The following is a 43367-nucleotide window of genomic DNA, read 5'->3' as shown; positions in this document are numbered from 1 at the left end:
ATCTGCAATCTCTTCTCTCCAACAGAATGCAGAAATTACTTCGCAGCCGCAGGGTATGGACTCACATGAAAGTCCGCCGCTCTAGTCCAAGGTCAACGCTCCAGAGTACTCGGGTCGGAGCGTCGAAATGTGCAATGGCGCTCGTGCGCCTCGATCTTCCGAGCAAGGCTGATCTAGCTGGCGTTTCATATTGGTCCGCATCGTGCAGCCCGCCTTCAGCATCGCTGTCGGTATCGCAGCCGGCGTCAGCCGTCGGAAAATGAAATTTCTCAGGAGTATGAAGGTCAAATTAAACATTGAAAGCTAATGTTCCTCATCGGGTCGACCCCGAGAACCTGAAAATGGCACTTGAGGAATCGCCTATTGGCTTTTTTCCGCGCTAGGTTCAACGGCATCAAGGAGGCCGTCTTTTCGTCGGCAAATATTCCGGCGGCGATCGCGTTTGTCGTCATCCTTGTCAGCGCAGCGTTCGCGGAGCACCAGAACAAAATCGTCTCGGACCAGGCCGTCCGTGCGGACGTGCTGACCAAGGTCAATCTCATCCGCGCCAAGCTCGAAGGCAATATCAATGGAAACCTCCAGCTCGTGCGTGGACTGGTCGCCGCGGTCGTGACCGAGCCCTATATGGGACAGCAACGCTTCGCCTCGCTCGCGAGCAATCTATTTGGCGCCGACTCGCAATTGAACGATATTGCCGGCGCGCCCGATCTGGTCGTTTCCCTGATGTATCCGATGGAGGGTAACGAGCAGGCGATGGGTCTGGACTACCGCAAGAACGAGCGGCAGCGTGCGGCTGCGCTAAGGGCGCGAGACGAACGCAAGCTGGTGCTTGCCGGTCCCGTCGACCTGAAACAGGGAGGACAAGGCTTCATCGGCCGCTTTCCGGTCTTCGTGCCGAGCGCTGGCAATACGGAAAGGTTCTGGGGTATCATTTCCGCCGTTGTCGACGTGCAGCGCCTTTACAAAGCGAGCGGCCTGCTTGACGACGATCTCGGGATCGACGTAGCGCTGATCGGCAGGGACGCCCTCGGTCACCGAGGTGGTCAATTCTACGGCAATGAGGAGATCAGCAAAAGCGATCCGGTGACGGCTGACGTTTTGCTTCCTTCCGGCTCGTGGCAGCTCGCGGCCATTCCCAAAAACGGCTGGCCTTCGACGCCAAGCAACGCATGGTTGTTGCGCGCGATCATGGCGACGGCCGGAGCCTTGGTTGTGTTCCCTTTCCTGGTCACAGGCCGCCTGATTGGCGAAAGACAGCGCAATTATGCGGAATTGCGTCGATTGTCACGACGCTTGGAACTCGCTCTGGAAGCTTCGGCTATTGGGGTTTGGGAACACGATCTCGCGACCAACGAGCTTACGTGGGATGATCGCGTCAACGAAATATATGGCAAACCAACCGGCGAGCACCGGGGCTACCCAGACTGGGCGGGAGCAATCCACCCAGATGATTTGGCTGGCGCCAACGCGGACTTCGACAGGGCGGTGGCCAGCGGACGACCATATTTGTCGGAGTACCGAATTGTGCGTCAGGATGGCGAGATCCGTCATGTCCGGTCCAAGGCGATCCTTTACCGGGTCGCAAACGACACCCCAAAAATGATCGGCGCGGAATGGGACGTGACTGCGGACGTCCTGCTGAACAAGGATCTGGTTCGTGCAAAACAGCTGTCCGAGTCGAAAAATGCAGAACTCGAGTCGGCCAAAGCGCGCATAGAGCACATCGCGCTTCATGATTCGCTGACCGGCTTGCCCAACCGGCGTTACCTCGACCAGGTACTGGAACATTACGCGGCAAACGCCAGGCGCTCAGGCGGGCACGCGGCACTGCTTCACATAGATCTGGATCGGTTCAAGCACATCAACGATACGCTGGGCCACGCCGCCGGTGACGCGATGTTGGTTCACGCGTCAACCGTGCTCAGGTCGAAGGTCGGCGACGAGGGATTCGTCGCCCGTATCGGGGGAGACGAATTCATCGTTCTGTGCGTGGTGCGCGACGATACCAAGCAACTGGCGCTGCTCGCCGACCGCATCATCAGCCAGATGCGCGAACCCGTCTACTATCAGGGTCATCGATGCCGTTTTGGTGTCAGCGTGGGAATCGCTGTCGATAACGCAAAAGATGTCGAAGCCAAACACCTGCTGGTGAACGCCGATATCGCGCTTTACCGAGCAAAGGGGCGGGGCCGCAATCGATACGAATTCTTCACCGACGCGATGCAAAGCGAAATCGTCGATACTAAGCGGATTGCCGACGAAATTCTCGGCGGCCTCGAGCGCAACGAGTTCATCCCCTTCTACCAGCCCCAATTTGACGCAAAGACGCTCGAAATCGTTGGGGTTGAGGCGCTGGCGAGGTGGAAACATCCAATAAAGGGTATTTTGGCGCCCGACATCTTCCTGAGGATTGCAGAAGAACTGAACGTCGTCTCGATCATCGACCAAGCCATATTGAAACAATCGCTTTCGGATTTCGAAGAGTGGTCCGCTGCAAAACTTCACATTCCGCGGGTGTCGGTCAATGTCTCGGCCAGGCGCCTTCAAGACGAGGAGCTCATCAAGAGCCTGCGAGAACAAAATATCAAGAAAGGAACAGTTTCGTTCGAGCTTGTTGAGTCGATTTTCCTGGACGAGAACGACGACCTTGTCACCTGGAATATCGAGCAGATAAAAGAGCTGGGGATTGACGTCGAAATAGACGATTTTGGTACCGGCTACGCTTCGATGGTCAGTTTGCTGAAGTTGCAGCCGCGCCGGCTGAAGATTGATCGGCAGCTGGTCACCCCAATCGTCAAATCTCCGCAGAGAAGGCAGGTTGTCTCGTCGATCATTGAAATCGGCAAGTCGCTGGGTATCGAGGTCGTGGCGGAAGGCGTTGAGACGATGCAGCATGCACGGCTACTCAAGGGCCTAGGCTGCGACATATTGCAGGGTTATGCCTTCGGCCACGCGTTCGACTCCGAGGGACTTAAGACCTTTGTCCGATCGCGGCGCCTGCGCACGGCCAGCTGAGCCTCGGCGCCAGAGTTTTATCGAGCCGACCGCCTTGACGTTGCGGTCCATAGGCGCACAGCGGACAAAGCAGAAAACAACGCCAAACCTCAGATCAGCAGCAGGCCCTTCATGCTGGAGTGGCCTTTCCTGCCGATGATGATGTGGTCGTGAACGGCAATGCCAAGCGGTTTGGCCGTCTCTATGATCAGCTTGGTCATCTCGATGTCGGCGCGCGACGGCGTCGGGTCTCCCGACGGATGGTTATGCGCCAGAATGATCGCCGTGGCGGAGAGCTCCAAGGCGCGCCTGACCACCTCGCGCGGATAGACCGGTGTGTGGTCGACGGTGCCGACCTGCTGGACTTCGTCGGCGATCAGCGCGTTTTTCTTGTCGAGGAACAGGATGCGGAATTGCTCGCGCTCCTCGAAAGCCATCACCGACCGGCAGTATTCGAGAACCTGCGTCCAGGTCGACAACAGCTCGCGGCCGGCGATCTCGCCGCGCGCCATGCGCTGCGCCGTTGCCGCAACCACCTTGAGGTCGAGCGCCACCGCCGGGCCGATGCCCTTCACCTCCTGCAGGCGCTCGACGGGCGCACCGAGGACCTCGGCCAATGTACCGAAGCGTGCCAGCAATGCCTTGGCGACAGGCTTGGTGTCGGCGCGCGGGATCAGCCGAAACAACAAAAGCTCGAGCAGTTCGTAGTCGGGGAGGGTGTTGGTACCGGCGGCGAAGCGCTCGCGCAGGCGGTCGCGATGGCCGAGATAATGCGGCTTGTCGGCGGCCACCGCCTTCGCGGGCGATCGCACTGGCCTTTCGGGAAAGAAGGCCCGCTCGTCGTCGTTGCCGTTCATGGCTGCCCCACCCAGCATTTGCCGGGCAAGGTAACGCCCGATCTGCCAGACACTAGGCCCGCAGGCCGGGGCGGTCGAGGTTTTTTGGCGACAGCGTGAAGATCTCGCAGCCGGTCTCGGTGACGCCGATCGTGTGCTCGTACTGCGCCGACAGCGAACGGTCGCGCGTCACCGCGGTCCAGCCGTCCGACAGCACTTTCACATGCGGCCGGCCGAGATTGATCATCGGCTCGACGGTGAAGATCATGCCCGGCCGCATCTCGACGCCTTCGCTGGCGCTGCCGTAATGCAGGATATTCGGCGCGTCGTGAAACAGCCGGCCAACCCCGTGGCCGCAGAAATCGCGCACCACCGAGCAACGCTCGGCTTCGGCATAGGTCTGGATGGCGGCGCCGATGGCGCCGGTTCGGGCGCCCGGCTTGATTGCCGCGATGCCGCGCATCAGGCACTCATACGTGACTTCGAGCAGCCGCTCCGCGGCACGCTTGATCGTGCCCACCGGATACATGCGCGAGGAGTCGCCATGCCAGCCGTCGAGGATATAGGTGACGTCGATATTGACGATGTCGCCATCCTTCAACGGCTTGTTGTCGGGTATGCCGTGACAGACGACGTGGTTGATCGAGGTGCAGGATGATTTCGTATAGCCACGGTAGTTGAGCGTCGCCGGAAGCGCGCCATGGTCCATCCCGAACTCGAAGACGAAGCGATCAATCGCTTCGGTGGTGACGCCGGGCGCCACAATCGGTACCAGTTCGTCGAGGCAGCGCGCGGTGAGATCGCAAGCCTTGCGCATGCCGACAAAACCTTCCTCGTCGTAAAGACGGATCTGGCCGGTGTTTCTGAGCGGTGCCGTGGCGGCGTCGAGATAGGTGACCATTTTTGTCCGTCTTGCAGGGATGCGAGGCCTGGATGAGCCCGCGAGAGAAATCCCCCCAGATTTGGCACCGGAAAGCGCAAGGTTCAAGGACGAACTGCCGGCGACGGCCGAAGACCGGCGATATTCATGCCTGGGAGCATTCTCCTTGCCTGCAGCGGCTCATGCTTCCGCCGGGTTCATCTGGCTACCGCAGTGACGACACATTTCTAGGCGAGAAGTCGGCCCAAGCGTTAGCCGCCACGGCAACTTTTTGCGACGAACGCCGCTGCTGCGGGGTCGGTTCGGGAGAGATCGAATGGACAGACTGCAATTCGAGGTGCCGGTGCGGATCGCGCCTGTGCCCGGCCAGCCGGTCGAGGAAATCTACAGTGTCGAGCAGGCGCTCGATTTCCTGCAAACGTGGCCGGTTCGCCGGAAGGGACCAACCTACCAGGCCGCGTTCAATGCCTGTTTTGGCGCCACGGTGGACATCGTCGAGACCGAAGACGCATGGCGGGCCTTCATGGCCTTTTGCCGGGTGAGCGGCCTCCTGGCCAGGGACATGATGGTGCCGCGCAAGCGCGGCGGCGAGGCGAGGGGACTACGGGCGTAGACAGCCTTCGACGTAGTCCTCAGTCGTCTTCGCCTCTTCTTGCCGACATCCCTATCAGAGTGGCGGGTCCAGCAAAGCTTGCGCAGCATCACGCTGGCGATAGACATAATGCCAAGTTGAAATGCTGGTACGCCCAAGGGGAATCGAACCCCTGTTACCGCCGTGAAAGGGCGGTGTCCTGACCGCTAGACGATGGGCGCGCTCAGATGTGAGCGCTTATAGTTGCGTCGCGACAAACCGGCAACCCGTCTGCCGCCGGCTGCGACAACTTTTTTCCTTTGGCTCCAAACCGCGTCTTTCCGACAGCCAAGCTGGTTTTTGCGGCATGATGCAACGCCGCCGAAGGGCCTTTGCGGTGACGGAAGATCCTCGCCCTAGCCGCGCCTGCGGCAGCGCCAGTTCCAGTCGCGCTCGGGGCCGACATCGACGTGAACGGATTCGGTGTGGCAGTAGGTGCCGACGCCACCGCGGCCCGGCATGGTGCGGATGTAGCTCGCCAGTTCCCATTTCGAGACGCCAGGAACCTGGATATCGGCGGCGGCGCAGTACATGTGCAGCGAATTCTTTGCGCCGTTGGCGCGGCGGTTGCGGGCCGGATCGCGATAGCCGGAGGTGACCGTCATCTTGCGGCCGTAGTGGCCTTCGATCGTCTTCAGCACGCGAACCAGCGACGGCTTCAAGCAGGCGACATCGACGCTTTCGTTCTGTTTCAGGAGGCCGTTGGGCGCCAGCCGGGCAAGGCCGGCGGCGGAGGCGACCTGGTAGGCGCCACCCGAACCTTCGTCTTCGTTGAGATCGACGTCACTCTCATCGTCGAGGCCGGATTTGCGCTTGATCTCGAACAGCGCCGTCTGGCGCACGCCGGGCAGCGCATCGGCCGTGAAGTGGCTGGTATCGCCCGTCGACACCAGCTGCACCGGCTTTTCAGCCGGATCGGCCGAAGCCAGGGTGATGGTGGGTTTTGCCGCAGGCGTCGCCTTGGCCTGCATGACCGTTGGCTGCCCGCCCGATCTGCTGTTGGCCGGCGAAGAAGGTGCCGCTGAAGCAGGCGTGGCGCTGAACAGCGAGGCCAGGAAGTTTTTCTTCGGTGCGTAGGCCTGTGGCTGCGGCATCTCGCCGGCGGTCACATAAACCGGGTTGTTCATCGCCGGCGCTGCGGCCTTGGCGTCGGGCTTCGATGCATCAGCACTGTTCTGCGCCACGGCCTGATCGGCCGTCTGGGCGTTTGGTTGCAGCGGCTGCGGCGTGTGTCCCGCGATCGTCCCGGCTGCCGTGGGAACGGCGATCGGGAAGCCGGCATCGGGCCTGGCCCCTGGCTTGGCCACTGGCACATAGGCCACCTGCTCGGGAAGGTTGGCGTCACCGTCGGCATTCATCGTCATTTGTGCGGTCGTCATCTGCGACGATGATGCGGCCGTGCTGGCCTGGGGCGCACCGGCGGCCGTGCTGATTTCGGTAGCCGAGGTATTATAGCCTGGCATGCCGACCGACATGGTCGGGTCGCCGGCCGAGGTGCAGGACGCCAGGAGCACCGAGAAAAGCGCCGCCACAATGGCGCGGCTTTCTCCCTTCGCGAGGCGCGATCCTGCTGATCTCAAAACAAAATTCCCCCTCGATATCCGACCGGTTCGTCATTGGCGCGGCGTCGAAACGTCTCGTCGAAATGACCCTTGTTCCCCGAACCGGAAACGAGACCTGTGTCAAATCTGCAAGCCTCAAAGTAATTTGGCGGCTAGAGGATGAATCAAGGCTGCTCAGGGTTGACGGCACCATTTCGCCCGCTTTTGGCGGCGCGTCAACTCACCACACATTACAGATGGTTACACGCGCACCTTGACATAGGTGCCGGGGGCTTCGCCTAGAACTTGCATATGCTCGCCCGGTTTGCGGGCCGGTACGCGGGTATTGTCCCTGGCTTCGATCCAGCGTTGCCAGTGCGGCCACCAGGAACCGGGATGGTCGGTGGCCCCGGCGAGCCACTGGTCGAAGTCGCCGGCCGGCTTGCCGCCGGTCCAGTAGTGATATTTCTGCGCTGCCGGCGGATTGACGACCCCGGCGATGTGGCCGGAGCCGGCCATGACGTAATCGACCTCGCCGCCGAAATATTTCGAGCCGAGGAATACCGACAGCGCCGGCGCGATATGGTCCTCCTTAGAGGCGAGGTTGTAGACCGGCATGGTAACGTCCTTCAGCGAAACCGTGCGGCCCGCCAGTTCCATCATGCCTTGCGAAAGCCTGTTCTCGAGATAGCAATTGCGCAAATAGAAGGAATGGTTGGCAGCGCCCATGCGTGTCGAATCGGCATTCCAGTAGAGCAGGTCGAAAGGCAGGGGATCCTTGCCGCGCATGTAGTTGTTGACGACATAGGGCCAGATCAGGTCGCCCGAGCGCAGCATGTTGAAGGCGGTCGCCATCTTGGTGCCGTCGAGATAGCCTTTCTCGTTCATCGCCTTTTCGACGGCCGCGACCTGCTCCTCGTCGACGAACACTTTTAGATCGCCGGCATAGGTGAAATCGACCTGGGTGGTGAAGAAGGTGGCGGATTTGATGCGGTTGTCGCCTTCCTGCGCCATCAGCGCCAGGGCCGCCGCCAGAAGCGTGCCGCCGACGCAATAGCCGATGGCGTTGACTTGCCTTTCGCCGGTGGCCTTTTCAATCGTGTCGAGGCCGTATTGCAGGCCCTCCCTGATATAGGCCTCCCAGCTCTTGGCGCCGTGCCGCTCGTCCGGGTTGATCCAGGAGATGACGAAGACGGTGTGGCCTTGCTCGACTGCCCAGCGAATGAAGGACTTTTGCGGGTTGAGGTCGAGGATGTAGTATTTGTTGATCCATGGCGGGCAGATCAGCAGCGGCCGCTTGAGCACGGTGTCGGTCGCCGGATCGTATTGCAGGATTTCGGCGACGTCGCTGCGGCCGACCACCTTGCCGGGCGTGGCGGCGAGATTCTTGCCGATCTCGAAAGGCGAATAATCGGCCTGCCGCAGCTTCAGGTCGCCCTTGCCGGCGGCAATGTCCTCGGCCAGCATCTTCATGCCGCGCACCAGGTTTTCGCCGTTCGAGGCGACAGTCTCGCGAAACAATTCCGGATTGGTCAGGATGAAATTCGACGGCGAGATGGCATTGGACACCTGCTTGACATAAAAGCCGGCCTTGTGGCGGGTGTGCTCGTCCAGGCCGTCGGCGTGCTCGACCAGTTCGGCCGCCCAGCGCGAGGTGACCAGATACGCCTGTTTGAGGAAATCGAAGAAGGCGTTGCGGCCCCATTCCGGGTCCTGGAAACGCTTGTCGCCGCGCTCGGGCTTGACCGCGTCCTCGGCGTCCTCGGCGCCGGCGCCGATGCGCTGGACGGCGTTGGCCCAGACGGTCATGTAGCCGGAAAACAGCCGCGTTTGCGCCTCCAGCGCGCGCTGCGGGTCGGAGAGCCAGTACTCGGTGAGCTTGGAGAACGTCTTCACCATGTCGACGACCGGCTCGGCGACGTGATCGCGCACCTCGCCCTTTTCCCGCGGCTCGGCCCATGCCGAGGCGGCCTTGCCGGCCTGCTCGATCATGCGGGCCATGTTCAGAGCGAAGCGCTCCGGGTCCTTCACCAGATATTGCTCGACGGTCGAAGGTTGGTCATCTTCCGCTTTGCCCGAATCGGGTGTTTTGGACATGGTTCGTGGGGTTCCTCCCGAAGCGTTTTGTTGACATATTACCATGGGATATCGAACAGGGTCCAATGTGCTCTAACCCGGCCGCCAGGAAAACAATATGACGATTAATATTGGCAAGAACGTTTTTTCCGGCACTGGTCGTTTTTGCCGCATGGCGCTCGTCCTGTTGGCGATGGCCGGTTGCACGAGCAGCAACATAGAAGGTGCAGCGCCCGCCACCGGCCTTGTCGGCGCGAAGGACACCGGTTCCTATCCGAACCTGAACATCCGGCCGCAGGTGGCGGCCGAGCAATTCACCGACGAGGAAAAGAACGCCAAGCTCGCCCAACTGAAGGCCGAGGAGCAGAGCCAGGCCGCCAAGGGCGGCGGCGTCAAGGTTGCGGACCAGGCAGCGCTGGACCAGCTGGCAAAAAAACACGGCGCCGAGGCGCTGAAGCAGATCGAAGGCAAATGCGACCCCGCTCTCGACCCTAGTTGCAAATAAGCTTATACGCGCGACCGCAACCTCACTGTCTGGAACTGCCATGGAAGAATTTCACAAGGTCCGCCGGCTTCCGCCCTATGTCTTCGAACAGGTCAACCGGCTGAAGGCCAGCGCCCGTTCGCGCGGCGCCGACATCATCGACCTTGGCATGGGCAATCCGGACCTGCCGACGCCCAAGGCCATCGTCGACAAACTCTGCGAGGTGGTACGCGATCCGCGCACGCACCGCTATTCGTCGTCGCGCGGCATTCCGGGCCTGCGTCGTGCCCAGGCCAACTACTATGCCCGCCGCTTCGGTGTGAAGCTCGACCCGGACAGCCAGGTGGTGGCGACGCTCGGCTCGAAGGAGGGCTTTGCCAATATGGCGCAGGCGATCACCGCCCCCGGCGATGTGATCCTGTGCCCCAACCCGACCTATCCGATCCATGCGTTCGGTTTCATCATGTCGGGCGGCGTCATCCGCTCGCTGCAGGTCGAGCCGGACGACGGCTTCATCCCGGCGTTGGAGCGCGGCATCCGCCATTCGATTCCAAAGCCGCTGGCACTGATCCTCAATTATCCATCCAACCCGACGGCACTGGTCGCTTCGCTCGATTTCTACAAGGAGGTGGTGGCCTTCGCCAGGAAGAACGACATCATCATCCTGTCGGATCTTGCCTATTCGGAGATCTATTTCGACGGCAATCCGCCGCCTTCGGTGCTGCAGGTGCCGGGCGCCATAGACGTCGCCGTCGAGTTCACCTCGATGTCGAAGACCTTTTCGATGCCGGGCTGGCGCATGGGTTTTGCGGTCGGCAATGAACGGCTGATCTCGGCGCTGACGCGAGTGAAGTCCTATCTCGACTACGGCGCCTTCACGCCAATCCAGGTGGCGGCGGCGCATGCACTCAACGGCGACGGCGCCGACATCGCCGAAGTGCGCGACGTCTACCGCAAACGCCGCGATGTCATGGTCGACGCTTTCAGCCGCGCCGGCTGGACCATTCCCGCACCGGCGGCTTCGATGTTCGCCTGGGCGCCGATCCCGGAGCCGTTCAAGCACCTGGGCTCGCTTGAATTCTCCAAGCTCCTGATCGAGCACGCCGACGTCGCGGTGGCGCCGGGCGTCGGCTTCGGCGAGCATGGCGACGATCACGTGCGCATCGCGCTGGTCGAAAACGAGCACCGGATCCGGCAAGCGGCGCGCAATATCAAGCGCTTCCTCGCATCCAGCGCCAAGCAGCCGAATAACGTCGTGCCGCTCGCCGCGCATCGCTGATTTTCTACACATCAACCGACTGAATGGGGCGTCGCCGGACATGGCTGAAGCGTTGCGTGTTGGAATTGCCGGGCTCGGCACCGTCGGTGCGTCGGTGGCCCGCGTGCTACGCGACAAGGCGGCCGAACTGACGCGGCAGTGCGGGCGCGACATCGTCGTGTCAGCGGTTTCGGCCCGCGATCCCAAACGCGACCGCGGCGTTGATCTTGGCACAGCACAGTGGTTCGACGACGCCGTCAAGATGGCGCAGACCGCCGAGATCGACGTGTTCGTCGAGCTGATCGGCGGCGACGAAGGCCCATCACGCTCGTCTGTCAAAGCGGCGCTCGAGGCCGGCCGACATGTCGTCACCGCAAACAAGGCGTTGCTTGCCAAGCACGGGGTGGCATTGGCCGAGATCGCCGAGAGGAAAGGCGTGCTGCTCAATTACGAGGCGGCGGTGGCCGGCGGCATTCCGGTCATCAAGACGATGCGCGAGGCGATGGCCGGCAATTCGGTGACCCGCGTCTTCGGCATCCTCAACGGCACCTGCAACTACATTCTGACGCGCATGGAAGCCGAGGGCCTGTCTTTCGATGCCTGCCTGAAGGATGCGCAACGGCTGGGCTATGCCGAAGCCGACCCGACCTTCGACATCGAGGGCCACGACACCGCGCACAAGCTGTCGATCCTGACCAGCCTTGCCTTCGGCACGAAGATCGCCGCCAACGATATCTACATGGAAGGCATCTCCAACATCAGCCAGGCCGACATCCGCGCGGCCGGCGATCTCGGCTACCGGATCAAGCTGCTTGGCGTCGCCCAACGCACCGAAAGCGGCATCGAGCAGCGCGTGCACCCGACCATGGTGCCGACGGCCTCGGTCATCGCGCAGGTGCACGGCGTCACCAATGCAGTGGCGATCGAAACCGACATCCTCGGCGAATTGCTGCTTTCCGGCCCTGGCGCCGGCGGCAACGCCACCGCGTCGGCGGTGATCGGCGACATTGCCGACATCGCCAAGAGCCGGCCTGGCTTCCAGCATGGTCCGGTCTTCGGCCGGCCGGCGAAGGAATTGAAGCCTTACAAGAAAGCGCAGATGCGCAGCCATGCCGGCGGCTATTTCATCCGGCTGACCGTGCACGACCGCCTCGGCGTCTTCGCGGCAATAGCCAAGCGCATGGCCGACAACGACATTTCGCTGGAATCGATCGTCCAGCATGCCGCCGGGCCGGAAACCGAGGCACAGAAGACGGTCATCCTGGTGACCCACGAGACGACCGAGGCGGCGGTGCGCAAGGCCGTCGACGGCATCACCAGGGACAGCCTTCTGACCGACAAGCCGCAAGTCATCCGCATCGAGCGGGCCGGATAGCAGTCTCACATTTTGCGTTTAATCGATTGATATTGCTGCGCTTTCAAAAAGGTCCAGCGCAGGTCTTGCTGTTGTCACGGGGCTTTGACACAAGAAGCGCGTCTCTGGCGGGAGGCTAATGCATGTCGCCCAAAAGTGTGCAGCGGTTTTGGGACAACGACATGCATAATAAAAACAAAGTGCCAACGAGGATTGTCCATCGATGAATGTGGCCCAGAACATTGTCGCCGGCCTCGACCGGATACTGACCATGGAATTGGTGCGCGTCACCGAACGCGCCGCGGTCGCGGCCGCCAGATTGCGCGGGCGCGGCGACGAGAAGGCGGCCGACCAGGTCGCGGTCGACGCCATGCGGCAGGAGCTTAACCGTCTCGCCATCAACGGCACGGTGGTGATCGGCGAAGGCGAGCGCGACGAGGCGCCGATGCTCTATATCGGCGAGGAGGTCGGTACCGGCAAAGGCCCGGCTGTCGACATCGCGCTCGATCCGCTCGAAGGCACGACGATCTGCGCCAAGAACCTGCCCAATGCATTGGCTGTTATCGCCATTGCCGAAAAAGGCAGCCTTCTGTTCGCGCCCGACGTCTATATGGACAAGATCGCGATCGGCCCAGGCTATGCCGACGGCATCATCGACATCGATGCCTCGCCGGCCGAAAACATCGCCAGCCTGGCCAGGGCCAAGGGCGTGCCGGTGGCGGAGATCACCGCCTGCATCCTCGACCGGCCGCGCCATGGCGCCTTGATCGAAGCCGTGCGGGCGACAGGCGCCGCGATCCGGCTGATCGGCGACGGTGATGTCGCCGGGGTCATCCATACCACCGACCCGGACGAGACCGGCATCGACATTTATCTCGGCACCGGCGGCGCGCCGGAGGGCGTGCTCGCAGCTGCCGCCTTGCGCTGCACCGGTGGCCAGATGCAGGGCAAGTTGATCCTCGATACGCCGGAAAAGCTGGCGCGCGCCGCCAAGATGGGCATCTCCGACCCTAAACGGATCTACCACACGCAAGACATGGCACGCGGCGACGTGCTGTTTGCCGCGACCGGCGTCACCGACGGCAATATGCTGGCCGGCGTCAAGTTCGGCCGCAATTTCATCACCACGCACACGATCGTCCTGCGATCGTCATCGCGGACCGTGCGCGAAATCAAGGCCAGGCACCAGGATCTGGAAAAGTTTTGATTTCGACTCAGTTAGCCGTTGCATACTGTGCGCAATGACAAATTGCAGACGGCGCGTCACGTGACGGGGGAAAGACGCTTTTTCCTCGATGTCAGGCAGTCGGCCACCGGCGTTTCCTGGGAACACCGGCTGACCGAGCGTCAGGACATGGCCGCGCTCGCCATCGCGCAAGGGTATGGCGTGCCTGACATCGTGGCACGCGTGCTGGCCGGGCGTGGCGTCACCGCCGAGCAGACCGAGCGGTTTCTGGATCCGACCATCCGCAACCTGCTGCCCGACCCGGCATCGCTGACCGACATGGACAAGGCCGCCTCTCGCATCGCCCAGGCGGTGATGGCCAGGGAAAAGGTGGCGATCTTTGGCGACTACGATGTCGACGGCGCCGCCTCATCGGCGCTGCTCAAGCGCTTTCTCGCACATTTCTCGGTGCCGTCGGAGATCTACATACCGGACCGCATCTTCGAGGGTTACGGCCCCAATCCGGAAGCGATGCGCGAACTCGTTTCGCGCGGCGCGACGCTGATCGTCACCGTCGATTGCGGCACCAATAGTGCTGCTTCCATCGACGCGGCGAAGGCCGTCGGCGCCGACGTCGTGGTGCTCGATCACCATCAGGTCGGCGCGCCGTTGCCGGCGGCGGCTGCGGTCGTCAACCCCAATCGCGAGGACGACCTTTCCGGACAAGGCCATCTTTGTGCGGCCGGTGTCGTCTTCCTTTGCCTGGTGCAGACCGCGAAGATCCTGCGCAGCCGCCTGCCGGATGCCGCACCGCCGGACCTGCTTGGCCTGCTCGACCTGGTGGCGCTTGGCACCGTCTGCGACGTGGTGCCGCTCACCGGCATCAACCGCGCCTTCGTGGTCAAGGGGCTGCAGGTGGCGCGGCAGCAGAGAAACGAAGGGCTGGCGGCACTGGCGCGGGTCTCGCGCATAGGCGAGCCGATCAGCACGTTCCATCTGGCCTTTCTGATCGGTCCGCGCATCAACGCCGGCGGGCGCATCGGCGACGCAGCGCTTGGCAGCCGCCTGCTTGCAACCGACGACCCGGTCGAAGCCCGCACCATCGCCGAGACGCTGGATCGGCTCAACCAGGAGCGGCAGTCGATGGAGCAGGAGATGCTGGCCGCGGCGCGCTCAGAGGCCGACGCCGAGCTTGCCGGCGGCAATGGTCCGGCCATCGTGGTCACAGCCAGCAGCGACTGGCACCCGGGCATTGTCGGCCTGCTTGCCTCGCGGCTCAAGGACCATGCGCGCCGGCCCGCGTTTGCCATCGCCTTCAACGCCAATGGTGTCGGTACCGGTTCAGGCCGTTCAGTGTCTGGCTTCGACCTCGGCCGGCTGGTGCGCGAGGCTGCCGATGCCGGACTTATCGTCAAGGGCGGCGGCCACGGAATGGCGGCCGGCATCACTGTCGAGCGGGCGAAGCTCGGCGAACTCAGGGCTTTCTTCGAAGAGCGCGCGGCGGTGGACGTGTTCCGCCTGCAAGGCGAGGAGAGCCTGGCGATCGACGGCGCGCTTGCCGCCGAGGGCGCCACGCTTGCGCTGCTCGATGCGCTTGAGAGGGCAGGGCCGTTCGGCGCCGGGCATGTTGCGCCGGTGTTCGCGCTGCCGCGCCACCGGCTTGTCGATGCGCGGGCGGTCGGCAGCAACCACATCCGCGCCGACCTGCAGTCGGAAAGCGGCGGCCGCATCCAGGCGATCGCCTTTCGCGCCGTCGACACGGCTCTTGGCGAATTCCTGTTCAAGAACAGGGGTAAGCCGGTGCATGTCGCCGGTTCGCTGTCGGGCAACCACTGGAACGGCAACCGCACGGTGCAGTTTCGTATCATCGACGCGGCGCTTGCCTGAGAGCTCGCTGCCGCCCTGCCTAAGCGAGGACGGTCTGCAGCCGGGTCAGGTCGCCGATCTGCGCCATCGTTGCCTGGTAGCCGATACGAATCGCTTCGTCGGCGCGGTGGAATTCGGTCAGGCCAATATGGCTGAGCTTCGGCTGCAGCGATATGTCCGGCGGATCGCCGGCCAGTCTGGCGCGCGAGATGCGGTCCTGGATGATGTTGAAGGCTTCGACCATCACGCCGGTGATGCCTAGCCGTGTCTCGCGCGACTGACGTTCGGGATCGGCGTGGCCGGCCCTCGGCGCGTCTTTCTCGACGACCAACTCGCCGGCATTGTGCTTGATCACAGCGGCGCGGCCGAACAGATCGTAGTGAAGGTTCACCGCAACCACGAGCGGCTGCTCGTAGGCGCGGCAGACCGAGACCGGCACCGGATTGACCAGTGCGCCATCAACCAGCACGCGCCCATTGCAGGCGACCGGCTCGAACACGCCGGGCAGCGCGTAGGAGGCGCGCATGGCGGTACTCAACGAGCCGCTCGACAGCCAGATTTCATGGCCGGTACGGATTTCGGAAGCGACGCAGACGAACGGTTTTGGCAGGTCCTCAAAGCGGATGCCGGCTATGTGCTCGCGCAGCCGCGCATCGAGCTTCATGCCACCGAACAGGCCGCTGCCGCGTAGATTGAGGTCGAGAAGGCCAAAAATGCGCCGCCTGGTCAGGCTGCGCGCGAATTCTTCCAACTCGTCGAGTTTGCCGGCAACATAGCAGCCGCCGACCAGCGCGCCGATCGAGGTGCCGGCGATCATCGACACTTCGATGCCGGCTTCGTCAAGCGCGCGCAGCACGCCGATATGCGCCCAGCCGCGCGCACAGCCGCCGCCCAATGCCAGCGAAATCCCTGTTTTGCCCGGAGATTTGGTTTCGGATGCGCCCGCGGCCGAAGAGAGGCCATTGGCCTCCCGAACGTCAGGTCTGTTGCGCAATGACGCCCAGTCGAGCATCACAATCTCCCTTGTCCCACGGTCATCCTATAGGCGGGCCGTATCGAAATCATGAATATACGTGGCTGAAGTGCTGCGAATGGTTCATATTGATGGTGTATTGGGCTTTCGATACGTTTTTTCCGCATCGAACAGCGGCTTGCTGCCGTCGCTGGCAAGCGTCCCTTTGCCATCGCTCAGCCCCACCGTCCGATAAAAGCATGAACGTCGGCCGGTGTGACAAGTTGCTTGGTGACCCAGCACTTTGACGCGCAACCATATCGCGTCCTGGTCACAATCCGTGAGCATCTCGACAACCTGCTGGACATTGCCCGAGGTTTCGCCCTTCTTCCACAGCGCGTTGCGCGAACGCGACCAGTAGTGCGCGATGCCGGTCTCGAGCGTCAGCGCCAGCGCCTCGGCATTCATGTGCGCGACCATCAGCAGCATGCCGTCTTCGGCATCGGTGACGACGGCGGTGACGAGGCCGCCGGCATCGAAGCGCGGCGAAAGGACCGTGCCTTCCTCAAGCGCCTTCTTGTCTGAGGGAGCTTTCGGGAACTCCAATGCCGACATTCGCCGGTCCTTATTTAACTAAGGTGGGGCGGGTCTGATCAGTTCCGCCGCCGCGCACCATGGTGACGAAGCGGACCTGCTCTTCGGGTGTATCCTTGAACACGCCGGTGAAGGTCGAGGTCAGCGTGGTGGAGCCCTGTTTGCGGATACCGCGCATGGCCATGCACATATGCTCGGCCTCGAGCATGACGGCGACGCCACGCGGATTGAGCACGTCCTGGATGACCCCGGCAATCTGCGCCGTCATCGCTTCCTGGGTCTGCAGACGATGGGCGAAGATGTCGACCACGCGGGCGATCTTGGACAGGCCGACGACCTTGCCGTCCGGCAGATAGCCGACATGCGCCTTGCCGATGATCGGCACCATGTGGTGCTCGCAATGCGAGTGGAACGTGATGTCCTTGACGATCACGAGGTCATCGTAGCCGGCGACTTCCTCGAAGGTGCGGCCGAGTTCCTCGGCCGGACACATGTCGTAGCCGTTGAACATTTCGCGGAACGCCTTAGTAACGCGCTTCGGCGTGTCGATCAGACCCTCGCGGTCAGGGTTGTCGCCGGTCCAGCGCAGCAAGGTGCGCACCGCGGCTTCGACTTCGGCCTCGCTTGGCCGGTCGGTGACCGGCTTTTCCATATAGGCCGACTGCGGCATGAGTTTCTTGATAACGGCGTCCATAAAGGCGTCTCCCGTAGTTCCTCTCTCAGGAGGAACGAGTTGAACGGACCACGACCTTTCGGGTGTTAGAAACTCGCCCGGTTTCCAGCCCGTAAGTGGCGTGAACAGATTTGGGCATGACGAGGTTTGTGGTCACCTTGTCGATACCCGACTACCGCCATTATATATGTTCGTGCCGAGCGAAAGGAAGACGCCAGAGCGGCAATGACTGTTCGCTGGGCGGCGACGGATTGGAAAAATATGATCGACGATGTCTACAATGCGAAAATTCTGGGTTTTGCCGGAAACATCGCACGGATCGGCCGGCTCGACCGGCCCGACGCAACCGCACGAGCACATTCCAAACTGTGCGGCTCGACGGTGACCGTCGATCTGAAGATGGATGACGGCGTCGTCAGCGATTTCGCGCATGACGTGAAGGCCTGTGCGCTTGGCCAGGCGTCGTCGTCGATCATGGCGCAGCATGTCGTCGGCGCCAGCGCCGAAGAATTGCGCAGCGTGCGCGCGACGATGCTGAAGATGCTGACGGAAAATGGCCCGCCGCCCGAAGGCCGCTTCGCCGACCTGAAATACCTGGAGCCGGTGCGCGACTATAAGGCGCGCCACGCCTCGACCATGCTGACCTTCGACGCAGTGGTCGACGCGATCGGCCAGATCGAAAAGAAGCGGGCGGAAGAGGCAGCTTAAACCTTGGCGAGAAAACGCCGGCTTTCGGCGAATTCCGCCCGGACCCAGTCGGCAAAAGCCCTGGCTGGCTCGGAAAGGTAATTCAGCCTTCTGGCCACTAGCCAATAGGCGCCCGACGCGACGTCGATGTCGAAAGGCTTGATCAGCGCGCCGGACGCAAGTTCTTCGCCGATCTGCAAAAGATCGCCCAGCGCGACACCATGTCCAAGCAAGGCTGCCTGCTTCGAAAGCGAAGCATCGGCCAGCATCGGGCCGCGCGCAGGCACGGCATCAGCCGTCACGCCCGCCGCTTCGAACCAGCGCGCCCAAGCCTGACGGTTTTCTTCGTGCAGCAATGTATAGCGACCAAGGTCGATCGGCTTTTCCAGAGCTGGGCCGGATGCAAGAAGTGCCGGCGACAGGACTGGGGAATCGACGACCGCGGCAAGCTGTTCGGCTTCGCTGCGTGGCCATGAGTTGGCGTGCGCACTGAAACGTAGGGCAAGTTCGGGCTGATCGCTGCGAAACTCTATCAACCTCGGGTCGACCTCAAGGGAAACGTCGATGTCGGGTCGCAACTCGCGAAACCGGTTGAGCCGCGGCACCAGCCATACGGATGCAAGCGATGGCTCGACGCTGACACGTACCACGGACTGCGTCGGGGCCGCCGTCAATTCCGAAAGCAGCCTGTCGATGCCCTCGAAACTTCTGACTAACTGGTCGAGCAGCCGCCGGCCGGTGTCGGTCAACTCGACGCGGCGATGATGGCGGAAGAACAAAGGTTGGCGCAGGAAGGTTTCGAGCTCGCGGATCTGTCGGCTGATCGCCGCCTGCGAAACATAAAGCTCCTCGGCCGCACGGCTGAAGCTCAGGTGACGACCGGCTGCTTCGAAGCTTCTGAGAGCCGTCAGGGGGAGGTGTCTGCGCTTCATTCGCATAACTCAGAGTTATCTGACGTGGACGTTATTCTCGTTTGAAGAGCAAGGCCAGCGGCGCTCTAATCGGTGCTCAAGGAGTGCCGCCATGATCCAGTTTCTCAACATTCTGGGCGATGTCGTGCGGATCGCGACGTTTCAGTGGTACGACGAGAAACCGCATAGGGATTGGTGCGAGGAGAGGCCGCCGACCAGCGTCGCCGTATGTCGAAGGCCGACGCCCGACCGCTACCCGGTTCGCCGTACCAGGCCATGACGGGATTGCCGGAACGGCATTGCGTTCCTGGCCCGATGCGCACATCTATCGCGTAGGGAAACGCGATGTGGAGACTGCGGTGGTCGGCCAACATCGGCAAGCGCGCGGCGCCAGACCGATTCGACAAGGACGCAATTGGCCCGGCCCGTGGCGCAAGACGCCGGGCCGCGTCTTCGGCACGTCGCTTGTCCGACTCTACCAGCTGACGCTGTCCGGCTTCGTCGGCAATTCCTGCCGGCATCTGCCGACCTGTTCCGAATACGCGCACGAAGCGATCGCCCGCCACGGGCTGTGGGCCGGCGGCTGGATGGGGTTTTTCCGGGTGCTGCGCTGCGGACCGTTCGGCACGCACGGCATCGACCGGGTGCCTGAGGCACTGGCTGATCGCTACCTCTGGTTCATGCCATGGCGGTATTGGCGGATCGGGAAAAAACGTGGCGACCTGGACAGTTGACCGCAACTGTGCGGTGCACAAAGGGATCGCTTTTTACGATCTGGTAGGGTTAACCGCAGCTTGCGCTGACATAGCGCATTTGAGACAAAATCGAGACAAGACACCTCGCTAAGCCGCTCCTGACACCCTTCAGGAGAGATTACCAAATGCGCCGGATAGATCGTCGTCCCTTCATTTTCGCCGTGGTTCTCTACGTCCTGGCGTGGCTGATGGGTTTTCCGATCCGTGCGCAATCGGCGCCGCTCGGGGACGTCGAATGCACGCTGATCGTCGACGCCGCAAGCGGCGAGACGCTGTATCGCCAAGGGACCTGTGATCAGCGCTTCAGCCCCGCCTCGACATTCAAGGTTCCGCTGGCGCTGATCGGCTATGATGCTGGAATCCTGAGCGACGAGCATACGCCAAGCTGGGAGTACAAGGCAGAGTTCAATGCCCCGAAACGGGACCGCAAGACCGTCGACCCGACGATCTGGGAAAGGGATTCGGTCCTTTGGTTCTCACGCGAGATTACGCGCCGGCTCGGCAGCAAACAGTTTGCCGGCTATGTGTCCAGATTGGACTATGGCAACACCGAAGTCTCCGGCACTGCCGGCAAGAATGACGGCCTCACCCATTCCTGGGTGAATTCTTCGCTCAAGATATCGCCGGTCGAGCAGGTCGATTTTCTGCGCCAGCTGCTGGCGCGGAAACTGCCGGTCTCGGACGCGGCCCATGCGATGACCAGCGCGATTGTCCCAACCTTCCGGGCAGGCGGCTGGACGGTGCAGGGCAAGACCGGAACGACCAGGCTCGGCGACAGCGCCGACAAGCGCTCGCTTGGCTGGTTTGTCGGCTGGGCGCAGACCGATGTTCGCAAGATCGTCTTTGCCCGCCTGGTAGTCGATACGAAACGTTCCGATACGCCAAAGGGGCTCAAGACGCGGGCGATGTTCCTGAAAGATCTGCCGAATCTCCTCAGGTGACCTACATCCGGCTTTACGGCGCCGAAAACTGCCCATAAAAGACCGCTCGCCGCCGGACGCATCCGGCTCTTACTGATGCATGTCGTAGCCCCAAAACCGCTAAGCAGTCTTGGGCGACATGCATTTCACCACCCGCGCTCGTTTGCGGGACTGGATAGGAGAATCTTATGCTGAATTCCGTTTCCCTGACATTTCCCGATGGTTCCGTTCGCGATTACGACGCGGCGATGACCGGCGCCGGCCTGGCGGAATCGATCTCGAAGTCGCTGGCCAAGAAGGCCGTTGCCTACAGCATCGATGGCACAGTGCGCGATCTTTCCGACCCGATCGGCAGATCGGCCAAAGTCGAGATCATCACCCGCGAGGACCCGCGTGCGCTGGAGCTCATCCGCCACGATGCAGCCCATGTGCTGGCCGAAGCCGTGCAGGAACTTTGGCCGGGAACGCAGGTGACCATCGGGCCGGTGATCGAAAACGGATTCTACTACGATTTTGCCCGCAACGAGCCGTTCACGCCCGACGATTTCCCGGTGATCGAGAAGAAGATGCGCGAGATCATTGCGCGCAACAAGCCGTTCACCAAAGAGGTGTGGTCGCGTGAGAAGGCGAAAAGGATCTTTGCCGACAAGGGCGAGCGCTACAAGCTCGAGCTGATCGACGCCATCTCCGAGGATCAGGATCTCAAGATCTATGCACAGGGCGACTGGTTCGACCTTTGCCGCGGCCCGCATATGGCCTCGACTGGCCAGATCGGCAGCGCCTTCAAGCTGATGAAGGTCGCCGGCGCCTATTGGCGCGGCGACAGCAACAACCCGATGCTGACCCGCATCTACGGCACGGCCTGGGCCGACCAGGCGCAGCTCGAAGCGTATCAGACGATGCTGGAGGAGGCCGAGAAGCGCGACCACAGGAAGCTCGGCCGTGAGATGGACCTGTTCCACTTCCAGGAGGAGGGCCCCGGGGTCGTGTTCTGGCACGCCAAGGGCTGGAGGATGTTCCAGAACCTGGTCAATTACATGCGTCGCCGCCTCGACGAGCAGGGCTATCAGGAGGTCAACGCGCCGCAGGTGCTCGACAAGAGCCTGTGGGAGACGTCAGGCCACTGGGGCTGGTACCGGGACAACATGTTCAAGGTGACGGTTGCTGGCGACGACACCGACGACGACCGGGTGTTTGCGCTGAAGCCGATGAACTGCCCCGGTCACGTCCAAATCTTCAAGCACGGGCTGAAATCCTACCGCGATCTGCCGGTAAAACTTGCGGAATTCGGCAATGTGCATCGCTATGAGCCGTCCGGCGCGCTGCACGGGCTGATGCGCGTGCGCGGCTTTACCCAGGACGATGCGCACATCTTCTGCACCGAGGAACAGCTCGCCGACGAGTGCATCAAGATCAACGATCTGATCCTCTCGACCTATGCCGATTTTGGCTTCGACGAAATCACCGTCAAGCTGGCGACCCGCCCCGAAAAACGGGTCGGCACCGACGCGATGTGGGATCATGCTGAGGGCGTGCTGCAGGACGTGCTCGACAAGATCGCGGCGCGGTCGGGCAACCGGATCAAGACGGGCGTCAATCCGGGTGAGGGCACGTTCTACGGGCCGAAGTTCGAATATGTGCTGAAGGACGCCATCGGCCGCGACTGGCAATGCGGCACCACGCAGGTTGATTTCAACCTGCCGGAACGGTTCGGCGCCTTCTACATCGGCTCGGATTCGGAAAAGAAGCAGCCGGTGATGGTGCATCGCGCCATCTGCGGCTCGATGGAGCGTTTTCTCGGCATCCTGATCGAGAATTATTCCGGCCATTTCCCGCTCTGGTTCGCGCCGCTGCAGGTGGTGGTGGCGACGATCACTTCCGATGCCGACGATTACGCCCAAAAGGTCGTTGCACAGCTGAAGGCGGCGGGGCTGATCGCCGAAGCCGATCTGCGCAACGAGAAGATCAACTACAAGGTCCGCGAGCATTCGCTGGCCAAGGTCCCGGTCATCCTCGTCTGTGGCAAGCGCGAGGCCGAGGAAGAAGCGGTCAATATCCGTCGTCTCGGTTCGCGCGACCAGGAATCGCTCGGCCTCGCAGCCGCCGTGAAGCTGCTTGCCGATGAGGCGGTGACACCCGACCGCAAGCGCCGCGCGGCCTGAACCAGCCGACCAGCAACGAATGGCGGTGGAGCGATCCACCGCCATTTTTATATTTTATATGCCTGTCACGCCGCGCGCCTATCTGGCAAATCGATCGACGTGCGCGTCGGCGACGCGCTGGCGCGACGCATGCGCAAGGCAGCTTAGAGGGGCGCGCCTCAGTCGGCGCCTTCCTCGGAATCGATGGCCGAAGCCTCGGTGGCCAGAACCTCGATGTCCTGGTTGTGCCCAGCCACCACCGTAAAATCCTTCTGGTAGATGCGGTCGCGGTTCTTGGCGATGATGGTGTAGTCGCCCTCGGCCAGCACCATCGAGGCAAAGGCGCCGACAGTTTCCTTGATCGGATCGCCGGATTCGTTGAGCAGGGACCAGGAGGTGTCGGCGATCGCCTCGCCGCCTGGTTCGCGCACCAGCTTCATGGTCATTTCGGCGGCACGGTGCTCGACGGTCGCTTCGGTCAGCTTGCCGGCCTCGACGCGGATGTCGGAGCGGATGACCGCGTTCACCGCGCCATAGGTCGACACGACGTGGTAGGTGCCGGCATTGAGCCGCACGACGCTGTTCGGCTCGACATCGGGTATGATCAGGGCGCGATCGCCATCGGCCGCGGCGTGGCTCTCATAGATCGAGAAGCGCAGCTTCTTCGGCGGTATGCGTACCCCGCCGGACAGCACGGCATCGAGCTTGAGGCCGCCGGCATCGAGCACGAGGCTCTCGCGCTTGGCTTCCTTGCCGACGGTGATGCGCTTGGTGGCGCCGGCCCGCCCGTAGGAGGCGTGGACCAGATACGAACCCGGCTCGAGCTGGAATATGGCGGTGCCGCCATGAGAGGAGGCGACCATCGGCAGCTTGCCGTCGCTGGCCGATTCGGGTTTGAAGACGCGCCAGACGATGCCGCGCGTGATGTCGGCGCCCTTGTCGGTCAATTGCGCCGACAGCGTGATCGCCCCGCTGCTGCCCAATGCCAGCGATGTCTCGCTTTTCGGAGGCGCATAGCCCGAAATTCCGGGAAGCTTCAGCTCGCCGAGGCCGTCCACATCCTGGGCGACGGCAAGCGAAACCGGCACCATCAACAGTGCGGCAGCGAGCCATATCAGGAAAAGACGCAATGTCCCCTCAAACATGCCTTGCGTTGAAGCCCAAGGCGGTGGCAATTTCAAGGCTTAAGAGTCCGGTCGGCTTCTGCTACAGGGCTCTTTGTCCGGCGCGCCGCGCCAATGCCCAAGCCGCCCGATGTCCCGATGGTGCGCTTCAGCTCAAATTCCAGGAGACTTGCGCCCATGGCGTCGCCGATCATCGATCTTCTGCTGACCCGAAATTCCGCGCCGATCCCGGATTTGAAAGAACCGGCACCGGGCGATGCGGAGATCGCGACGATGATCGCCGCCGCCTCGCGGGTGCCGGACCATGGCCGGCTGGAGCCTTGGCGTTTCATCCTTTATCGCGGCGAGGCCCGTATCGAGATCGGCAAGAAGCTGGCAGAACTTGCCGAACAGCGCGAAGGGCCGCTGCCGGAAGGCCGGCGCAACCAGGAATTGGCGCGCTTTTCGCGGGCACCGCTGGTCATCGGCGTGATTTCTATCCCTAGGGAAAATCCAAAGATCCCGCAATGGGAGATGTTCCTGTCCGGCGGCATGGCGGCGATGAACCTGATGCTTGCCGCCAATGCGCTGGGCTACGGCACCAACATGATCAGCAACTGGTATTCCGACGTGCCCGAGGGCAGGGCGATCCTCGGCCTGGCGCCGCATGAGCGGGTCGTCGGCTTCGTCCATATCGGCTCCTACCAGGGGCCAGCACCGGAACGACCGCGGCCCGATCCGGCAAAGCTCTATGCCGACTATTCAGGGCCGTGGGTGGGATAATTTCGGCGCGGAACAGACCCCCTAAGGATCAAGCTCCGATGCCTTGGCTCGCGCCAGGAGCCGCTCTGCGAGCTTGAGATGCGGCCGGTCGTACATCTTGCCATCCATGCCAACGACGCCGGGATTTCCTGCCGCCTCGAACGCCTCGACGATCGCCAGGGCGCTTTTCACCGCTTGCGCCGAAGGCGTGAAGGCGGCGTTGATGACCGGTACCTGCGCCGGATGGATCGCCATCTTGCCGGTGAAACCGTCGCGCTCGGCCTCGGCGCATTCGGCCTCGAAGCCGGCCATGTCGCGAAAATCCGGAAAGACGGTGTCGATTGCCGCGACTTCCGCGGCACTTGCGGCAAGCATGGTCATGGTGCGGGCGAGGCGGAACACATCCGTGTAGCGGCCATTCGCGTCGCGCGTCGCGCGCGCGCCAATCGCCGCCGACAGATCTTCCGCCCCCCAGGTGACGCCGACAAGCCGCGCGCTTGCACGGGCGTAGGTCGCTGCGGCCAAGACGCCTGCGGCCGTTTCGGTGATGATCGGCAGGATCCTTATCGCGCCATCCGGCAGGCCGCCTTCGGCTTCGTGCACCCTGAGCTTGGCCGAGAGATGCTGGACATCCAGTCCGCTGTTCGACTTAGGCAGCATGATGCCGTCTGGTTTCACCGGCACGAGCGCCGCCAGATCGTCGTCGGTCAGTCCGGTCGAAAGATCGTTGACGCGCACATAGATCGCGGAGCTGGTCCGGTGCCTGTGCTCGGCGATAAAACGCGCCGCTGTGTCGCGCGCCAACCCCTTGTTCTGCGCGGCAATCGAATCCTCGAGGTCGACGATGACCACGTCGGCTCCTACGCCAAAGCCCTTCTCCAGCTTCTTTTCCGAATCGCCAGGAACGAAGAGCAGAGAACGCATCGGCTATGCCTTTTTCATCATCATGGCTTGCCTCGTGCATTTGGCAACCAGCACATCGTTCTGGTTATAGGCGCGGTGCTCGAACTCGACGATACCGCGGTCCGGTTTCGACCTGGAATCGCGCACCGAAACCACCGTGGTCTCGACGCGAATGGTGTCGCCATGGAAGACGGGGTGCGGAAACACTGTCTCCTTCATGCCGAGATTGGCGATGGTGGTGCCGACGGTGATGTCATTGACCGAGATGCCGATCATCAGGCCAAGCGTGAACAGCGAATTGACCAGCGGCTTGCCCCATTCGCTCTTCGCCGCGAAGTCGAAGTCGATGTGCAGCGGCTGCGGGTTCAGCGTCATCACCGAAAACAGCATATTGTCGCTTTCGGTCACGGTCTTGCGCAGCGTGTGCTTGAACACATGGCCGAGAACGAACTCCTCAAGGTAAAGTCCGGCCATTGTCGATCTCCTCCGCTGCTTAAGGGTTGATAGGCGTTGCATACCGGGCTCGCAAGCCAGTTAACGAACATGGTGAACCGTTCGTAAACCATTTGTGCCTACGGTCTCCGCCAGGGTCAGAAGCGTTCTGGCAAGGGGCGTAAGCAGGCGACATGGTCGTTTCGCATTTCCTGAAATGGATCCATACGGCGAAGGTGTCGGAGCGTGCTGCGGCGGCAAGCGCGCTGGCTCGCGCCTATGTCGACTCGGAGCTGCCTTTCGAGGACCGCTGCGCTGCCGAGGCGGCGCTGACGTTGCTGCTCGATGACGTATCGTCGAAGGTGCGGGCGGCGATCGCCGACGCGCTTTCCATGAGCCATCATGCGCCGCCGCAGATCGTCAGCGCGCTGGCCTCGGACCAGCCGGAAGTCGCAGCCTTGGTGCTGGCGCGCTCGCCGCTGCTCACCGATGCCGACCTGATCGATCGGGTTGCCGGCGGCCAGAAGGCGACGCAGAAGGTGATCGCCGACCGGCCACGCGTCTCGATGTCGGTTGCGGCGGCGATCGCCGAGATCGGCGAGCCGGAAGCCTGCGCCACGCTGCTCGCCAACAGCGGCGCCGACATCGCATCCGTCAGCTTTCGCCGCATGGCCGAGCGGCACGGCCATCTGCCTCTGGTGCGCGAGGCGCTGATCGCCGACACCCGGCTGCCCGCCGATTGCCGGCATACGCTGCTGGTCAAGCTCGGGGAGATGCTCAAGGGGTCGCCGCTGGTGCTGGCGCTGATGGGCGCCGCCAGGGCCGAGCGCGTCACGCGCGATGCTTGCATCAAGGCTTCGGTGACGCTGATCGAAGGCACGCGGACAGAGGAACATACCGCACTTGTCGAACATCTGCGCCTGCGCGGCGACCTGACCGCAAGCTTCGTCGTCCGCACCATTGCGCACGGCAAGGTCGACTTCTTTGGTTCGGCGCTGGTCGCGCTCAGCCAACAGTCCGAACAACGGGTGAGAGCACTGCTGGCCGGCGGGCATGACATAGCGTTGCAGGCACTGTTCCGCAGCGCCGGGCTTGCCGCCGCCACCCACGCCATCATTCTGCGCGCGCTGAAGGTCTGGCGCGAGGTCGCCAATGGCAAACGCCTCGCCGGCGTCCAGGAAGTCAGCTGGCTGATGCTGAAGGAATTGGGCGGACAGTCCGCAGAAGGCGATCTCGCCGGGCTGGTCAAATCGATCCATCTCGACGCGCTGCGCGAGAACGCACGCGGGCACGCGCTGGCGATCGCTGCTGCCTAAACCCGGTCCTTCGCGAAAAAATCCGGAAAATCCTCGATCGCGGCGGCAATGATGCGCAGCGAAGCGGCGATCTGCAGCATTTCGGCCGCGACGCTGCGCTCCGCGATGCCTGCTGCATACTGCCTGGCGACTGCGACGGTCGCCGTCTGCGGCTCGCCGGGCCGCCTGAACAGCAGCTCGCGTGCCAGACCGCGCAGGAAATTGGCGATGGAAAGTGCTGTTTCAGGCGGGATCGCGGAACTTTGCTGCGCGTTGCGCAGCCGTAGGATTTCGAGGCCGACGGTAACCGCAGCTATGCCGCCGCCGAGAACCGCGTCGCCTTTCTTGCCGGCGTTCTGCAGCAGTGGCATCAACTGGTTGATCCGGTCGTAGGCAAGGCTTTCGAAGGCCGATCGCCGCGGCAGGCGGTCGTGCAGGCAAAGGCGTGCAAGATCTTCGCGCATGGTTTGCAGGATGCGGTTGACTGTAACCCAGGGGTCGGCGGGCAGCACGACGGCGAAGACGCCGATCGCCAGAAGAATGCCGACAAGGACCGCTGCCGAATTGGCGAAGAACGGCTCCGGATCGTAGGTCATGACCTGATGTGGGCTGAGGAAGGCGAGGAAATTGATCGCAAAGGCCGTTGCCACGCCGACGTAGCGCGGATTGGCCATGGCCAGTGCCGCTGGCACCAGGATCGGCACGACAAAGACCATGAACCATCCGAAGCCTGGCAAAGCCGGAAGCGCCAACTGGCCGATGAGAAACGCAAAGGGCAGGGCGAGCAACGTGCCCTCGAAGAAGTTCCATGCCGACCGGATCGGATCGGGGCGAGCGGCGAACAGGCTGGAGACGACCGCGACCAGAATGACCGTGCCCGTCGCGTCCGACCATTTCGTCGCCAGCCAGAAGCCGGCGACCAGGAGTGTGGCGATAGCGGCGCGCACGGCATTGTGCGATGCCGCACGATAATCGCGGTGCACCACCAGCGCCGGCTGCCGCCGTTCGCGACTGGCACGAGACGGGGGAGAGCGGAGTGCATCCAGGCCGCGCAGCACTTGCTGCATAGCCTCGGCGAAGTCGGCGGCAATGGTTAGGCGGGTGACAGTGCCAGCCCAGTCAATGTCTTGCCCGGCCGCGATGCCAGGCATCTGCCGTGCCTTGCCGGCGATTGCGTCGAGCCGCGCCACCCAGGGCGCCGTATCGTCCAGTGCGCCCGGCTTGGCTACCAGTTCGCCGACAACGGCCTGCAACTCGGCGCGAACGGGGATGAGGGCTGCATTCTTCGGCGCGGCGTGGGCATGCAGCGCACGCGCCGCTGACAGGGCCGACAGAAGCTGGCCGATGGTACGCCGGACCGGATAGGCGCGGGTGGCGAGGCTCGGCCCCTCCAGCCTTGCGTAGGTGCGCATCTCGCCGAGCGTCTGGACGTCGCCGATCAGCTTGCGGTGCAGCCCGGCAAGCTTTTCCGCATCGCCGCCGGAAAAAGCGCCGTCCGCATAGGCCGCCAGGTCGAGAATGCTGCGTTTCAGTCTTGAGATGATGGCGTCGGCGGCCAGTTTCGGCAGGATCAGCCGGCTGCTCAGCGCGGCGCAAATGATGCCAAGCACGATTTCCGCGCAGCGCGCCACGGCGAGATCGATGACGAGGTGCGGCTGGCCGAAAGCCGGCAGGCCGATGATCATCGCGGTGTAGCCGGCAAGCGCCGCGCCATAGGCTTCCGGATTGCGGAGCAGCGACGAGACCAGCGAGCAGATGCCGATCCAGACGGCAAGAACGGTAACCAGCAACCACGGGTTGGCATCGAAAACAGTGGTAATGCCGATCGCAGCCAGCGCGCCGGCAAGCGTGCCGAGGAGACGATAAAACCCCTTCGCCAGCACCATGCCGGCGACCGGCTGTGCGACGATGAACACCGTCATCATCGCCCATTGCGGGTGGTCGAGCTTCAGCGCATAGGCGGCCAAGAGTGCGATGAGGCCGGCCGAAACGGTGCGCAGGGCAAAGATCCAGTCCGAGCGCGTCGGCCGCGTCAGGCCAGCGATCCGCGTGCCGATATCGTCCTTCAGCCGCGCCCAGGTCAAGTGCTCGTCTCCAGCTCAGAAGGCCAAGCTAGCGGCGGGAGCTCAGATATCCAGCACTTCCGTCTCGGCGAATTCCGCGCGTTCCTGGATGAACCGGAAACGGGCCTCGGGCTTGGTCCCCATCAATGCGTCGACCGCATCCTTGGTCGCCGCCTCGGCATCGATAACGTCGACCCGCAGCAGCGTGCGCTTTTTCGGGTCCATGGTGGTTTCCTTGAGCTGGGCGGCCATCATTTCGCCCAGCCCCTTGAAGCGGCCGATTTCGACCTTGCCGCGCCCGGTGAATTCGGTGCGCAGGAGTTCGTCCTTGTGCGCGTCGTTGCGGGCATAGGCGACCTTGCCGCCTTGCCGGATCGAATAAAGCGGCGGCACCGCCAGATAGAGATGGCCGCCGCGGACCAGGCTTGGCATCTCCTGGTAGAAAAAGGTGATCAGCAGCGAGGCGATATGGGCGCCGTCGACGTCGGCATCTGTCATGATGATGACCCGGTCGTAACGCAGGTCCTCGTCGCGGTATCTCGAGCGCGTGCCGCAGCCAAGCGCCTGGATGAGGTCGGATATCTGCTGGTTGGCGGCAAGCTTGTCGTTGCCGGCGCTGGCGACGTTGAGGATCTTGCCGCGCAGGGGCAGCACCGCCTGGCTGGCGCGGTCGCGCGCCTGCTTTGCCGAACCGCCGGCCGAATCGCCCTCGACGATGAACAGCTCGGCACCGGCGGCGGCATTCTGCGTGCAGTCGGCGAGCTTGCCGGGCAGGCGCAGCTTGCGCACCGCACTCTTGCGCGACACTTCCTTTTCCTGGCGGCGGCGCACCCGCTCGTCGGCGCGCGCGATCACCCATTCGAGCAGTTTCGAAGCTTCCTGCGGATTGTCGGCCAGCCAATGGTCGAACGGGTCGCGGATAGCGCTTTCGACGATGCGGATCGCCTCGATCGTCGCCAACCTGTCCTTGGTCTGGCCGACGAATTCCGGTTCGCGGATGAACACCGACAGCATGCCCGCCGCCGAGATCATCACATCCTCGGAAGTGACGATCGAGGCGCGCTTGTTGCCGACCAGGTCGGCATAAGCGCGCAAGCCGCGCGTCAGGACGTTACGGAAGCCGGCCTCATGCGTGCCGCCCTCCGCGGTCGGGATGGTATTGCAATAGGAATTGATAAAACCGTCGCCGCCGAACCAGGTCACCGCCCATTCGAGCGAACCGTGACCGCCCTGCTTCTCGCTCTTGCCGGCGAACATTTCGCGGGTGACCTGGAATTCGTCGCCGAGCGAGGCTTTCAGATAATCCTTGAGGCCGCCCGGAAAATGGAATTCTGCCTTGGCCGGCGTCGTGTCCTTTTCCCTGATCAGCGACGGATCGCAGGTCCAGCGGATTTCGACACCGCCGAACAGATAGGCCTTTGACCGCGCCATGCGGTAGAGCCGCGCCGGCTCGAAAGCAGCGCCCTTGCCGAAAATCTGCTCGTCTGGATGGAAGCGGATCTTCGTGCCGCGGCGGTTGTGCACCTCGCCGAGCTGCTCCAGGCCGGTCACAGGAATGCCGCGCGAGAACTTTTGCCGATAAAGTTTCCTTCCCAGCGCCACCTCGACCTCGAGATGGTCGGACAGCGCGTTGACCACGGAAACGCCGACACCGTGCAGGCCGCCGGACGTCTCGTAAACCTTGCTGTCGAACTTGCCGCCTGAATGCAGCGTCGTCATGATGAGTTCGAGCGCCGGCTTCTTGAATTTCGGGTGCGGATCGACCGGAATGCCGCGGCCGTTGTCTGTGACGGACAGGTATCCGTCGGCGGAAAGCTCGACATCGATGAAGGTCGCATGGCCGGCGACCGCCTCGTCCATCGAATTGTCGATGACCTCGGCGAACAGATGGTGCATCGCCTTGTCGTCGGTGCCGCCAATGTACATGCCCGGGCGGCGGCGCACCGGCTCCAGCCCCTCCAGCACTTCGATATCGGCGGCACTGTAGCTCTCGCTGGCGTCGCGGGGCGCCGGCCGCTTCGCCGCCTGCACCAGCGGGTCGGCCGGGCGCGCGGCGGCGCGAGCCGGTTGCGGCTGCTTGTCCAATTTGGCGAAAAGATCGTTGTTGTCGTCCATGCCGGTCCTGGATTCCGATGCTGCGAATCACCACCCGATACTGCCACGCTTTTTGTGGGCAGGCGACGGAGGTTCCTGTTACGTTCGAGGATAGGGCCTCTTACTGCAAAACCATTCGACAGCCAAGCGGCGGAAATGGGGTCGAGGGTGGAGCATCGACGCTTTGTAAACCTTGTCCGAAGGTTACGCCGCAAGGTTGGCTGAAAAACGATATCCGCGAACTGTCGCTGACCTAGAATGCAGTGGAACCTTCAAGAGGCTGTCGCTTAAGCATGTTGGATTACAGTTCGCTCCTGCTCGCGGCGGCGCTGTCGGGCACGTGCCTTAGCATCACCATGTTTGCGATCTGGTTCACCGCGCCAAAGGCACGCTTTGTGCTGACGGTGGCCTGCGGCATTCTCGTGCTGGTCGCACATGTCGTGTTGTTCTGGCATTACACCAGGGATCCAAGCGCCTGGCTTTGCCAGATCGTGCTTGTGCTTCTCAGCCTCGGCTTCCTGATCATCTGCCTGTCGGCTATGCAATATCTCGGCACAGGCGACTACAGGCGCGCCATCTTGCCGACCTTGGTTGCGATGGCTGTTTGCGCGGGCGCGACGTATCTCGGGTTTGATGGTGTCGGCTTTATTGTCACCTACGCGACGGTAACGGCGCTGCTCTCGCTCATCGGGGCGATGTTCTGGATTGAGGGTGGTCACGATCGCCGGATATTGCTGGTCGTCTCGTTCCTGAGCGGCGTCTGTGCGCTGTCGTTCGGACTTTGCGGCGCGGTCCTGCTGGTCACGGGCCAATGGGTGCTCGGTGTAGCACCGGACAATTGGGCCGAGCGGGTGAATTCCGTCGTGGCCGTCGCCTGCATGACCGGGCTCGGCGCATTGACGCTCTCCCTGCATCATTTGCAGGCGCAGATCGAATTGAAGGCCGAGACGATGACCGATCCATTGACCGGGCTGATGAATCGGCGGGCGTTGACGGCACTCTACGGCGAGCGGGTCTTCGGTCCGTTCATGTCCGTTGCCATGTTCGACCTCGACCATTTCAAGAGGACGAACGACGTATTTGGTCACCCGGTCGGCGACCAGGTTCTGTGCCGCTTTGCCGCCATCATCAGGAAATACGCCCGGACCGGCGTCGACGCCTTCCGGTTGGGCGGCGAGGAATTCGTGCTCGTCATGTCGCGGATGACGGAAGAGAAGGCCTATGACATTGCGAGCAAGATCAGCGTCGCCTTCGGCACGGAAGTCGTGGCCACCCAGCTCGGTCCGTTGCGAAGCACAGTCAGCGGCGGCATCGGCTTTGGCGGAACAAACGGCACCGGTCTCGACGATGTGCTGGCCGAAGCCGACGCAGCACTCTATGCGGCAAAGCGCGCCGGGCGAAATCGCGTCGTCGTCCGGGACCGGGCGAGCAAGGCCGACGGGCCGGCCTTGCGTTCTGCCTGATTGAGGTTTCTATCTTCTTGTTAGACCCATGATCTTGTCCGAAAACCGGATTCCACTTTTCGGGATCATGATCTATTCCGCCGCACCCAGATATTCCGACAGCGGCGGGCAGGAGCAGACAAGGTTGCGGTCGCCGGCGACATTGTCGATGCGCGACACCGGCGGCCAGTATTTTGCCGCCGTGTCGGCATCGCCGGCGGGGTAGGCCGCCTCCAGGCGCGAATAGGGATGGGTCCACTGGCCGGCCAACGCCTCGGCGGCGGTGTGCGGCGCATTGACTAGAGGATTGTCGGCCAACGGCCATTCGCCCTTCGCCACCTTGGCTGCCTCGCCGGCTATGGCGATCATCGCCTCGCAGAAGCGATCCAGCTCGCGCTTGGGCTCGGACTCGGTCGGCTCCACCATCAGTGTGCCGGCCACCGGGAACGACATGGTCGGTGCATGGAAACCATAGTCGATCAGCCGCTTGGCGATATCGTCGACGCTGATGCCGGCGCTGTCTTTGAGCGCGCGGGTGTCGAGGATGCATTCATGCGCAACGCGTCCGTTGCGCCCTTTGTAAAGCAGGGGGAAATGCTCGCCGAGCCGCGTCGCCACATAGTTGGCGGAGATGATCGCCGTCTCGGTCGCCTGCTTCAGGCCGGAAGCGCCCATCATACGAATATACATCCAGGTGATCGGCAGGATGGAGGCACTGCCGAACGGTGCCGCCGCCACGGCATGGGCCGAGCCTTCGGTGACGTGGCCGGGCAGATATGGCTCCAGATGCGCCTTGACGCCGATCGGGCCGACACCGGGGCCGCCGCCGCCATGCGGGATGCAGAAGGTCTTGTGCAGGTTCATGTGGCAGACATCGGCGCCGATATCGCCGGGACGGGCGAGGCCGACCAGCGCGTTGAGATTGGCGCCGTCGAAATAGACCTGGCCGCCATGGCTGTGGACGAGGGCACAAAGGTCGCGCGCGCCTTCCTCGAAGACGCCATGCGTCGAAGGGTAGGTGAACATCAGCGCCGCGAGGTTGTGCGCATGCTCGGCCGCCTTGGCCTTCAGGTCGGCCATGTCGATATTGCCGTCCTCGGTGCAGCGCACGACGACGACGCTCATGCCAGCCATGGCCGCACTTGCCGGATTGGTGCCATGCGCCGAGGACGGGATCAGGCAGATGGTGCGATGGCCTTCGCCGCGCGACAGATGATAGCCGCGAATGGCGAGCAGCCCGGCATATTCGCCCTGGCTGCCGGCATTGGGCTGCAGGGTCACCGCGTCGAAGCCGGTGATCTCGGCCAGCCAGCCTTCCAGCTCGTCGATCATGGCGCGATAGCCTGTCGAATGGTTGGCCGGGGCGAAGGGATGCAGGTTGGCGACATCAGGCCAGCTCACCGGCATCATTTCGGCGGCGGCGTTGAGCTTCATGGTGCAGGAGCCGAGCGGGATCATGGCGCGGTCGAGCGCCAGGTCCTTGTCGGCCAGCCGGCGCAGGAAGCGCATCATGTCGGTTTCCGAGTGGTTTTCGCGGAAGACGGGCTGGGTGAGAAACTCCTTGCCGCGCGGTTTTCCTGGCATGGAACTGCCGGCGGCAACGCCGGCCTTGGCGCCGAAAAGTGCTGCGATCGCCTCCAGATCGGCCTCGGTGGAGGTCTCGTCGAAGCTGATGCCGACATGGTCGGCGTCGATGACGCGCAGCAGCCGGCCGGTCTTTTCTGCGGCGGCGGCAATCCCGCCGGCTCTGCCCTTCACTTTCACGGTCACCGTGTCGAAATGGCTGTCGCCGACCACCGAAACGCCCGCTGCCTTGAGGCCGGCAGCCAGGCGGTTGGCCAGCGTGTGGACGCGGCCGGCAATCGCCTGCAGCCCGGCAGGGCCATGCCAGATCGCGTAGGCCGTCGCCATATTGGCGAGCAGCGCCTGTGCGGTGCAGATGTTGGACGTCGCCTTGTCGCGGCGGATATGCTGTTCGCGTGTCTGCAAAGCGAGGCGATAACCAGGACGGCCCTTGCTATCCGTCGACTGGCCAACGAGCCGGCCGGGCATCAGCCGCGTCAGCCTGTCGGAGACGGCGCAATAGGCGGCGTGCGGCCCGCCAAAGCCCATCGGCACGCCAAAACGCTGCATCGGGCCGACGGCGATGTCGGCGCCAAGCCTGGCCGGCGCATCGGTCAGCGTCAGGCCAAGCGGGTCGGCGATGAAGACGACCAGCGCGCCGGCAGCACGGGCCCTGTCGATCGCTGCCTTGTGGTCGCCGTAGACGCCGAATGTATCGGGCCAGGAGACCAGCAGGGCGGCGGTGTTGTCGTCGATCACCTCGCCGTCGACCTCGATGCCGAGCGGCTCGGCGCGGGTGCGCACGACGTCCAGCGTCTGCGGGTGCGGCGTGCCGGCCAGTGCCACCTTGGTGCGCTTGTCGCGATGATGGCGCAGCGCGATGCCAACCGCTTCGGCCACCGCCGTCGCCTCGTCGAGCAGCGAGGCCGATGCCACCGGCAGGCCGGTCAGTTCCGTCACCAGTGTCTGGAAGTTGAACAGCATCTCCAGCCGGCCCTGACTGATCTCGGCTTGGTAAGGCGTGTAAGCCGTATACCAGGCCGGGTTCTCGAACAGGTTGCGCTGGATCACCGGCGGCACGTGGACGCCATGATACCCGGCACCGATGAAGCTCTTCTGCACCGTGTTCTTTGCCATCGTCGCCGCGAGCTCGGCCAGCGCTTCCGCTTCGCTTGCGGGCGCGGGCAGGGCCAGCGGCCGGTCGAGCCGGATCGACTTCGGCACTGCCTGGCTGATCAGGGTCTCGACCGAAGGAACGCCGATCGCCGCCAGCATGGCTCTGACGTCATGGAGGCCCGGGCCGATATGGCGAGCCGAGAAGGGGTAGGGTGCTGCGGTCATCTTCCTGGTCCTGCTATCAACCAATATGGGCTTTGTAAGCGGCTTCATCGAGGAGTCCGTCGAGTTGGCGCTCATTGGCCAGCTTCATCTTCCACAACCAGCCGTCGCCGGTTGCCGCCGAATTGACGAGTGAAGGATCCGATGACAGCGAGGTGTTGGCCTCGGTGATCTCGCCGTCGACCGGCGCGTAGACGTCCGATGCGGCCTTGACCGATTCGACCACCACGGCGGTGTCGCCCTTGGCCAGCTTCTTCCCCGGCTCCGGCAGTTCGACGAAGACGAGATCGCCGAGCTGCTGCTGCGCGTAATCGGTGATGCCGACCGTGGCGATGCCGCCCTCGACGCGCAGCCATTCGTGATCTTCGGTGAAATAGGTCTTTGCCATTGAATCATCCTTTGCGGTAGCGATGGGGCGTGAAGGGCAAGGGGTGGATGTCGACCGGGATTTTCGTCCCGCGGACATCGGCGAACAGTTTTGCGCCGGATTTGGCAAGCGGCGTCTGGACGTAGCCCATGGCGACCGGATGACCGGCCGAGGGGCCGAAGCCGCCTGAGGTGACATGGCCGGCAGGGTTGCCGTCAGCATCGAAAAGGGCAGCACCGGCGCGCACCGGCTGGCGGCCTTCCGGCTTCAGGCCGACGCGTTTTTGCGCCGGACCACGCTCCAGGATGGCGCGCAGCGCATCGGCGCCGATGAAGGCGCCAGAGGCGCGAACCTCCTTGGGGATGGCCCACATCAGCCCGGCGCTGGCCGGATCGATCTCCGGCGTGATGTCCAGCCCGTGCAGGCACAGTCCGGCTTCGAGCCGCAGGCTGTCGCGGGCGGCAAGGCCGACCCACATCACCCGCTCGTCCTCGAGCAGCCTGGCGACGAGGTTTCTTGCATCCGCTTCCGGCAGGCCGATCTCGAAGCCGTCTTCGCCGGTATAGCCGGACCGGCTCATGAACCATTTTTCGCGCGGCTCGATGCCGTGCATGAACACCAGCGAACCGGTCTCGATGCCGGCGCGGGAAAGGGCAGCCCACGCCTCGGGGCCCTGTATGGCCAGGAAGACGCGGTCGAGCGCATCCACTTTTACATCGAAATCGCCCTCTGCATCGAAATTTTTGGCCAGTGCGCGCAGATGCTTTTCGTCGGCGGCGGCGTTGCCGGCATTGGCGACCATCATGAAGCGCTCGGCGCCGAGCCTGGTGACGATCAGATCGTCCAGAATGCCGGCCGCCTCATTGAGGAAGAACGTGTATTTGGACTGGGAAACCTCAAGTGCGCCGGCATCGAACGGGCAGGCGCGGTTCAGAAGCGCTGCTGCCCCCGTACCGCTGATTTCGAACAGCTTCATGTGCGAGATGTCGAACAGGCCGGCATGCTCACGGCTGTGCAGGTGCTCCTTCATCACGCCGGCCGGATAGGTCAGCGGCATCGACCAGCCGGCGAAGGCGCCAAAGCGCGCACCAGCTGCCATGTGCAGATCTTCGAGGGGAAGGTGTTTGGTATCGTCGCCCGTCATGTCATCTCCAGAGTCGCACGCAAGCGGCCGCGAATGGCGACCAGTCCGTGCCCCTCTGTCTGAAGCCTGAGAGACTCGCGCCCCGTAACTCTGTCGGCAGCGCTTACACCTTCGGCGCGGGGGCAAGCCCCGACTTTCCAGAGTGTCTTTCCCGTCTACGGTTCTTTTGCCTGAGAGATTTCGGGCGATTTCCCCTTCGGCGGCAGCTCTCGCTGCTCTCTCCCACAAACAGGTAGGACTCGGTCAGGAGCCCTCGACTCGTCATCCATAGCCCGTGGACGACACCTTGTCACCTGCCGGCGACATTTTTACGCCAAGTCTTCTGCGGCCTTCTTTACAGGCAAGCCTTCGCTAACCACGCCGCTTGCCGGTTTCTCAAGACCTTGCCGATATACCGCATAAGGGCCGGCAATTACCGGCGGCGGGCGGGGAACAAAATGGGCGAATTGATCATGAGCGCGCCGGTGGCCAGGCTGACCTCGAAAAATCGGATCACAGCGGAAGACGTGGTCATGCTGCGCGGCGAAGTGTTCGGCGACGGCGTGGTAACGCGCGGCGAGGCCGAGGCGTTGTTTGCGCTCGACGCGACGGCGAGGGACAAATGCGCGGAATGGCTCGAGTTTTTCGTCGAGGCCGTCACCGATTTCATCGTCCACCAGGAAAAGCCGGCGGGCTATGTTTCGCAGGACAATGCCGACTGGCTGATCCGGACGATTTCGCGCGACGGCATCGTCGACAGCCGAACCGAACTCGAGTTGCTGGTGCATGTGCTGGAAGTTGCCAAATCATCGCCGAGCACGCTTTCCAGCTATGCGCTGGAGCAGGTCGCTCATGCGGTCGTGGACGGCAAGGGGCCGCTTGCGACCGGCGGCAGGCTTATCCCTGGGTCGATTGCCAAGGCCGAGGTCGAGCTGTTGCGCCGCATCCTTTACGCCTATGGCGGCGATGGCAACATCGCCATCAGCCGCGCCGAGGCCGAGGTGCTGTTCGAGATCAACGAGCGGACAGCGGCGGGCGACAACGATCCGTCCTGGAACGATCTGTTCGTCAAGGCGATCGCCAATTTCGTCATGTGTTCGGCCGGCTACGAACCGCCGGTGCGCGACGTGGCGCTGCGCCGGGATTCGTTCTTCGAGCAGGCCGATCCGGAGATCGGCGGGTTCTTCAGCCGCATGGTATCGGGCGGCCTGTCCGGCATCATGGAAGCCTATCGCTCACCCGGCGATATCGAAGCCGAGTGGGAGTCCAAGAACAAGGCAGCCGAGGCTCTGGCCCGCTGCGCCGAGACGGTCGATGCCGGCGAGGCCAAATGGCTCGCTGAACACATAGGCGACCGGCCGCTGCAGGAGAACGAGCGCGCGCTGCTGACGCTGATCAAGCACGCCTCGCCGGAAATCCATCCGGCGCTGAAGCCGCTGATCGACAAGGTTGCATAACAGGTCGCGACCCTATTGCTTGGCGGGCTCGGACTTAGCTGTCTCGAAGCGCGACATCCATTTGAAGCTGCCGAACCAGTAGCGGCGCACGCCGCCTATGGTGCCGTCGGCGGTACGCGCGCCGATCCAGTTGTTGACGTATTGGATGAGGCGGACATCGTCCGGGCGCATCGCAAACGCTTCCGGCGTCCGCAACAGCGGGCCGCCCACCATCGTCAACTTCGCGTCATAGAGCCTGGCGGCCATCTGCGGCGTCGGCGACGTCGCGACCATCGCCTGTGCGTCGCCGCCGATGATCGCGGCGAAAACATCTGAGGTATTGTCGAAAGACAGGATGGTCGCCTTGGGAAAAGCTTCCTTCGCGGCGGCTTCATCGGTGGAATTGGACAGCACGGCGATCTTGTATCCCGGCGCCGCCACTGCCTTTCCCGGCCTTTTCCCAAGGCTGGCGATCGTCGCAACCATGCGGATATCGGCGGTGCCGGTCTGGTTGGAGAACACCACCTCGCGTGCGCGTTCCGGCGTGCTGGCGTAGCCAGCCGCGATCATGTCGAAATCACCCTTGAGCAGTCTTGTCTTGAGGTCGTTCCAGGGCACCTCGACCAGCTTCAGGTCGACGCCGAGATCAGACGCCAGCGCACTGGTCAGGTCGACATCATAGCCGGCCAACTTCCCGTCGGCCTTCTTGAGGATCCATGGCGGGTTGAGCGCCACGCCGATCGTCAGTGCCTTCTGGTCGATGATGCGCTTGAGGCTGTCGTCCGCCCGGGCCGGCAGCAGCGACAAAGCCAACCAGGCAGAAAGGGCAAGTATAGTTGTGGCGATCATCTTAGCGCGCATTAATATAACCTCGCTGAGCCCGTCCGGTTGTCAGATTTACACAGAGGTGCCATTCTGTCGATAGCGGACCCTGATGGAGAGTTGCGATGTCGACACGGATGACGGTTACCGGTTCGATGATGTTCCTGGTTTGCATCCTGGGCAATCCGGCGAAGCTTTCGCTGCTGCCGGCGGCAGCGCAGGCTGCGGGGGCAAAACGCGTGGTCTGCTCCAGCGCCGATTACCGCTATTCCTATTGCGGGGTCGATACGCGCCGCGGCGTGCAGTTGACCTCCAGGCTTTCGAAGGCGCGTTGCGTATACGGTAGAAGCTGGGGCTATGACGGCGGCGGCATCTGGGTCGACAATGGTTGCTCGGCCGAATTCGCAGTCGCCGGCCCCGACCGCAATCCCTCTGCTGGCGACGTCGCCGCAGCCATTATCGTCGGCGGCGTGGTAGGCGCCATTCTCGACAACGGCAATTCGCATCGCCATCATTCCGATAATTACTATCCGAAGCCGCGCCCGCGCCGTTACGACCAATCGATCGATCCGACGCCGCAATTCGACAATCAGGGCAACCCCAACTTCGATACCCACGGCAACTACCAGGGACCGCACGGGCTGGGCAAGCTTGTCACCCCTGACGATAATCCTGACCTGAATCCGGCCCTGCGCAGCGACGGCGACGACAGCGACGACGACAGTTAGATGAAGCTTGGGTCAGGTTTCGGTCAGATGCCGCCGTACCAGTCGTAGCCATTGTCCTCCCAATAGCCGCCTCTGCCGCCGCCGAGATTGGCGAAGCCGTCGACCAGTTCGATCTTGTAGAGGTATTTCGGCATCTTGTAGCCGAGCTGGCGCTCGACGCGGACGCGCAGCGGCGCGCCGTTCTCGACCGGCAATGGCTTGCCGTTGAGGCCATAGGCAAGGATCGTCTGCGGATGGCGGGCATCGACCAGGTCGATCGAGCCGTAATATTTGATGTCGCCGGCAAGGCTGCGGTCGATCGTATCGAGGCAGTGGAACATGACGTAGCGCGCCTGCGGCTTGACCACTGCCTGATCGAGCACCAGCGACAGCGGCGTGCCTGTCCATTTGGCAATGCAGCTCCAGCCTTCGACGCAGTCGTGACGGGTGATCTGGGTGCGGCTCGGCATGTTCATCAGCTGCTCGCGGCTCAGCGACAGCGGTTTTTCGACCAGGCCTGAAACCTCCAGCCGCCAGTCGGCGAAATCGCTGGCGAGCAGGCCCTTGTAGAAATCGTCGTCCGGTGCGGTGACACCGTTCGGCCGCTGTAGCTGGCGAATGTCGGCCTCGGTGAACTCCGGCGCCAGCGCGTCAGCGCCGGCAAGCAGTCGCTGCGCCCGCCAGGTCAGGCCATTGGCGCTTTCGAGGAAGCTGCGCAGGCTGTCGCCGACGCCCAGCTGGCTGTCGAAGGCGTCGCAGCCCGACAGCATGATGCCGGAAAGGCCGAGGCTGGCCGAGGTCAGGAACTTTCTTCGGCTTATCTGTAGCTTGGGGCTGATCTCGAATTTCGCCATGTCAGGCACTCCTCTCTGGCGCTTTGTCGCCAGACGCCGGCGGGTCGGTTCGGTACCACCCGGTGATGATGGAGCGCAGCTCGTTGATCGGGCCGGCGGCCAGGATCATCAGGATGTGGATAATGAAGAAGGCGACGAGCAGCAGCATCACCGTGAAATGAATGGTGCGCGCCGTCTGCCGGCCGCCGAGCAGATCATTCAGGAACGGCAGCACCGAATCCATGCTCGGCGACATGGCAAGGCCGGTGATGATCATCAGCGGCAGCAGCACGAGCAGCACGCCGCCATAGGCCATCTTCTGCAGCGTGTTGTAGTCGCGCGTGTGATGGAACCTGAGCTTGGCGTGCTCGACAATGTCTCGCGGCAGGCGCCTGAAATCATCGAGGCGCGGGGCAAGATCGCGGCGCAAATGGCCGTTGATCAGGCTGGCGACCAGCCAGACCAGCAGCGTGGTGGTCAGCACCCAGGCGAAGAAGAAATGAACGACGCGCGCGGTGCCGAGATCGTAATAGGAAGGGATCGTCGCCCAGGACGGGAAGGCGCGGGAGGTCTCCTGGCCGGCCGGACCCGACCAGCCGAGCACACCAGTGGTATCGAAGCGCTTGCCGAAGATTTCGGTATAGCCGCGCGGGCCAGTCGCCGTATTCTCGGCGCCAATGGCGAAGACGGTGTTGTTGTAGCCAAAACCCGACTCCTTGCCGATATAGAGCTGCGGGCGGGCGTTGAAGATCTGCAGGCCGGAAAGCAGCATGAAGAACAGCGCGATCGCCCACAGCCAATGCGTCAGCCGCGTCCAGCGCGACTGGCGATAGATCAGCGTCGCATCACTCGGCGCGGCGGTATCTGCTCCGGCGGCTTGGTTTCTGGCAAGCGATTCCATTTGTTGTTCCCTCCGGCCGCGCGTTCGTCGCGGCCTCGTCAGATCTCTTCTCCTCCCAATACGTCGCCAGCCTAAGCGATGTTTCACCCGATCACGGATTTATTACGGACTGCCGAGGCTGACGGCGAGGTTGACCGCGGCTGCCACGATGACCGTGTTGAAGAAGAACGACAGGATCGAGTGCACAAGCACGACACGGCGCATTTGCGAGGTCGTGATGTTGGTGTCGGCGGTTTGCGCCGTCATGCCGATCACCGTGGCGAAATAGAGGAAATCCGAGCCTTCCGGCCGCTTGCCGCCCGGGAAGTCGAGGCCGCCGACTGGAATTTTCTTTTTTGTGTCGCCATCCATCGCATCGCCATCCAACCAGTAGATATGCGCGTAGTGAAGTGCGGCCATGGCATGGATGGTCAACCAGCCAAGCGGGATAGACAGCAGCGCCACCGTTAGCTCGACGGTGTCCGCGCTCTTCTCTCTGTTGATCAATTGAAACAACGAAATGATGGCAATAGCGACGACAATCAGCGTGACCGCGAAGATGGCCAGTACCGGCAGGTCCGTGTCGCCTGCATTCTTGCGCAGATAGCTGCCGGTAAGCCGCGGCATGTGGGCGATGACAAGAACGAGATAGGCGGCAAAGAACACATTGGCGCCGATCCAATAGGCAAGCGGCGCGCGCCAGATCAGCGCCGCGCCAAAGGCTGCCGCGCCAATGCAGGACGACACCGCGAACGGCGTGTGGCGTCGCATGGGCATCTTGGTCGGGCTACCGGTCGCCATGGCCTTCAGTCCGCTGAGGCGGATTTCAGCGCTCGCCGCAAGATGCGGTCAAGCTCGCCTAGGAACCGCGAGCGATCCTGCGGCGCGAAGCTCGAATTGTAGCCCTTGCTTTCGCCGGTCTCGCGCAGATGCTGCTTGAGATCGCGCATTGCCACCGCCATGCCGATCGTTTCGGGCGTAAACGGGCGTCCGGTCGGACCAAGTACGTGGGCGCCAAGCGCCACCGCGCGCGCGGCAAGCGGGATATCGGCGGTCACCACAATGTCATTGGACCGGGCATTTTCGACGATCCAGTCGTCGGCGGCATCGGCGCCCTTGGAGACGACGACATTGCGGATCATCGGATCGCGCGACGGACGCAAGCCGCCATTGGAGACGAAGGTGACGACGATGCCGTGCCGCTCGGCGACTTTTTCGACCTCGGCCTTCACCGGGCAAGCGTCGGCATCGACGAGAATAGCAGGTGCGTGCATCGTTGTTCCAAATGTGAAAGAGCCGGGCGGCGTCGCCCGGCTCGATCGATGATAGTCGAGCGGCTACTAGGCCGGCAACGCGCCGGATCTCTTGGCCGTCCAGGTGGCGATATAGTCCATCAGTCCTGGATTGAGGCAATCATAAGGTTCGAGCCCGATCGACTTCAGCTGTGACCTTATGCCGTCCATGCGGCTCGGATCGACACCGGACT

The 43367-nt window shown here is 62.9% G+C and carries 38 protein-coding genes, 1 tRNA gene, 1 pseudogene and 1 riboswitch; of the genes and pseudogenes, 17 read left to right on the top strand and 23 right to left on the bottom strand.

Annotated features, from left to right (window positions below):
* The first annotated feature begins 435 nt into the window (after positions 1-435).
* Positions 436-3015, top strand: a complete 2580-nt coding sequence (locus tag NKH16_RS30585) for a bifunctional diguanylate cyclase/phosphodiesterase (RefSeq protein ID WP_352744828.1) — start codon at positions 436-438, stop codon at positions 3013-3015.
* Positions 3016-3104: 89 nt separating this feature from the next.
* Here NKH16_RS30585 and radC read toward each other — a convergent pair whose 3' ends face one another.
* On the bottom strand, positions 3105-3851 hold the full coding sequence (gene radC / locus NKH16_RS30580; RefSeq protein WP_352746067.1) for a RadC family protein: 747 nt from the start codon (positions 3849-3851) through the stop codon (positions 3105-3107).
* Between the two features lie 52 nt (positions 3852-3903).
* Positions 3904-4731, bottom strand: a complete 828-nt coding sequence (map, locus tag NKH16_RS30575) for a type I methionyl aminopeptidase (protein ID WP_352451363.1) — start codon at positions 4729-4731, stop codon at positions 3904-3906.
* A gap of 295 nt (positions 4732-5026) precedes the next feature.
* Between map and NKH16_RS30570 the strand changes: the two genes are divergently transcribed.
* Complete coding sequence (locus tag NKH16_RS30570) at positions 5027-5323, top strand: DUF982 domain-containing protein (protein ID WP_023678889.1); 297 nt, start codon at positions 5027-5029, stop codon at positions 5321-5323.
* Positions 5324-5448: 125 nt separating this feature from the next.
* Here NKH16_RS30570 and NKH16_RS30565 read toward each other — a convergent pair.
* The 3 genes from NKH16_RS30565 to phaC all read right to left on the bottom strand — a co-directional run bounded on the left by NKH16_RS30565 (position 5449) and on the right by phaC (position 8979).
* Positions 5449-5523, bottom strand: a tRNA-Glu gene (locus NKH16_RS30565).
* A 174-nt stretch (positions 5524-5697) separates the two neighbouring features.
* Complete coding sequence (locus NKH16_RS30560; protein WP_352746115.1) at positions 5698-6816, bottom strand: YcbK family protein; 1119 nt, start codon at positions 6814-6816, stop codon at positions 5698-5700.
* A 327-nt stretch (positions 6817-7143) separates the two neighbouring features.
* Positions 7144-8979: a class I poly(R)-hydroxyalkanoic acid synthase gene (gene phaC / locus NKH16_RS30555; protein WP_352746069.1), complete on the bottom strand. Its 1836-nt coding sequence runs from the start codon at positions 8977-8979 to the stop codon at positions 7144-7146.
* A 97-nt stretch (positions 8980-9076) separates the two neighbouring features.
* On the opposite strand from phaC, the gene NKH16_RS30550 reads away from it, so the two are divergent.
* From NKH16_RS30550 to recJ, 5 genes are all read left to right on the top strand, one after another.
* Positions 9077-9463, top strand: coding sequence for a hypothetical protein (locus NKH16_RS30550; RefSeq protein WP_023678887.1), 387 nt, complete (start codon positions 9077-9079; stop codon positions 9461-9463).
* Positions 9464-9503: 40 nt separating this feature from the next.
* Positions 9504-10721 carry an LL-diaminopimelate aminotransferase gene (locus NKH16_RS30545; protein ID WP_023678886.1) on the top strand — a complete coding sequence of 406 codons (1218 nt, stop codon included), beginning with the start codon at positions 9504-9506 and terminating at the stop codon, positions 10719-10721.
* 40 nt (positions 10722-10761) lie between these two features.
* The gene (locus NKH16_RS30540; RefSeq protein WP_352454459.1) at positions 10762-12075 is read left to right on the top strand and encodes a homoserine dehydrogenase; all 1314 of its coding nucleotides are present in this window, start codon (positions 10762-10764) and stop codon (positions 12073-12075) included.
* Between the two features lie 202 nt (positions 12076-12277).
* The gene (gene glpX / locus NKH16_RS30535) at positions 12278-13261 is read left to right on the top strand and encodes a class II fructose-bisphosphatase (RefSeq protein ID WP_352692350.1); all 984 of its coding nucleotides are present in this window, start codon (positions 12278-12280) and stop codon (positions 13259-13261) included.
* Positions 13262-13321: 60 nt separating this feature from the next.
* Entirely contained in the window at positions 13322-15106 is a 1785-nt protein-coding gene (recJ, locus tag NKH16_RS30530; RefSeq protein ID WP_352746071.1) for a single-stranded-DNA-specific exonuclease RecJ, read from the top strand.
* A gap of 19 nt (positions 15107-15125) precedes the next feature.
* Here recJ and NKH16_RS30525 read toward each other — a convergent pair whose 3' ends face one another.
* From NKH16_RS30525 to folE, 3 genes are all read right to left on the bottom strand, one after another.
* Positions 15126-16097, bottom strand: a complete 972-nt coding sequence (locus NKH16_RS30525) for a patatin family protein (RefSeq protein ID WP_352704306.1) — start codon at positions 16095-16097, stop codon at positions 15126-15128.
* 84 nt (positions 16098-16181) lie between these two features.
* The gene (gene hisI, locus NKH16_RS30520; RefSeq protein WP_352746074.1) at positions 16182-16652 is read right to left on the bottom strand and encodes a phosphoribosyl-AMP cyclohydrolase; all 471 of its coding nucleotides are present in this window, start codon (positions 16650-16652) and stop codon (positions 16182-16184) included.
* A gap of 10 nt (positions 16653-16662) precedes the next feature.
* Positions 16663-17325: a GTP cyclohydrolase I FolE gene (gene folE, locus NKH16_RS30515; RefSeq protein WP_023678880.1), complete on the bottom strand. Its 663-nt coding sequence runs from the start codon at positions 17323-17325 to the stop codon at positions 16663-16665.
* Positions 17326-17565: 240 nt separating this feature from the next.
* On the opposite strand from folE, the gene NKH16_RS30510 reads away from it, so the two are divergent.
* Positions 17566-18012: an iron-sulfur cluster assembly scaffold protein gene (locus NKH16_RS30510; RefSeq protein WP_352746076.1), complete on the top strand. Its 447-nt coding sequence runs from the start codon at positions 17566-17568 to the stop codon at positions 18010-18012.
* Here NKH16_RS30510 and NKH16_RS30505 read toward each other — a convergent pair.
* Complete coding sequence (locus tag NKH16_RS30505) at positions 18009-18923, bottom strand: LysR substrate-binding domain-containing protein (RefSeq protein WP_352822151.1); 915 nt, start codon at positions 18921-18923, stop codon at positions 18009-18011. The two genes, NKH16_RS30510 and NKH16_RS30505, sit on opposite strands and share 4 nt — an antisense overlap.
* A 91-nt stretch (positions 18924-19014) precedes the next feature.
* Between NKH16_RS30505 and NKH16_RS30500 the strand changes: the two genes are divergently transcribed.
* The 4 genes from NKH16_RS30500 (at position 19015) to thrS (ending at position 22739) form a co-directional block, all read left to right on the top strand.
* Positions 19015-19182: a hypothetical protein gene (locus NKH16_RS30500; protein ID WP_352620516.1), complete on the top strand. Its 168-nt coding sequence runs from the start codon at positions 19015-19017 to the stop codon at positions 19180-19182.
* A 79-nt stretch (positions 19183-19261) separates the two neighbouring features.
* Positions 19262-19636, top strand: coding sequence for a membrane protein insertion efficiency factor YidD (yidD, locus tag NKH16_RS30495; RefSeq protein WP_352746079.1), 375 nt, complete (start codon positions 19262-19264; stop codon positions 19634-19636).
* 146 nt (positions 19637-19782) lie between these two features.
* On the top strand, positions 19783-20598 hold the full coding sequence (gene blaOXA / locus NKH16_RS30490; RefSeq protein ID WP_352746081.1) for a class D beta-lactamase: 816 nt from the start codon (positions 19783-19785) through the stop codon (positions 20596-20598).
* A 167-nt stretch (positions 20599-20765) separates the two neighbouring features.
* Positions 20766-22739, top strand: coding sequence for a threonine--tRNA ligase (thrS, locus tag NKH16_RS30485; RefSeq protein ID WP_352746084.1), 1974 nt, complete (start codon positions 20766-20768; stop codon positions 22737-22739).
* A gap of 158 nt (positions 22740-22897) precedes the next feature.
* On the opposite strand, the gene NKH16_RS30480 is transcribed toward thrS, so the two are convergent.
* Complete coding sequence (locus tag NKH16_RS30480; RefSeq protein WP_352704586.1) at positions 22898-23863, bottom strand: RgsD C-terminal domain-containing protein; 966 nt, start codon at positions 23861-23863, stop codon at positions 22898-22900.
* A 156-nt stretch (positions 23864-24019) separates the two neighbouring features.
* On the opposite strand from NKH16_RS30480, the gene NKH16_RS30475 reads away from it, so the two are divergent.
* On the top strand, positions 24020-24604 hold the full coding sequence (locus tag NKH16_RS30475; protein WP_352568828.1) for a nitroreductase family protein: 585 nt from the start codon (positions 24020-24022) through the stop codon (positions 24602-24604).
* Between the two features lie 21 nt (positions 24605-24625).
* Here the strand turns inward: NKH16_RS30475 and NKH16_RS30470 are convergent, their stop codons facing one another.
* Positions 24626-25507, bottom strand: a complete 882-nt coding sequence (locus NKH16_RS30470) for an HpcH/HpaI aldolase/citrate lyase family protein (RefSeq protein ID WP_352451350.1) — start codon at positions 25505-25507, stop codon at positions 24626-24628.
* Positions 25508-25510: 3 nt separating this feature from the next.
* Positions 25511-26002 carry a MaoC family dehydratase gene (locus NKH16_RS30465; RefSeq protein WP_502894930.1) on the bottom strand — a complete coding sequence of 164 codons (492 nt, stop codon included), beginning with the start codon at positions 26000-26002 and terminating at the stop codon, positions 25511-25513.
* 110 nt (positions 26003-26112) lie between these two features.
* Here NKH16_RS30465 and NKH16_RS30460 point away from each other — a divergent pair, with 110 nt between their 5' ends.
* Positions 26113-27234: a DUF2336 domain-containing protein gene (locus NKH16_RS30460; protein ID WP_352451348.1), complete on the top strand. Its 1122-nt coding sequence runs from the start codon at positions 26113-26115 to the stop codon at positions 27232-27234.
* Here the strand turns inward: NKH16_RS30460 and NKH16_RS30455 are convergent.
* Together NKH16_RS30455 and parE are read right to left on the bottom strand one after the other, a co-directional pair.
* Positions 27231-29297 carry an FUSC family protein gene (locus tag NKH16_RS30455; RefSeq protein WP_352746089.1) on the bottom strand — a complete coding sequence of 689 codons (2067 nt, stop codon included), beginning with the start codon at positions 29295-29297 and terminating at the stop codon, positions 27231-27233. The genes NKH16_RS30460 and NKH16_RS30455 overlap by 4 nt on opposite strands.
* Before the next feature lie 42 nt (positions 29298-29339).
* Positions 29340-31391 (bottom strand): DNA topoisomerase IV subunit B, encoded by a 2052-nt coding sequence (parE, locus tag NKH16_RS30450; protein ID WP_352746091.1) that lies wholly within the window; start codon positions 31389-31391, stop codon positions 29340-29342.
* A gap of 272 nt (positions 31392-31663) precedes the next feature.
* On the opposite strand from parE, the gene NKH16_RS30445 reads away from it, so the two are divergent.
* Entirely contained in the window at positions 31664-32833 is a 1170-nt protein-coding gene (locus tag NKH16_RS30445; RefSeq protein ID WP_352451345.1) for a GGDEF domain-containing protein, read from the top strand.
* A gap of 72 nt (positions 32834-32905) precedes the next feature.
* On the opposite strand, the gene gcvP is transcribed toward NKH16_RS30445, so the two are convergent.
* From gcvP to gcvT, 3 genes are read right to left on the bottom strand one after another with little or no spacing between them, the layout of a single operon-like run.
* Positions 32906-35716, bottom strand: coding sequence for an aminomethyl-transferring glycine dehydrogenase (gcvP, locus tag NKH16_RS30440; RefSeq protein WP_352903310.1), 2811 nt, complete (start codon positions 35714-35716; stop codon positions 32906-32908).
* Between the two features lie 16 nt (positions 35717-35732).
* Positions 35733-36101 (bottom strand): glycine cleavage system protein GcvH, encoded by a 369-nt coding sequence (gene gcvH, locus NKH16_RS30435; protein WP_352451343.1) that lies wholly within the window; start codon positions 36099-36101, stop codon positions 35733-35735.
* Positions 36102-36105: 4 nt separating this feature from the next.
* Complete coding sequence (gene gcvT, locus NKH16_RS30430) at positions 36106-37224, bottom strand: glycine cleavage system aminomethyltransferase GcvT (RefSeq protein WP_352473893.1); 1119 nt, start codon at positions 37222-37224, stop codon at positions 36106-36108.
* Between the two features lie 148 nt (positions 37225-37372).
* Positions 37373-37459, bottom strand: a riboswitch (glycine riboswitch).
* Between the two features lie 202 nt (positions 37460-37661).
* On the opposite strand from gcvT, the gene NKH16_RS30425 reads away from it, so the two are divergent.
* Positions 37662-38660 (top strand): hypothetical protein, encoded by a 999-nt coding sequence (locus NKH16_RS30425; RefSeq protein ID WP_352746098.1) that lies wholly within the window; start codon positions 37662-37664, stop codon positions 38658-38660.
* Between the two features lie 12 nt (positions 38661-38672).
* Here the strand turns inward: NKH16_RS30425 and NKH16_RS30420 are convergent, their stop codons facing one another.
* Positions 38673-39500 carry a transporter substrate-binding domain-containing protein gene (locus NKH16_RS30420; RefSeq protein WP_352903308.1) on the bottom strand — a complete coding sequence of 276 codons (828 nt, stop codon included), beginning with the start codon at positions 39498-39500 and terminating at the stop codon, positions 38673-38675.
* Positions 39501-39586: 86 nt separating this feature from the next.
* On the opposite strand from NKH16_RS30420, the gene NKH16_RS30415 reads away from it, so the two are divergent.
* Positions 39587-40189 (top strand): DUF3011 domain-containing protein, encoded by a 603-nt coding sequence (locus tag NKH16_RS30415; RefSeq protein ID WP_352451338.1) that lies wholly within the window; start codon positions 39587-39589, stop codon positions 40187-40189.
* 23 nt (positions 40190-40212) lie between these two features.
* On the opposite strand, the gene NKH16_RS30410 is transcribed toward NKH16_RS30415, so the two are convergent.
* From NKH16_RS30410 to NKH16_RS30390, 5 genes and pseudogenes are all read right to left on the bottom strand, one after another.
* Positions 40213-41022 carry a molybdopterin-binding protein gene (locus NKH16_RS30410; RefSeq protein ID WP_352746101.1) on the bottom strand — a complete coding sequence of 270 codons (810 nt, stop codon included), beginning with the start codon at positions 41020-41022 and terminating at the stop codon, positions 40213-40215.
* Between the two features lies 1 nt (position 41023).
* Positions 41024-41902: a cytochrome b/b6 domain-containing protein gene (locus NKH16_RS30405; protein WP_352746104.1), complete on the bottom strand. Its 879-nt coding sequence runs from the start codon at positions 41900-41902 to the stop codon at positions 41024-41026.
* 102 nt (positions 41903-42004) lie between these two features.
* Positions 42005-42682, bottom strand: coding sequence for a DUF1345 domain-containing protein (locus NKH16_RS30400; RefSeq protein WP_352746106.1), 678 nt, complete (start codon positions 42680-42682; stop codon positions 42005-42007).
* A 5-nt stretch (positions 42683-42687) separates the two neighbouring features.
* A complete protein-coding gene (locus tag NKH16_RS30395) occupies positions 42688-43155 on the bottom strand; it encodes a YaiI/YqxD family protein (protein WP_352746108.1) in 468 nt (155 codons plus the stop codon).
* Between the two features lie 66 nt (positions 43156-43221).
* Positions 43222-43367 (bottom strand): annotated as a pseudogene (locus tag NKH16_RS30390) (S-(hydroxymethyl)glutathione synthase); the annotation flags it as partial.

Source organism: Mesorhizobium sp. M1307, assembly GCF_040318155.1.
Classification (GTDB): Bacteria; Pseudomonadota; Alphaproteobacteria; order Rhizobiales; family Rhizobiaceae; genus Mesorhizobium.
This window is presented reverse-complemented; position numbering and strand designations above follow the sequence as displayed.

Excerpts from the sequence above, each read along its gene's own strand:
- NKH16_RS30420 (WP_352903308.1), bottom strand. The coding sequence starts at position 39,500 with ATGCGCGCTAAGATGATCGCCACAACTATACTTGCCCTTTCTGCCTGG.
- NKH16_RS30410 (WP_352746101.1), bottom strand. The coding sequence starts at position 41,022 with ATGGCGAAATTCGAGATCAGCCCCAAGCTACAGATAAGCCGAAGAAAG.
- hisI (WP_352746074.1), bottom strand. The coding sequence starts at position 16,652 with ATGTCGGCATTGGAGTTCCCGAAAGCTCCCTCAGACAAGAAGGCGCTT.
- NKH16_RS30415 (WP_352451338.1), top strand. The coding sequence starts at position 39,587 with ATGTCGACACGGATGACGGTTACCGGTTCGATGATGTTCCTGGTTTGC.
- NKH16_RS30560 (WP_352746115.1), bottom strand. The coding sequence starts at position 6,816 with ATGTCGGTCGGCATGCCAGGCTATAATACCTCGGCTACCGAAATCAGC.
- NKH16_RS30470 (WP_352451350.1), bottom strand. The coding sequence starts at position 25,507 with ATGCGTTCTCTGCTCTTCGTTCCTGGCGATTCGGAAAAGAAGCTGGAG.
- gcvH (WP_352451343.1), bottom strand. The coding sequence starts at position 36,101 with ATGGCAAAGACCTATTTCACCGAAGATCACGAATGGCTGCGCGTCGAG.
- NKH16_RS30570 (WP_023678889.1), top strand. The coding sequence starts at position 5,027 with ATGGACAGACTGCAATTCGAGGTGCCGGTGCGGATCGCGCCTGTGCCC.
- glpX (WP_352692350.1), top strand. The coding sequence starts at position 12,278 with ATGAATGTGGCCCAGAACATTGTCGCCGGCCTCGACCGGATACTGACC.
- gcvT (WP_352473893.1), bottom strand. The coding sequence starts at position 37,224 with ATGACGGGCGACGATACCAAACACCTTCCCCTCGAAGATCTGCACATG.
- NKH16_RS30460 (WP_352451348.1), top strand. The coding sequence starts at position 26,113 with ATGGTCGTTTCGCATTTCCTGAAATGGATCCATACGGCGAAGGTGTCG.
- NKH16_RS30545 (WP_023678886.1), top strand. The coding sequence starts at position 9,504 with ATGGAAGAATTTCACAAGGTCCGCCGGCTTCCGCCCTATGTCTTCGAA.
- NKH16_RS30505 (WP_352822151.1), bottom strand. The coding sequence starts at position 18,923 with ATGAAGCGCAGACACCTCCCCCTGACGGCTCTCAGAAGCTTCGAAGCA.
- gcvP (WP_352903310.1), bottom strand. The coding sequence starts at position 35,716 with ATGACCGCAGCACCCTACCCCTTCTCGGCTCGCCATATCGGCCCGGGC.
- NKH16_RS30510 (WP_352746076.1), top strand. The coding sequence starts at position 17,566 with ATGATCGACGATGTCTACAATGCGAAAATTCTGGGTTTTGCCGGAAAC.
- NKH16_RS30525 (WP_352704306.1), bottom strand. The coding sequence starts at position 16,097 with ATGCTCGACTGGGCGTCATTGCGCAACAGACCTGACGTTCGGGAGGCC.
- NKH16_RS30405 (WP_352746104.1), bottom strand. The coding sequence starts at position 41,902 with ATGGAATCGCTTGCCAGAAACCAAGCCGCCGGAGCAGATACCGCCGCG.
- blaOXA (WP_352746081.1), top strand. The coding sequence starts at position 19,783 with ATGCGCCGGATAGATCGTCGTCCCTTCATTTTCGCCGTGGTTCTCTAC.
- folE (WP_023678880.1), bottom strand. The coding sequence starts at position 17,325 with ATGGACGCCGTTATCAAGAAACTCATGCCGCAGTCGGCCTATATGGAA.
- NKH16_RS30540 (WP_352454459.1), top strand. The coding sequence starts at position 10,762 with ATGGCTGAAGCGTTGCGTGTTGGAATTGCCGGGCTCGGCACCGTCGGT.
- NKH16_RS30400 (WP_352746106.1), bottom strand. The coding sequence starts at position 42,682 with ATGGCGACCGGTAGCCCGACCAAGATGCCCATGCGACGCCACACGCCG.
- phaC (WP_352746069.1), bottom strand. The coding sequence starts at position 8,979 with ATGTCCAAAACACCCGATTCGGGCAAAGCGGAAGATGACCAACCTTCG.
- NKH16_RS30475 (WP_352568828.1), top strand. The coding sequence starts at position 24,020 with ATGGCGTCGCCGATCATCGATCTTCTGCTGACCCGAAATTCCGCGCCG.
- NKH16_RS30425 (WP_352746098.1), top strand. The coding sequence starts at position 37,662 with ATGGGCGAATTGATCATGAGCGCGCCGGTGGCCAGGCTGACCTCGAAA.
- NKH16_RS30465 (WP_502894930.1), bottom strand. The coding sequence starts at position 26,002 with ATGCAACGCCTATCAACCCTTAAGCAGCGGAGGAGATCGACAATGGCC.
- thrS (WP_352746084.1), top strand. The coding sequence starts at position 20,766 with ATGCTGAATTCCGTTTCCCTGACATTTCCCGATGGTTCCGTTCGCGAT.
- NKH16_RS30480 (WP_352704586.1), bottom strand. The coding sequence starts at position 23,863 with ATGTTTGAGGGGACATTGCGTCTTTTCCTGATATGGCTCGCTGCCGCA.
- map (WP_352451363.1), bottom strand. The coding sequence starts at position 4,731 with ATGGTCACCTATCTCGACGCCGCCACGGCACCGCTCAGAAACACCGGC.
- NKH16_RS30395 (WP_352746108.1), bottom strand. The coding sequence starts at position 43,155 with ATGCACGCACCTGCTATTCTCGTCGATGCCGACGCTTGCCCGGTGAAG.
- NKH16_RS30445 (WP_352451345.1), top strand. The coding sequence starts at position 31,664 with ATGTTGGATTACAGTTCGCTCCTGCTCGCGGCGGCGCTGTCGGGCACG.
- NKH16_RS30550 (WP_023678887.1), top strand. The coding sequence starts at position 9,077 with ATGACGATTAATATTGGCAAGAACGTTTTTTCCGGCACTGGTCGTTTT.
- parE (WP_352746091.1), bottom strand. The coding sequence starts at position 31,391 with ATGGACGACAACAACGATCTTTTCGCCAAATTGGACAAGCAGCCGCAA.
- NKH16_RS30500 (WP_352620516.1), top strand. The coding sequence starts at position 19,015 with ATGATCCAGTTTCTCAACATTCTGGGCGATGTCGTGCGGATCGCGACG.
- radC (WP_352746067.1), bottom strand. The coding sequence starts at position 3,851 with ATGAACGGCAACGACGACGAGCGGGCCTTCTTTCCCGAAAGGCCAGTG.